This is a genomic window from Arthrobacter sp. MDT2-3 (assembly GCF_059090465.1).
In genome coordinates this window covers 1-56,827 of sequence record NZ_JBNHFS010000002.1, presented here as the reverse complement: position 1 = coordinate 56,827, position 56,827 = coordinate 1, and the positions used below count along the sequence as shown (strand labels likewise).

Here is a 56,827-nt window from a genome sequence, read left to right as displayed (position 1 = left end):
GGACGTGGCTCGGGGAGCTGGCCGCAGATGCCGCCGGCCGTTCGGAGATCGCCCGCCGTACGCTCAACGGGACCGTCAGGGCACTGGCCAGCCGTGTTGCTGCCGTGGCACAGGCGGCCCGGGAGCAGGAGGCCGCCGCGGACAACCTCGAAGCTGCCGCGGTATCGGCCTACCATGATGCTGCCGGCCGGATTCTCGACGCTACCAAGGACGGGGCCCTGCTGCGGGGCGAAGTGCTCGCGCGCTGGCAGGACTTCGTGGGCACCGGCGAGTTCTTCCGGGCCCTGGAACAAAACGTGGGACGGTTCCGGGACCGGATGGGGGCCTTCTACCGGGGTGAGCCGCCGCCCGCGGTGCGCGTCGAGGCAGCCATCGAGACGGGGCTGCAGGCGGTCATCATCGATGAAGCCGCAAATGCCGCCGAGGACACCGACCAACGGTGGCGTACCGACCCCGCGGGGCGGCAACTGCTGGGGACGGACGACCTTTCCGGGACCACGCCGGGCTTTGAGGACCGGGCCGCCGCCGAAATCAGGGCCTGGCAGGAAGCTCTGATGGAACTCATCCGCACCGAAGGCCAGGGAAAGCGGACCCAGGCCCGCTGGCTGTCCTTCGGAATCAATGGATTGGGGGCGGCCCTGATGATCGTGGTGTTCTCGATGACCGCCGGACTGACAGGACTCGAGGTTGGTGTGGCAGGCGGAACGGCCGTCGTGGGCCAGCGGCTGCTCGAAGCGGTTTTTGGCGAGGATGCAGTGCGGCGCATGGCCGAAAAAGCGCGGGAGGACCTGCACGCCCGCTGCCAGCGGCTGTTGGAGGAAGAGGGGCAGAAGTTCCTCACCCTGATTCCGGAGCGTGATGAACCCGCCCCGCAGACTCTTGCCGCTCACGCGGACGCCTTGGTCCGCCTGGCGGATACCGCATGAGCCGCCACAGCGACACCCGGGATGAGTCCCGGCTTGACCGCCGGCTTGCGGCCCTCAACGATGCCCGCGAGCTAGGCGAAGGCGTCCTGCCCGACGCGTCGCTCCAGGAAGTATTCACCGTTTTGGAGCGCGCCAGTTCACGCCGCTCGCTATCGGCCGACCACACTGTAGTGGGCTTCTTCGGTGCCACCGGGAGCGGCAAATCCTCCCTGTTCAATGCGGTCAGCGGAGCTGAAATCGCGACGGCGGCCGCGCGCCGGCCTACGACGTCGGAACCTTTGGCGGGCGTGTGGGGAGCGGAAGGCAGCGAGCCGCTGCTCGACTGGCTTGAGGTTCGCAACCGGCACCACGCGGCACCTGTGGAAGGCTTCGCTGACGAGGAAACCGGCCTGATCCTGCTGGACCTGCCCGACTTCGATTCCACCCGGGCGTCCAACCGCGAAGTGGTCCAGCGGATGGTGGGCCTCGTGGACGTCCTGGTGTGGGTCCTTGACCCCCAAAAGTATGCAGACGCGGCCGTACATAATGATTACCTGTCGCGCCTGGCGTCCCACGGCGCGGTGACGTTGGTGGTCCTCAACCAGGTGGACCGGCTCCCTGAGCATGATGTTCAGCCCGTCCTGGAATCCCTGCGGTCCATCCTTGCCCGCGACGGACTGGGCAAGGTCCAGGTGCTGGCGGCCTCCGCCGTGACAGGTACGGGAGTGGACAAGGTCCGGGCCGCTATCCGGAGCGTCGCCGTGAAGCGCAAAGCCCAGTCGCAGCGGCTCGCTGCCGACATTACCCGGGCCACCGTGGAACTGGGTTCAGTTTCCGGCGGGGGAGAGGCGGCAGGGGTCCGCTCGGCGGCAAAATCACGCCTGGCCGACGAGCTGGCCGTGGCAGCCAACGTACCCACCGTGGTCCGCGCGGTTGGCCAGTCCTACCGGCTTGAGTCCGTCAAGCGCACCGGCTGGCCGGTCACCAGATGGCTGTCCAGGTTCCGGCCGGATCCGCTGCGCCGGCTCAATCTGCGCAGCGGTGCCCCGTCGGAGCTGAACCGGACCTCGCTGCCGCCGGCAGGGGCGCCGGAACGGGCGCGGACGGATGCAGCAGTCCGGGAATTCGCTGACGCCGCCAGCGCGGGCGCCCCCGGCCCGTGGCGGGCGGCGATCCGCGGCGCCGCACGCGAGGGCAGGGAGCAGTTGCCTGACGCCCTTGACCAGGCCATCGCCGGAACGGACCTGGCCGCCAACCGCAGGTCCTGGTGGTGGGGGGTGTTCAACGTGGTGCAATGGCTGGCCCTGCTCACGGTGTTGGGAGGCCTCGGCTGGCTCGGCGTTCTGGCCGCCCTCGGTTATTTCCAGATGCCCGTTCCCGAGGTGCCGAGGGTCGAAGGCTGGCCCGTGCCTACGCTGATGATCGCAGCCGGGGTGGTGTTGGGGATCTTCCTGGCCATTACCGGACGCTTCATTGCCGCTGCCGCGGCGAATGTCCGGGCCGCCAGGGCGCGGAAGCGGCTCAATGCCGCAGTTTCCTCCGTTGCCCAGGAGTTGGTGGTGGAGCCGGTGGAGGTGGAAGTCAGCAGGCTGGCCGCTTTTAATGCCGCGCTGAAGACGGCCGGGGCAGGATAGAACTGAAGTACCAGCGGGCGGCAACCAGCACGGCAATAAGCCTGCTGGGACTGGGCAAACTAGATGCCGGCGGCCGCGAGTTGGGAAGCGGCGTCCCGGACCTTAATCAGGGTCCGCAGGTTGCGTGTTGTGGTGGAGGCCTTGAACCTGGGTTTGGCCGAGATTTTGCTGAAGGGGCTCTCCAGCGTTCCGCCGGCCGGTGCCAGCCAGGCCAGGGCCTCCGGCCCCAACCTTGTCTGCTCCGCCCCCTCCAGCGCTGCCCCCGCTGCATCGAGTTCGTCAAGCATTGCGGGGTCGGAGGAAAGCGTGATGTAGGTGTGGGTGCTTTTGTCGTCGTCCGGGTAGGGGCAGGCTGCCACCAGTTCGGACACCCGTGCTGCGTCGAGCACCACCACCCAGGCGTCATAGCCAAACGCATCGCGGAGGCATTTCTCGCACTCCCGTTTCACCGCTGACGCATCCAGGCGGCTGGCCAGCACCACATTTCCGCTGGCAAGCAGGGTCCGGGCATCGGAAAAGCCCGCGGCCTTCAGCGCCTCCCGGAGGTCGGCCATCTTGATATTGATGCCGCCGACGTTGATGCCCCGGAGAAACACTGCATAGCTGCCCATGGCGAGAAGCCTAGCCCCAGCAGTCGGCCCGGGCCGTCAGGCTCTGTTCTTAAGTCAGTCGTTGTTCTTGCGCAGGGCCTCGGTGAGGATGCGGCCGGCATTGCAGACCACTTCTGCATGCAGCCGGCCGGGCTGGCGGGTGAGGCGCTCGATCGGGCCGGAAATTGAAACGGCCGCTATGACCCGGCCGGAAGGTCCCCGCACCGGTGCGGAAACTGAAGCGACCCCCGGCTCGCGTTCGCCGAGGCTCTGGCCCCAGCCCCGCCGTCGTACGCCGGCCAGGACAGTAGGCGTGAAGCGGGCCGACTGCAGTCCTTCCAGCAGGCGGTCGTGGTCCTCCCAGGCCAGAAGCACCTGGGCCGCGGATCCTGCCTTCATGGACAGCTGCGTGCCTACCGGGATGGTGTCGCGCAAGCCGATGGGGCGCTCGGCGGAGGCCACGCACACGCGCCAGTCGCCCTGGCGGCGGAAAATCTGGGCACTCTCGCCTGTGGCGTCGCGCAGCTGCATCAGCACCGGGCCGGCAGAAGCGATCAAACGGTCCTCGCCGGCAGCCGAGGCCAGCTCAACAAGACGGCTTCCCAGCACAAACCGGCCCTGGATGTCGCGGCTCACCAGCCGGTGGTGCACCAGTGCAAGGGCCAGGCGATGGACAGTGGGCCGGGCCAGGCCGGTAGCCGCCACCAGCTGGGCCAAGGTGGTGGGGCCGGCCTCGAGTGCATCAAGCACATGGGCCGCTTTATCAATGACACCGACTCCACTAGAATTGTCCATGTAATGATATTGCCGTCTCAATATCTGAGATGCAAATCTTTCGGCTGGCGCAGTGCGAGGCGTACTGGTTCAGTGGAACTCATCAGCCAAACAGCAGTGAAGGGAGATGGCCATGGCAAAGACATTGGCCGAGAAAGTCTGGGACGCGCACGTGGTGCGCAAAGGCGACGGCGACGGAGCCAATGCCCAGCCCGACCTTCTCTTCATCGACCTCCACCTTGTCCACGAGGTCACATCCCCGCAGGCCTTCGAGGGCCTGCGGCTGGCCGGCAGGAAACTGCGCCGGCCGGACCTGACCATCGCCACGGAGGACCACAACACCCCCACGCTGGACATCGATAAGCCTATCGCCGACCTGACCAGCCGTACGCAGATCCAGACCCTCCGCAACAACTGCGCCGAGTTCGGAGTCCGCCTGCACTCGCTCGGCGACGCCGAACAGGGCATCGTCCACGTGGTGGGACCGCAGCTGGGTCTCACCCAGCCCGGCATGACGGTGGTCTGCGGCGACTCGCACACCTCCACGCACGGTGCGTTCGGCGCACTGGCCATGGGCATTGGAACCTCCGAGGTGGAGCACGTTATGGCCACCCAGACCCTGTCCCTGAAGCCGTTCAAAACGATGGCCATCAACGTCGAAGGCACACTGCGTCCCGGCGTCACGGCCAAGGACATCATCCTCGCCGTCATCGCCAAGATCGGCACCGGCGGCGGCCAGGGCTACGTCCTGGAATACCGCGGTTCCGCAATCCGTGCGCTGTCCATGGACGCCCGCATGACCATCTGCAACATGTCCATCGAAGCCGGTGCCCGCGCCGGCATGGTGGCGCCGGACGAGACCACGTACAACTACATGAAGGGCCGTCCCCACGCCCCCCAAGGCGCGGACTGGGACGCCGCCGTCGAGTACTGGAACACCCTGCGTACCGACGACGACGCGACCTTTGACGCCCAGGTTGACCTGGACGCCGACACGCTGGAGCCCTTTGTCACCTGGGGCACCAACCCCGGCCAGGGCGTCTCGCTGTCCGAGTCTGTGCCGTTCCCTGAGGACTTCGGCGATGAAAACGCCAAGGCCGCAGCCGAACGCGCCCTGCAGTACATGGGACTGGAAGCCGGCACGCCCATGAAGGATATCCGGGTGGACACCGTGTTCCTCGGCTCCTGCACCAACTCCCGTATGGAGGACCTGCGGGCCGCTGCGGACATTATCCGCGGGCGTCAGAAGGATCCGAACATCCGGATGCTGGTGGTGCCCGGTTCGGCGCGGGTCCGCCTGGAAGCCGAGGCAGAGGGCCTGGACAAGGTCTTCAAGGACTTCGGCGCGGAATGGCGCTTCGCCGGCTGCTCCATGTGCCTGGGCATGAACCCTGACCAGCTGGAGGTGGGGGAGCGCTGCGCCTCCACCTCCAACCGCAACTTCGAAGGGCGCCAGGGCAAGGGCGGCCGCACCCACCTGGTCTCCCCGGTGGTTGCCGCAGCCACTGCCATCCGCGGCACGCTCAGCTCGCCCTCGGACCTGGATCCCGATCCGGTGGTTGAGCCTGTCCAGACCCCCATCCGCACCGACGCCGCCTAGGACACGCCATGGAAAAGTTCACCACCCACACCGGAATCGGCGTCCCGCTGCGCCAGAGCAACGTGGACACGGACCAGATCATCCCCGCTGTCTACCTCAAGCGCATCACCCGCACGGGGTTCGAGGACGCCCTGTTCTCGGCGTGGCGCAAGGACCCGTCCTTCATCCTTAACCAGGCGCCTTTCAACACCGGATCCGTCCTGGTGGCCGGCCCGGATTTCGGCACCGGCTCCTCCCGCGAGCATGCGGTGTGGGCACTGAAGGACTACGGTTTCAAGACCGTGCTCTCCTCCCGGTTCGCTGACATTTTCCGGGGCAACTCGGGCAAGCAGGGACTGCTCGCAGCCGAAGTGGCCCAGGACGATATCGAACTGATCTGGAAGGAATTGGAGAACGCTCCCGGGACCGAGGTCACCGTGGACCTCGTCTCCAAAACGGTGGTGTGCGGCAACATAGCGGCACCCTTCGAAATCGACGATTACACCCGGTGGCGCCTGCTGGAAGGACTGGACGATATCGGCTTGACCCTGCAGCATGAGGCGGATATCACTGCCTACGAAGCCACCCGGCCCGCCTTCAAGCCCAAAACCCTGCCGGCGCGCCTTTCCTGAGCCGGCTGAAACAGCTCTGACAAGGGCGACGGCGGTGCGCCACGCCCTGCCGCCGTCGCCCGCGTATTTCGGTTCGGTAACGCGACCTCCTATGCTTGGTTGGAGCCTTTGCAAGGATTTGGGGGCTAGTCATCGTTAGGAAACCGGTATATGAGTAGTGTTCTGACCATCCGCGGCGGAGTCCCGCTGACAGGTCGCGTCACCGTCCGGGGAGCGAAGAATCTCGTTCCCAAGGCCATGGTGGCTGCCTTGCTGGGCAACGAACCGTCGGTGTTGCGGAACGTGCCGGAGATCAAGGACGTGGAGGTAGTCACCTCCCTCCTGCAGCTGCACGGAGTGACTGTAGTGAAGGACCCCGTCAACGGGGACCTTACGCTGGACCCGAAGGCAGCCAAGACTGCGCCGAGCACCGCCATCGACGCGCATGCCGGCGATTCCAGGATCCCCATTCTGCTCTGCGGACCGCTGATCCACGCCATCGGCGAAGCGTTTATTCCGGATCTTGGCGGCTGCAAGATCGGCGACCGTCCCATTGATTACCACCTGGACGTGCTGCGCCAGTTCGGTGCCGTGGTGGAAAAGCGTCCGGGCGGCATCCACATCTCCGCTCCCAAGGGACTGCACGGCGCAAAGATCTCCCTTCCCTACCCTTCTGTCGGTGCCACCGAGCAGGTGCTGCTGAGCGCCACCCGCGCCGAGGGCATCACCGAGCTGTCCGGGGCAGCAACGGAGCCGGAGATCATCGACCTCATCGCTGTGCTGCAGAAGATGGGCGCGATCATCAGCGTCCAGACCGACCGCACCATCCGTATCGAAGGCGTCCGCGACCTCGGCGGCTACAACCACCGGGCGCTTTCGGACCGCAATGAGTCGGCGTCGTGGGCTTCTGCTGCACTGGTGACCAAGGGTGACATCTTTGTTGAAGGCGCCTCCCAGCGGGACATGATGACGTTCCTGAACACCTACCGCAAGGTGGGCGGCGGCATGGACATCGGTGAGGACGGCATCCGCTTCTACCACAAGGGCGGAAAGCTCAACCCCCTGGTCCTGGAAACAGACGTGCACCCCGGTTTCATGACCGACTGGCAGCAGCCACTGGTGGTGGCGCTGACCCAGGCGGAGGGCGTCTCGATCGTCCACGAGACGGTCTACGAGAACCGCTTCGGCTTCACCGATGCCCTCATCCGGATGGGCGCGAGCATCCAGGTGCACCGTGAATGCCTCGGCAGCGTGCCCTGCAGGTTCGGCCAGCGCAACTTCCTGCATTCGGCCGTTATTTCAGGGCCAACCCAGCTCAAGGGAACCGACATCGACGTGCCGGACCTGCGCGGCGGCTTCAGCCACCTGATCGCGGCCCTGGCCGCCACCGGAACCTCACGCGTGACAGGAATCGACATCATCAACCGGGGCTACGAGCGCTTCACCGAAAAGCTCGCGGGACTTGGTGCCGACTTCGACATCACCGCGACGAAGTAGCGGTACCGACGTGAAGGAATCGGCCAAGAGCCGCGCGACCCTTGCGGTGGTCGCAGGAATAGTACGTCCCCTGTTCAACCTCATGATGGACAAGAAGTGGGAGGGCGCCGAAAAGCTGCCTGCCGGCGGTTTCATCGCGGCGCCCAACCACTGCACCGAGATCGACCCCCTGATCATCGGCCACCTCCTCTATAACCACAAGCGTGCACCGCACTTCCTGGCGAAATCCGGACTCTTCAAGGTTCCGGTTTTGGGCTGGGTCCTGCGCGCAACCAAGCAGATTCCCGTGGAGCGTTCGACGGCGGGCGCCAACCGGTCCCTTCAACTCGCGCAGGAGATTGTGGCCGAGGGCGGAGCCATCATCATCTACCCCGAAGGCACCCTCACCAGGGACCCGGACCTGTGGCCCATGAAGGGCCACACCGGTGCTGCCCGGCTTGCTCTTGAGGGCGGCATTCCGGTGGTACCGATCGCCCACTGGGGAGCCCATGAGGTTTTCCCCCGCTACGGAAAGCGGTTCCACCTGTTCCCGCGCAAGAAGTCGAGGGTAGTCGTGGGCGAGCCGGTCGACTTGAGCGCCTACACCGGCCGTCCCCTGGACAAGGCCACGCTGACCGGGGCCACCGACGCCATCATGGAGGCCATCACCCAACTCCTGGCAGAGATCCGGGGCGAACAGCCTCCGGCGAAACGCTGGGATCCGGCGAAGCAGCAGCAGGCGAAACACGGCCGCTTCGTGGAGCGCGGGCAGCAGCAGGCCGGGGAACGGATGCCCGGTGACCTCTGAGGGCAACCACCTCGGCTCGGCCCGTTCAGTAGCGGTGCTTGGCGCGGGTTCGTGGGGGACCACCTTCGCCAAGATCCTGGCCGATGCCGCCACGGCGTCAGGCGAGCCGCGTGCCATCCGCCTCTGGGGCCGGCGGAGCGAAGTGGTGGAAGAAATCAACACCTACCACCGCAACTCGCAGTACCTGAAGGACATTGCCCTTCCGGACAGCATCACGGCCTCCACGGAGGTACGCGAGGTATTCGAGGGCGCCGATCTGGTGGTCCTGGCCGTGCCGGCCCAGTCCCTGCGCCCGCAGTTGCGCGGCTGGAAGGACATGATCGCCCCCGGGGCCACGGTGGTTTCCCTGATGAAGGGCCTTGAACTGGGCACCGACGCCCGGATGAGCGAGGTCATCAGCGAGGAACTTGGGCTGCCCACCGAGCGCATTGCCATCGTCTCAGGCCCAAACCTCGCCATGGAGATTGCACGCGAAGAGCCCACGGCCTCCGTGGTTGCCTGTAGCGACCCGGCTACTGCAGGCTGGATCGCCCGCAGCTGCACCGCACCTTATTTCCGGCCTTACACCACCTCGGACATCGTCGGGGTGGAAATCGGCGGCATCGTCAAGAACGTCATTGCACTGGCCGTCGGCATCTGCGAGGGCAGGCAAATGGGCGACAACACCAAAGCCTCCGTAATTACCCGCGGCCTAGCCGAGACGTCGCGCCTTGCCCTCGCATTGGGCGGGGATGCGAAGACCATGGCCGGGCTGGCCGGCCTGGGTGATCTGGTGGCAACGTGCTCCTCGCCGCTGTCGAGGAACCATACTGCAGGGCGCCTGCTGGGCCAGGGCCTCACGCTGGAGGAAGTGGGCCAGAAAATGACCCAGACCGCCGAAGGCATCAAGTCCGGCCAGGCCGTCCACGAACTGGCAGCAAAGCTGGGCGTCGACATGCCCATCACGGCAGCCGTCGTCGCCGTGCTGGCAGGCAAGCTGTCCGTTGACCAACTGGGGCCCGTCCTGCTGGCCCGGGAACTGAAACCTGAAGGCGATTACTGACCATGTCCCAAGACAAACTGACCGCATCAGAGCCGGCCGGCGGGGCAAAACCCCGGGTTGCGGTACTTTTCGGCGGCCGTTCCAGCGAGCATGCCGTCAGCTGCGTGACCGCCGCAGGCGTTCTCGGTGCTATCAACAAGGATAAATACGAGGTTATCCCCATCGGGATCGCCAAGTCGGGACAATGGGTGTTGGCCGCCGGTGATACGGCGCAGTGGTCCCTGGCAGCCTCCTCGCTGCCGGAAGTGGTTCCGTCAACGCAAACCGTGACGCTGGCCCAGATAGGCGGCGAACACCAGTTGATCGTGGCCTCACCGAACGAAGTCCCGCAGGAACTCGGTGCCGTGGACGTGGTGTTTCCGCTGCTTCACGGCCCCTTCGGCGAGGACGGCACCATCCAGGGGCTGCTGGAACTGTCCGACACCCGGTATGTCGGAGCGGGCGTCCTGGCCTCGGCAGTGGGCATGGACAAACACTTCATGAAAGTGGTTTTTGAGGCCGCAGGCCTGCAGGTTGGCCCCTACATCGCCGTGACCGACAGACAATGGCGCAAGGATGCGGAATCCGTCCGGAAGCAGGTGGACCTGCTTGGTTTCCCCGTTTTCGTCAAGCCTGCGCGGGCTGGCTCGTCCATGGGAATCTCCAAAGTTGATTCACTCGAGGAGCTGGACGCCGCCATCGAGGAAGCGCGCCGGCACGACCTCAAACTGGTCATTGAGGCCGGAATCACCGGCCGGGAAATCGAGTGCGCAGTGCTGGAAGGCAGGGGCACCGACGCTCCCCGCACCTCAATGCCGGGTGAGATCTCCGTAGCCGGCGGTACCCACGAGTTCTACGACTTCAACGCCAAGTATGTCGAGGATGATGCCGCATCACTGAGTTGCCCTGCGGACCTGCCGGAGGAAGCCATCGCCAGGGTGCGGGAGCTCTCCGCAGCCGCCTTTGACGCGGTGGGCGCAGAGGGCCTGAGCCGGGTGGATTTCTTCTACACGCCGGACGGCCAGCTGATCATCAACGAGATCAACACCATGCCCGGATTCACCCCGAAAAGCATGTACCCGCAGATGTGGGCCGCATCAGGGCTGGATTACGCCGAGCTGATTGACGAACTCATTTACCTGGCCTTGAACCGAAAGACGGGCCTTCGCTAGGAGTCGCTCGTTTGGTGGTTGAGCGGGTCGAACCCTACTGGCTTTTCGGCAGGTTCTGCAGCTCTTCCTGGCCCACGCAGTTTCTGAGAGGCGGGATCTCACCGGCGGCAGGGGCAAGATCGGCCAGGACAGTCGCAGAGCTGATCTTGTCCGGATCCATCAGTATTTCGGTGGCGGGTTCGCGGCCGTAGGTGGTCAGTGTCCAGACGGGGTCGCCTTCCTTGATCACCCAGTCGATCCCGTTGACGGTCACGCAGCGGTCGGTGGTGGGTCCGGGCACGTTCACGCCGCAGCGAAGGATCACCAGGGATGGATCACCCCAGACCGCAGTGGCCTGGCTGTTCGTCTTGCGCAGCGCCGAATCACCGATGGCTTCCGGCAAAGCCACCATCATGGGAGCGCACGCGGGGTTCGCGGCGTCCCGGGCTGCAGGGACGTCCACGGCGGGGGAGCATGCGGCTAAGGCGAGGGCAGCTACAATCCCGGTCAACGCCATCCTGGCAGCGCGGGCGGGCAGGGAAAGCTGTGGACGGTGCATACTTCAAGACTATCGTCGCGGCCCCGCTGGTCCGGACACAGTACTGGCGGCAAGCGCCGCAATGTCGTAGGCCCGCTGTAGCGTAGTGGCGTGCCTGAAAAGCGATTGACCGTCCAAGAGCAGCCGCCCGCCGTCGCCGCCCTCTCCGAAGCTGAGCTGCTGGCGCGGATATTTCCGCGCCTTTGCATGAGTGGGGACCATGCTGCCGCCACCTTGCTCGGTCCGGGCGATGACGCCGCCGTTGTGGCAGCGCCTGACGGGAAAACCGTCATCAGCATTGACACCCAGGTCCAGGACCAGGATTTCCGGCTGGAATGGCCCAACGGCTACCGGACCACCGGTTTCGATGTCGGCTGGAAAGCTGCGGCCCAGAACCTCAGCGACATCAATGCGATGGGAGGCACATCAACGTCCCTCGTGGTGAGCCTCACGCTTCCCCCGGAGACACCCGTCAACTGGGTGGAGGACCTGGCGGACGGCTTGACAGCGGCAATCACGGAACTGGGTGCTGCCAAATGTTCGGTTGCCGGAGGAGATCTGGGCCGTGGCCGGGAAATTTCCGTGACAGTGGCCGTTCTGGGGACCCTCAGCGGCCATCACGCCGTCCTCCGGTCGGGCGCCCGGCGGGGGGATGTCCTGGCGATCGCCGGAACCGCCGGGCATGCTGCCGCCGGCCTGGCGATCCTGGAATCCGCCGTCAGCGTTGATGCCCTTCGCCGTGAGCAGCGCGTCTTCCTGGACCTCCAGTGCAGGCCAAGGCCCCCTCTGGCCGCCGGGCCCGCTGCCCGGGCCGCCGGCGCCACTGCCATGCTGGATATTTCCGATGGCCTGCTGCGGGACGGCTTGCGGCTCGCGGCTGCCAGCAGTGTGGGCATTGATCTTGATCCTGCGCCGTTACGGGCACTGGCGGAGGTACTGCGGCCCGCCTCGGAGCTGCTGGGAACGGACCCGATGGCGTGGGTGCTGGGCGGCGGGGAGGACCATGGGCTGCTGGCCACATTCCCAACAGATGTTCAGCTGCCTTCCGGATTCACTGCGATAGGCTCAATACAAGCATTGGGAAGCAACGAAAGCCCGAGCGTCACAATAGCGGGCCGGTCCGCAGACACCGGGGGATGGGATCACTTTGCACACTAAGGTTGCCGCCAACGCGCAAGCGATGAAGAGGTGGTTGGGCAAGGCTGAGACCGTCCTTGGCAACCACAGCGACCGCCTCAACGCCATCAATATCTTCCCGGTGGCTGACGGCGACACAGGCACCAACCTGTACCTAACTGTCCGGGCAGCCGCCCAGTCGGCTGCGGCAGCCGGGGACCAGCCTGCGCAACTGGACGTTGGCTCTGTACTGGCCAGTGCCGGGCAGGCGGCGATGGAAGAAGCCAGGGGAAATTCCGGAACCCTGTTCTCCGTTTTCCTTTGCGCGGCGGCGGAACCACTGGCAGGGCACACGCGCCTGACGTCCACACTGCTGGCAGCGGCCCTGAACCGCGCCCAAATCCGCGCGTGGTCTGCCCTGAGTGATCCCGTCCCGGGAACGATGCTTTCAGTGATGGAGGCTGCTGCACGGGCCGCAGCCGCCGTGGATGCCGGACAAAACCATGATGACAGCAACCACGCCCTGGGCCTGGCCCTGGATGCCGCCGTCGAAGCGGCCCTGGCCGCCGTCATCCGTACCGAGGACCAGCTGGACGCCCTGACATCCGCGCGGGTGGTGGACGCCGGCGGAGTGGGAATGCTCCTGATCCTGGACTGCCTCCGGTCCGCCGTCCTGGGCGAGGAACTCCAAAGCGAGCTCCTTGACGGGCTGCACGGCTATGACGTGTCCGATCCGCACATCCACACTGCCATGCCGGATGACGATGGCGTCGAAGTCATGTGTACCATCAACCTTTCACCACTGAATGCCGCCACCCTCCGTCAGCAGCTCGATGAGATCGGCGAGTCCGTCATCATGAGCCAGGTCGGCGGCAACCCCGACAGCGACGGAAACTACCGCTGGCGGGTCCACGTCCACGTTCCGGCCCCCGAGGCGGCTGTTGCCCTCATCCGTTCCCTCGGCGAACCCGCCCAGATCAGTATCAGCGAACTTGCCCTGCCGCGGGAACCGCACCCGGACGCAGTGAACTCCAGTGGGCATGAACGCTGAGATGGACCTTGCGCTGGAACGCAGGATAGGAAAACGTTCCGCGGCGGTCATCGAAAAACACCTCGGCATCACCACAGTGGAAGGCCTGCTGCATTACTTCCCGCGCCGCTACATGTCCCGGGGCGAGCTGACCCCCATCAGCGAGCTTCCCCTCGATGAGGAGGTCACCCTCATTGCCAGGGTGCTGTCCAGCAGCACACGGAACATGCAGGCACGGCGCGGGACCATCACCGACGTCATAGTTTCCGACGACGACGGGCAGCAGGGGCTGCGGCTGGTAGGCGGGCGGGACTACCGGGGCAAAGTGCCCGGAACCCTCAAAATCAGCTTCTTCAACGGCTACAAAGCGAAAGCCGAACTGCTGCAGGGACGGCGGGCACTGTTCTCGGGAAAGGTCACCAGCTTTAAAGGATCACTTGGCCTGACCAACCCCGACTTCCAGCTCCTGGACGAAGACCCGTTCAGTGAGGGCAGCCAGGACCCGGAAAAACTCGCAGCCATGCCTATCCCGGTATACCCGGCAACGGCCAAACTTCCCAGCTGGAAAATCCAGAAGACCATCGGGATCCTGTTGGAGACCCTGGACCTGGACGCCTTGCCGGATCCCGTCCCGCCGGCCATCGCTGCCCGTGAAGGATTCCTGCCGCTGGCCCGGGCGTACCGGCTTATCCACGCTCCAGACTCCGCTGAGGACTGGCGCCGGGCGCGGGACCGGTTCCGGTACCACGAGGCCCTGGTGCTGCAGTCCGCGCTTGCCAGGCGCCGGGCGCAACTGGCTTCCGAGGAAGCCACGGCACGCCGGCCCGTCGCCGAAGGTCTCCTCGCCGCGTTCGACGCGAACCTGCCGTTCACCCTCACAGCCGGGCAGGCCGCCATAGGGAAGACCTTCGCAGCGGAACTGGCCCGTGACACTCCCATGAACCGCCTGCTGCAGGGCGAAGTAGGGTCCGGCAAGACCATCGTGGCGCTGCGTGCCATGCTGCAGGTGGTGGACGCCGGGGGACAGGCGGCACTGCTGGCGCCCACCGAAGTCCTCGCGGCGCAGCACTTCGAGTCGATCCGCCGCGCACTGGGGCCGCTCTCCAGAGACGGTCTGCTGGGTGGGCTCGACGACGCCTCCGTCCAGGTCACGCTGCTGACAGGCTCCATGCCTGCCGCCGCACGCAAGCAGGCCCTGCTCGACGCCGCCTCCGGGACGGCCGGGATCGTGATTGGCACCCATGCCCTCCTCAGCGGCAACGTCACGTTCTACGATCTTGGCTTGATCGTGGTGGATGAGCAGCACCGCTTCGGCGTGGAGCAACGGGATGCGCTCCGGGCCAAAGCCAGAAAGCCGCCCCACCTGCTGGTCATGACCGCCACCCCCATCCCGCGGACCGTTGCCATGACCGTGTTCGGGGACCTCGAGACCTCGGTTCTCGACGAGCTCCCCGAGGGCCGGGCACCGATCACCACCCACCTGGTGGGACTTGCGGAGAATCCTGCCTGGGCCGGCCGGATTTGGGCCCGCTCCCGCGAGGAGATCGATGCCGGACACCAGGTCTACGTCGTCTGCCCGAAGATCGGGACCGATGACGACGGCGATTTCAGCCCCGGGGAAGCCGACCTGGCCGACGGCACCGACGCGGAAGGTGGACGGGAACTGGCATCAGTGAACGCCGTCGTCGAACAGCTTCTGGATGAGCCCGCCCTGTCCGGGGTTCCGTTGGCACCGCTGCACGGCCGCCAGCCGCCCGAAGCGAAGACCGCCGCCATGGCCGGCTTTACGGCAAACAGCGTTAAACTGCTGGTCTCCACCACCGTGATTGAAGTGGGCGTGGACGTTCCCAACGCCACCCTTATGGTCATTCTCGACGCCGACAGGTTCGGCATCTCCCAGCTGCACCAGCTGCGCGGCAGGGTGGGCCGGGGAGGCCTGCCCGGGACCTGCCTGCTGGTCACCGCCCTGGAACCTGAACACCCCAGCCGGCGGAGGCTGGACGCCGTCGCCGCCACCACGGATGGTTTCGAACTTTCCCAGGAGGACCTCAAGCTGCGCCGCGAGGGTGACATCCTGGGCGCTTCCCAGTCCGGCGGACGCTCCACCTTGAAACTCCTGCGGGTGCTTGAGCATGAAGCCATCATCAGCCGCGCCAGGGACGATGCCCAGCACATTGTGGCGCAGGACCCATCGCTGGGGGCACACCCGGATCTGGCCGAGGCAATTGAGAAGTACCTGAACCCCGAAAAGGAGGCGTTCCTTGAACGCGGTTAAAACGGTTGAGTCTGATATCCACGGCGGCCGAAGCGGGGGCGCTCAATGAGCCGCATCATCGCCGGGGCCGCCGGCGGTACGCCGCTGCAGACTGTTCCGGGTTCCCTGACAAGGCCCACGACGGACCGCGTCAAGGAGGCGTTGTTCTCGCGGCTGGACGCCTTTGACGTCATCAGCGGTGCGCGGGTCCTGGACCTGTACGCCGGCTCAGGTTCGCTGGGGGTGGAGAGCTGCAGCAGGGGCGCGCAGACGGTGGATTTGGTGGAGTCCGATGCCAAGGCCAGTGCCGTCTGCCAGCGCAACGCCGACCTCATCAACGGGGTTCTGGGCCGGAAAGCCGTGACGGTCCACCGCTCCAAGGTTGAGCCTTTCCTGGAACGCGCCGCCGCCACGGCAACCTGGGACCTCGTGTTCCTGGACCCGCCCTATCCGCTGGAGGAGGTGGCGCTGTCCGCGGTGCTCGAAAAGCTTGCTGCCCACCTTTCGCCGGCGGCTGTGGTGGTGGTGGAGAGGTCGTCCCGCTCTCCTGAGCCGGGCTGGCCCGGAGGCCTGGCGCGGTTCGCGGAGAAAAAATACGGCGAAACGCGGCTGTGGTATGCAGAGCCTTTTGTGCCGGACGCCATTGACCCGGACGTGGTTGACCAGGACCTGGCGGATCAGGATGTGGTTGACCAGGACTAGGTTTATCAGGACTGGGTTTATCAGGACTGGGGCGCGAGCATGTCCAGGTCCACGCCGGCCAGGACTTTGGCGGGATGCGGGCCGCGGGATACTAATGCTTCGGACCAACCTTCCGGCCAGGGCGCTTGGGTGCCGGTCAGAACGATGTTGCCCGGGTAGCGGCCCTCGAACATGCCTGCTTCGGCAAACGCCGCTACATCACCCATCGCCCGCCGCATTGCCGCAACCTGGCTGCGGACCAGGGTGAGCCCCGGCTCGTCGCCCACGTTGACGATCAGCAGCCCGCGCGGGGTGAGCCGGTCCCGCACCTCGCTGTAAAACTCGGTGCAGGCAAGGTGTTTTGGGGCTTCCGGCCCGGAGAAGATGTCGAGGATCACGACGTCGAACAGGAGTCCGGGTTCGAGTTCCGCGAGTGCCCCGCGGGCGTCCCCGATGATGGTGTGCAGGTCCGTCCCCTCCGGGAGGGGCAACTGGCGCAGGACGAAGTCCAGCAGCTCACGTTCCAATTCCACCGCATACTGCATCGACCCCGGCCTGGTGGCCTGGATGTAGCGGGCCAGTGTCAGTGCCCCGGCCCCCAGATGCAGTGCTGTCACAGGCTTTCCGGGTGGTGCGGCCAGATCCACCAGGTGGCCGATCCGCCGCAGGTACTCGTAAAAAATCTCGTCCGGCTGGGCCAGGTTCACATGGGATTGCTCCGCCCCGCCGATGCTGAGCACGTAGCTGCCTTCGGTGAAGGCGTCCGGTGCGATGGTTGCGTGCTGTCCGGTGGTCCGGAGGAACCGTTCCGCCCGCCTGCCGTTCCCGGCGGGCATCAGAGCCGTCCGCTGAGGGTGGCCAGCCGGGCGGCCGCTTCCTCCAGGACTTCGGTCTTTTTGCAGAACGCAAACCGAAGGAGGCTGCGCGTCCTCTCGGCACCTTCAGGGTGACAGAAAACGGGGACAGGGATCGCGGCCACGCCCACCAGGCCGGGGAGCCTGCGGGCCAGGTCCACCGAGTCATGAATGCCCAGCGGAGCGGTGTCCACGTTGACGAAGTAGGTTCCCTGCGGTGTAAAAACGTCGAAACCCGCTGCCCGAAGGCCTTCGCTGAGGATGTCGCGCTTGTGCTTCAGCGTGGCCGCGATGTTGGTGTAGAAGGCGTCCGGCAGGCCGAGCCCGCTGGCAATCGCTGACTGGAACGGCGTGCCCGAACTATAGGTGAGGAACTGCTTAACCGTGCGTACAGCGGACACGAGCCCCTCGGGGCCTGTAAGCCAGCCAATCTTCCAGCCGGTCAGGGAGAACGTCTTGCCGGCCGACGAAAGGGTGATGGTCCGGTCACCGGCTCCCGGCAGGGATGCCACCGGGACGTGGCGGTCGCCGAACGTGAGATGTTCGTACACCTCGTCAGTGACGATCAGGCAGTCGTGCTTCCGGGCGAGGTCCACAACGCGCTGCAGCACCGGGCGCGGAAGGACGGCGCCGGTGGGGTTATGCGGGTTGTTCAGCAGGACGATCCGCGTGCGCTCGCTGAAAGCAGCCTCCAGCGCAGCCAGGTCCGGCATGAAGTCCGGCGCCAGCAGGGGAGCCGTTACATGCGTTGCGCCGGACAGGCCGATGACTGCGCCGTAGGAATCGTAGAACGGCTCAAAGGTCAGTACCTCGTCACCGGGTCCCGCAAAAGCCAGCAGGGAGGCGGCAATTCCCTCGGTGGCGCCGGTTGTAACGATCACCTCGGTCTGCGGATCGGGGGAAAGGCCGTAGAACCTTTCCTGGTGGGCAGCCACTGCTTCACGGAGCTCCGGAACGCCTCTCCCCGGCGCGTACTGGTTATGCCCGGAGTCGATGGCTGCACGGGCCGCTTCGCGTATCTCCAGCGGCCCGTCCTCATCCGGGAAGCCCTGGCCCAGGTTGATCGCTCCGGTCTGCACCGCCAGGGTGGTCATTTCCTCGAAGATCGTGACTCCCAGCCCGCCGCCGGGCCCCAGGAGGTTGGCTCCGAGCGCGGTCCGCTGCCAGGGGGCGGGCGCCAAAGGGGTGGAAACTTCCCGTTGTGGATGCATCCAGTCATGGTATCCCGGCCTTTTCATGGGGTAGGTTCGGAGCATGAGACGAGCTGTCTGCCCCGGATCCTTTGACCCCATCCACAACGGCCATCTCGAGGTTATTGCCCGGGCTGCCGGCCTCTTTGACGAGGTCATCGTTGCGGTCTCCACCAACCCTGCCAAGAAGTACATGTTCACGTTGGGAGAGCGCCTGGACATGGCGCGGGAAACCCTTGCGTTACTGAAGGGCATTGTGGTGGAACCTGTTGGGGAAGGCCTCCTCGCCGAATATTGCCGGCAGCGCGGCGTCTCCGCGATCGTCAAGGGCCTTCGGTCCTCCTCGGATTTCGACTACGAGCTCCCCATGGCCACGATGAACCGCCAGCTCAGCGGCGTGGAAACGGTGTTCCTGCCCGCCGAGGCCCACTACATACACCTGTCCTCCACCCTGATCAAAGAGGTTGCCAGCCTGGGCGGCAGCGTTTCGGACTACGTTCCCAGGTCAGTGCACCGGAGGATGCTTGCGGGCGAGTCGGCGCCTGAACAGCAGCCGAGAGGGTAGGCTAGTCCGGTACTTCGGCGCCGCCGGCTACCTGGTTTGAGTCCCTGCGGCTCTTCAGGCTAAGATGGTACGTCGGTCATATGTTCAACAGGAGTTCTCATTAAACGAGATGCTGGTTCGCCCCTGGCGTTCGACGTCAAGGACCTCGGACGCAGTCCGGGAAGCATGCGGACACTGACGGAACATGTACCCGCACCAAGTGATCTTGGTGTGGCGCTTATTGGTGTTCAGGAAGGCTCGGATATCGAGCTGGATCTGAGGCTTGAGGCCGTACACGAAGGAATTCTGGTATCAGGAACCGCGATTGCCGAAGTAACCGGCGAATGCGGGCGATGCCTGGATCCCCTTGCGTATGACCTTGAGGTCAATGTGCAAGAACTTTTCTTCTATGAGGGTGTAGAGCTTTCGGACGAAGAAGAAGATGAAGAGCAACGTCGAGTCGAGCACGATGTAATCGATCTTGAACCGGTGTTGCGGGACGCGGTTGTCACCAATCTGCCGTTCCAGCCGGTGTGCCGGGAAGACTGCCAGGGCCTTTGCTCCGAATGCGGAGTTCGCCTGGAAGACGAGCCGGGGCACCACCACGAGGTCTTGGATCCTCGCTGGGCTGCCCTAGCTGATATGGCTAAGCCTGACCGGCAAAATTGATTTGTACGTGTTTGTCTAGAGAGAAATGAGTTAGCCGTGGCTGTTCCCAAGCGGAAAATGTCTCGCTCGAATACCCGCGCCCGCCGCTCGCAGTGGAAGGCGACCGCCCCCCACCTGGTGAAGACCGTGGAGAACGGCCAGGTTACTTACAGCCTGCCGCACCAGGCAAAGGTTGTCACCGACTCGGCCGGCACCGCGCTGTTCCTTGAGTACAAGGGCCGCAAGGTCGCGGACGTCTAATCGGCCCCTCCGGCTGACATGATGTCTTCAACTGAAGAGCTTTTGAAGCGTCTCGGTGTCTCTATTGACGCCGGGACGCTTCGTCTTGCGCTCACACACCGTTCCTACGCCTACGAAAACGGCGGCATACCCACGAATGAGCGGCTCGAATTCCTGGGGGACTCCATCCTTGGCTTCTCCGTGACCGACGCTCTGTATCGGGACAACCCGGACCTGCCCGAAGGCGATCTTGCGAAGCGACGCTCGGCCGTGGTCAGCACCCGGGCCCTCGCTGGCATCGGACGAAGCCTCGGCATTGGCGACTACATCTACCTCGGGCAGGGCGAAAAGCTCACCGAGGGCAAAAACAAGGCCTCAATCCTGGCGGACACCATGGAGGCGCTGATCGGTGCCACCTATGTGTCCAACGACATCGAGACCGCCCGGCAGCTCGTGATGCGGCTGATTGGGCCCCTGCTTAAGGATGCCGGCGCTTTGGGTGCGGGAACCGACTGGAAGACCAGCATCCAGGAACTGGCGGCCAGCCGCCAGCTCGGAACCATCCATTATGCGGTGGAGGGCTCCGGCCCGGACCACGCGCGGATTTTCGCGGCTACCCTGCACATTGGCGGCACGGCCTACGGCAAGGGCACCGGCCACTCGAAAAAGGAAGCGGAGCAGGAGGCTGCCGCCGACGCATGGCGCGCCCTCACCGGCAACGCCGGCTCCGCGCCGGCGGGCAAGTCCGCCGGCTCCGTAGCCGCCAAGTAGCGTCGTGCCTGAACTACCCGAGGTTGAGGTGGTCCGCCGCGGCCTGGTGAGCTGGGTCCGCGGCAGGACCATCGAACGCGTGGAAGTCCTGGACCAGCGCTCGATCCGCCGCCACGCACTGGGTACCGAAGATTTCATCGGAAACCTCGAAGGCGCAACTGTTGCGGACGTCGTGCGGCGGGGTAAGTTCCTCTGGATGCCGCTGCTGGATACGTCCGCCGGTCCTGACGGGCCACTTCCGGACGGGCCTGCCGGCACCCAAAAGGTGGCGCTGATGGCCCACCTGGGCATGAGCGGGCAGCTGCTGATGCAGGATGGCAGCGTCGCGGATGAGAAACACCTCAAAGTACGGATCCGGCTGGCTCCGCGCGACGGCATGCCTGAACAGCTGCGGTTCGTGGACCAGCGGATCTTCGGTGGCCTGTTCGTCACTGCTTTGGTTCCAACAGAAGACGGCGGCCCGGGCGGCCTCGCTGAATCGCCCCTTCCGCTGATCGCAGAAGAAGCGTCGCACATCGCACGGGACCCCTTGGATCCGGCTTTTTCTTTTGACCTTTTCTATCGCCGCCTCCGCCAACGCAAAACCGGCCTGAAGCGCGCCTTGCTGGACCAAGGCCTGGTATCCGGCATCGGAAACATCTACGCCGACGAGGCGTTGTGGCGCGCCCGCCTTCATTTCGCCCGGCCCACCGACACCTTGCGCCGCATGGAAGCGGAAAGGGTAGTGGGCAGCGCGCGCGAGGTCATGCTGGATGCGCTGGCCGCGGGCGGAACCAGCTTCGACTCCCTGTACGTGAACGTCAACGGCGCCTCAGGATACTTCGACCGGTCCCTCAACGCCTACGGGCGGGAGGGGCAGCCGTGCAAGCGGTGTGCCGCTGCGGGAATCCACGCAACCATCCGCCGGGAGCAGTTCATGAACCGCTCCTCGCACACCTGTCCCGTGTGCCAGCCCCGTCCCCGTAACGGGCGCTGGTAGTACAAACCGCCGGCTGGGCTCCGGTGCCCCCGCGGCAGGGGTACGGGCCCGTCAATCCGGGCCATTCCGCCGGTAAGCAGTAGATTTGGTGCAGGGAAGCATCCGTCCCAGCCATCCAGGAGATCCAAAAGCCTTGCACCTCAAAAGCCTGACCGTCCGGGGGTTCAAGTCGTTTGCGTCGGCCACCACCTTCAATTTCGAACCCGGTGTCACCGCCGTAGTCGGCCCCAACGGCTCCGGCAAGTCCAACGTGGTGGACGCCTTGGCCTGGGTGATGGGGGAGCAGGGGGCTAAAACCCTGCGCGGCGGCAAGATGGAAGACGTCATCTTCGCCGGAACGTCCGGCCGGCCCCCGCTGGGGCGCGCACACGTGTCGCTGACGATTGACAACACTGACGGTGCCCTGCCCATCGAGTACAGCGAAGTGACGATTTCCCGGACGCTCTTCCGGGCCGGCGGTTCCGAGTACGCCATCAACGGCGCGGGCTGCCGGCTGCTCGACATCCAGGAACTGCTGTCCGACTCAGGCCTGGGCCGTGAGATGCACGTCATCGTGGGCCAGGGCCAGCTGGACCGGGTCCTCCATGCCACCCCCGAGGACCGCCGGGGCTTCATTGAGGAAGCCGCAGGCATCCTTAAACACCGGCGCCGCAAGGAGCGGACGGTCCGCAAGCTCGAGGCCATGCAGGCAAACCTGCAGCGACTCACCGACCTGACCGGCGAAATCAGGCGCCAGCTGACCCCGCTGGGCAAACAGGCCGAGGTGGCCCGGCGTGCCCAGCGCGTCCAGTTCGACGTCCGCGATGCCAGAGCGCGGCTCCTCGCTGACGATCTCGTCCAGCTGCAGGAAGCACTGGAGCAGGACGTCGCGGACGAAGCTGCCCTCAAATCCCGGCGGGCCGCCGTCGAGCAGGAGCTGGAAGCCGGGCGCCGGCAGCAGGCTGCCCTGGAGCAGCTGGCCGCGGAAGCAACACCAAAGCTGAACGCGGCAAGGGACACCTGGTACCGGCTGACTGCCTCGCGTGAGCGGCTCCGTTCCCTCGGAACGTTGGCGCAGGAACGCACCCGCCTGCTCGGGTCCACGGAGCCCCCGGCAGCTGGCCGCGATCCTGAACAGCTTGAGAGGCAGGCCGCCCGGGTGCGCGGGGAGCTTGCCGAGCTGGAACGCCACATCCTGGATAGGCGCAGTGGACTCGAGGCGGCCAGCACAGCTAAAGCGGAGGCAGAGGCTGCCGCCCTGGCCGAGGACAAGCGGCTCACTGCGGTGCTGCGGGCAGCCGCGGACCGGCGTGAAGGACTGGCCAGGCTCGCCGGCCAGGTTGCAGCGGCGAGGTCACGGGTGGAATCCGCGCAGGCCGAGCTGGGCAGGCTCCGGGAATCTCAGGCGGCCGGGGCGGAACGGCGTGCCCGCGCCCAGTCCGAGTTCACCGCGCTGGAAAACCAGGTGGCAGGCGTGGAAGAAGGTGAGGAATCCCTTGACGCCGAATATGAGGCCGCCAGCGAAGCGCTCGATGCAGTGCTTCAGGACATCTCCGGCTTCAAGGCAGCCGTCAGTGAGGGAATCCGCAAGCGTGATGCGTTGGTGGCGCGCCGGGACGCCCTTCATCTGGGGCTCAACAGGAAAGACGGGGCAGGGCACGTCCTTGACGCCGGACTGGCAGGGGTCCTGGGAACCCTCGCGGGGGAACTGGCGGTGGAACCGGGTTACGAAACGGCGATAGCCGCTGCCCTGGGGGAAGCCTCGGACGCGGTCCTCGTACGGGACCACGAGGCGGCAGCCGGTATGGTCCAACTGCTCAAGGACGACGACGCCGGGCGGGCGTCGTTCCTGCTCCACGCTGCGGGTGCCGCCGAGTTGGCTGTGGCGGGTGAAGCCGCGCCCCTGCCGGAAGGGGCACGCTGGGCAGGGGGACTTGTGCAGGACGCCGGACCCGCAGCCCCGGCGGTGAGGCACCTGCTGGCCGGCACCGCCGTCGTCGCCGACGTCCAGGCAGCTGCTGCGCTTGTGTCCGCGCGTCCCGGTATCACGGCGGTGACCAGGGGCGGGGATGTCTTCACCGCGGTTTCAGCCACGGGCGGCTCGGCGAAGGCGCCGTCCCTCCTCGAAGTCCAGGCCGCCGTGGACGACGCCGAAAGCCGGCTTTCGTCCGTCACGGCAGGTCTGGAGCGGAACAGGTTTGCCCTGGCCGCGGCAGAGGCACGGAAGGCTGAGGCGCAGGAACGTGCCGACGCTGCCCTCGACCGGCTGCACGAATCAGATGCCAGGCTGGCGGCCGTGGCGGAACGCCTCGGCCACCTCAACTCCGTACTCCGCAGCGCAGTGGGCGAAAGCGACCGGCTGGCGGTGTCCCTGGCTCAAGCCGAAGCGAACGTCGTGGCCGGGCAGGAAGCGCTCGCCGCCGTGACGGCGCGGCTTGCCGCTGCCCAGGAGGCGCCCCTGGAACAGGAGCCCTCCACCGAACACCGGGATGCCCTTGCCCAGGCTGCCTCCACGGCCCGGGCTGCCGAGGTGGAGGCCCGGCTGTCACTGCGCAGCGCGGAAGAGCAGTTAACCGCAACCCGGAACCGGGTCGATTCGCTGGAACGTGCCGCCGCCGCCGAGCGCCGCGCCCGGGAGGAAGCAGCCGAACGTGCCCGCCGCCGCCGGGCCCAGGCGAAACGGGCTGCCGCAGTAGCTGCCGCTGTTGAACTGGCCCTGCGGTACATGGATGTGTCCGTGGACCTGGCAAGGCACGAGCGCGACCTCGCTGAAGAGAACCGGGAACAGCGGGACAAGGAACTGCTGCAGATCCGGACAGCGAATGACCTGTTCGCGCGGGAACTTGCCGAGCTCACGGACAACGTTCACCGCGATGAACTCGCCCGCACCCAGCAACGGGCCCGCATCGAAGCCCTGGAAAGCCGCTCCATCGATGAACTCGGCATCACCCCCGATGCCTTGGTGTCGGACTACGGGCCTGAGGTGCCCGTCCCGGTCCCTGCCGGAGAAAGCGGCGACAAGTGGGCGGCCCTGCGCGCCCCGGTGGATGCCGCCGGAGCCGAAATCAACGAAGGCAAGCCCTACATCCGTGAGGAGCAGGAGAAGCGGCTCCGGAAAGCCGAACGCGACCTCGCCAGCCTGGGCAGGGTCAACCCCCTGGCGCTGGAGGAATTCGCCGCGCTTGAGGAGCGCCACCAGTTCCTCAGCACGCAATTGGAGGACCTGAAGGCCAGCCGCAAGGACCTGCTGGACATCATCAAGGAAGTGGATGACCGGGTCCAGCGGGTGTTCACCGAAGCCTTCGAGGATACCCAGGCACAGTTCACCAGGGTCTTCGCCCGGTTGTTTCCCGGCGGGGAGGGACGGCTGGTACTCACGGATCCGGGCGACATGCTGACCACCGGCATCGAGGTGGAGGCCCGCCCTGCCGGCAAGAAAATCAAGCGGCTTTCGCTCCTGTCCGGCGGTGAACGCTCCTTGACGGCAGTGGCCCTGCTGGTTGCGATCTTCAAGGCGCGGCCGTCGCCGTTCTACGTGATGGACGAGGTGGAAGCTGCCCTGGACGACACAAACCTGGGCCGGCTCATCACTATCTTCGAGGAACTCCGGGAGTCCAGCCAGCTCATCGTGATCACCCACCAGAAGCGGACCATGGAAGTAGCCGATGCTCTCTACGGCGTAACCATGAGGGGCGACGGCGTCTCCACCGTCATCAGCCAGCGCCTGGGCGCCGAGGTGTAGGCGGGCTGTGGCGGTCCGGGGCAGCCCCCGCGCCGCCCGTAACGCCCGCTGCGTTATGAGAAGCTAGGGGAGTGAATGACATCCTCCCCATAATTTTGTCCATTGTTGCTGCCTTGGCGGTTATTGGCGGGCTGATTCCGGTCCTGCTCAAGACGCGGAAGAACATCACCCAGTACCCCGGCACCCGGGACGCCAACGACCCCGTCCTGCCACGGAGCGGGAGCACGGCCGTCGAGGACAGTCCGGCCGCGGCGACGGACCGCAAGGCCCCCGACGGCGTGGACCTGGAGGGGCTGGACACCACCACGGTCCCGGACGATGCAGCGGGCCTGGAAGTCATCCAGGTCGAGACCCCGCTGCCTGTGGCCGGCCGCCTTATGCGCCTTCGCGAGCGACTGGTACGCTCCAACAACATCATGGGCAAGGGCCTGCTGGCACTGCTGTCCAGCGACAAGATCGATGAGAACGTTTGGGACGAAGTCGAGGAAACCCTTCTTCTGGCCGACCTTGGCACTGAACCCACCATGCAGCTTGTGGACGCCCTGCGTGAGCGCGTCAAGGTGTTGGGCACCCGGACCCCCGAGCAGGTCAAGGTGCTGCTCCGGGAGGAGCTCATCAAGATTGTGGACCCCACCATGGACCGCACCCTGAACGTGCAGCGCCACGCTGACAAGCCGGCCGTCATGATGGTGGTAGGCGTGAACGGCGTGGGCAAGACCACCACCGTGGGCAAGCTTGCCCGCGTGCTGGTGGCCGAGGACAAGGACGTCCTCCTCGGCGCCGCGGACACGTTCCGTGCTGCGGCCGCGGAGCAGCTGGCCACGTGGGGCCAGCGCGTAGGCGTTCCCACCGTGAAGTCGGACATCGAGGGTGCCGATCCGGCGTCCGTAGCCTACGAAGCAGTGAAGGCCGGCATCGACCAGGAAGTCGACGTAGTGATGATCGACACGGCCGGCCGCCTTCAGAACAAGGTGGGCCTCATGGACGAACTGGGGAAGGTCAAGCGCGTCGTGGAGAAGCTTGCCGAGGTGGACGAGGTCCTCCTGGTGCTGGATGCAACCACCGGCCAGAACGGCCTGAACCAGGCGCGCGTGTTTTCCGAAGTCGTTAACATCACGGGTATCGTCCTGACAAAGTTGGACGGCACAGCCAAGGGCGGCATCGTCGTCGCCATCCAAAAGACCCTTGGCGTACCGGTCAAGCTCATTGGACTGGGCGAAGGTGCCGACGACCTCGCCCCGTTCGAGGCTGAAGCGTTTGTGGACGCGCTGCTGAACTAGCGGCGGTCCGCACTGCCCGCGCTTTTGGCGGGCCGAAGTGTTTCGCGGGTGGTAATCCAGCTGCAGGCGGCAACCAGCATGATGCCGCCTGTGATGCCGAAAGCCCACCCATAGCCCAGGCGGTCCGCCAGCACGCCGGCCAGCACGGGCCCGGCGATCGCGCCGACGTCAGACGTCATCTGGTACACGGCCAGGACCTTGCCGCCGGACCGCCCGTTGCCGATAACATCGGCGACGGCGGCCTGCTGGGCGGGTCCGAACAGCCCGGAGCCGACGCCGGCCAGAGCCGATGCTGCCAGGAACCACACCAGTTCGCCGGCGAAGCCGATCCCGGCCGTCGCAGCGCCGGCCACCAGCAGGCCCGCGATCATCATGGGCTTGCGCCCCATGCTGTCTGCCAGGCGGCCGGAGAAGGTCAGCGCCACGGCGTTGCCGGCAGCGAACACCGCCAAAGCCAGCCCTGCCGCCTCGGGCCCGGCGCCGAAGGCGGCAGCGGCAAACAGGGGAACGGTGGCCATGCGGACGCCAAAGGTGGCCCACCCGTTGGCGAAGCTGGACATCAGGGCAGCCCTGTATGGTCCTGTCGCCAGGGCCTCGCCGAGCTTCATCTCCGGTGACCGCTGTTGTGCCTCCGCAGAACCGCGGCGCTCGTGGCTGAGCTGTGTCTGGACCACCAGGGCGGCGACTATCAGGGCTGCGGCATAGGCCAGGAACGGTATCCGGAGGCCGAATCCGGCCAGCAGCCCGCCAACAATCGGGCCGCAGACATTGCCGATAAGGAACGCCGTCGCGTACGCGCCGGACACCCTGCCCCGGCTCTCCGGAGGCGCGAGCCGGATCACCAGGGCCATGGACGCCACGGTGAACATCACGGAACCCGCGCCCCCGAGACCGCGGAAGAGCAGCAATTGCCAGTAATCCTGGGCGAACGCGCAGGCCGCCGTGGAGACGGCCACAATCAGCAGCCCCGCCACATAGACGGGCCGTTCACCCAACCGCCCGATCAGGCTGCCGCCCGCCGGGGCAAATACGAGCCGCATAAAAGCGAAGATGGCAACAATCACGGACGCCTCGGTGTTTCCGACCCCAAAGGTGGTCGCAAATTGCGGCAATACGGGCGCAACAAGCCCGAATCCCAACGCAATCAGGAACGCTGCCACCAGCATCACCTTAATATCGCGGGGAAGCCGGTCCCGTTGCGGCCGCAGGCGGGCCAGGAACCTTGAAGTGGCGCCGCTTCCGCGGGGTGCTGCCGTCATGGTGCACAAATCCTTGCAGTCTGGAGGGCCGGGTGCCGGCGGAAACGGTGAAACACAACCGTAACAAGCACGATATGCACCATTTACTTCCTAGAGGTTGTTGTAACAGGCCGGCAATCTAAATCCTCCGTGGGCGAAACACGGCGCGGACAAACTCGTTACAGGACGCAAAAGGCGTTGGCAGGCGGAGGACTCCGCAATATTCGACCAGAGAGGACGTGCACCATGGAACTTACCGCAGGTCACGTATGGATCATGGTGTCGGCAGCCCTCGTGCTGCTGATGACGCCGGGTCTGGCATTTTTCTACGGCGGCATGACGCGTGCCAAGGCCGCATTGAACATGATGATGATGAGCTTCATCTCCATCGGCATGGTGGGTGTTGTCTGGGTCCTCTGGGGCGCCTCCATGAGCTCCGGTGATGGGTTCCTGCAGATCGTGGGCAACCCGTTCGCCACCTTTGGCCTCGAGGGAATCGACACTCCTGACGGGCTGATCAAGGTGGGCTACGCTGCCACCTTCGCCATCATCACCGTCGCGCTGATCAGCGGTGCCATCGCGGACCGGGCAAAATTCGGCGCTTGGAGCGTCTTTGTCCCTGTCTGGGTCACACTGGTGTACTGCCCCCTGGCCTACATGGTCTGGGGCGGCGGCCTGTTCGGCCCCGAAGGTGCTGTGGGCCAGGCGCTCGGCCCGGCCATCGACTTCGCCGGCGGCACGGTGGTCCACATCAACGCAGGCGTGGCCGCACTGGTACTCGTCCTCATCATCGGCAACCGCAAGGGCTTCGGCAAGGACCCCAACCACCGCCCGCACAACATCCCGTTCGTGATGCTTGGCGCAGCCATCCTGTGGTTCGGCTGGTTCGGCTTCAACGGCGGCGCCGCCACCACTGCTGAACAGGGCGGCCTCATCTGGGTCAACACGCTCGCCGCTCCTGCTGCCGCCATGCTCGGCTGGCTTGTCACCGAACGCATCCGCGACGGCCACCCCACCTCCCTCGGTGCAGCATCCGGCGTGGTTGCCGGCCTGGTCGCCATCACTCCCGCCTGCGCCAACGTCAGCCCCGTCGGTGCCCTGGGCCTCGGCGTTGTGGCCGGTGTGGCCTCGGCCCTCGCTGTTGGACTGAAGTTCCGCTGGGGCTTCGATGACTCACTCGACGTCGTTGGCGTCCACCTCGTCTCCGGCATCATCGGCACCGTGGCCCTGGGCTTCATCGCACTTCCCGCCGACGGCGTGGGCGGCGGCCTCTTCTACGGCGGCGGCATGACCCAGATGTGGGCCCAGCTCGCAGCTGCCGGCATCGCCATCGCCTACTCGGCGATCCTCACGGCCATCATCGCCCTGGCCATTCACAAGACCATGGGCTTCCGGGTATCGCAGGAACAGGAAACGGTGGGTGTGGACCTCAGCCTGCACGCCGAAACCGCCTACGAGTTCGGTGTTGGCGGACACGGCGGAAGCTTCCAGCCGCTGCACGACATGATCACGGGCAAGACCCAGCCGGAGGCCTCCGGGGCCACGGCGGATGCCCGGAAGACCGAATCAGCAACAGGCAAGGAAAGCGTGGGGGCATGAAACTGATCACCGCAATCGTCAGGCCGGAAAAGCTCGAAGCCATCCGGGAAGGACTGGAAGCCTACGGCGTACAGGGCTTGACGGTCAGCGCGGCAAGCGGCTACGGCCGGCAGCGCGGCTACACGGAGGTGTACCGCGGAGCCGAGTACAACGTGGACCTCCTGCCGAAGATCCGGGTTGAAGTCCTGGCAACCGACGAGCAGGCCGACGACATCCTGGACGTCATCATCGCCAGCTCGAACACCGGCCGGGCCGGGGACGGCAAAGTCTGGACCATGGACGTCTTCGAGGCAGTTCGGGTCAGGACCGGGGAACGGGGAGTCGCCGCCATCTAGGCGGTCGGCAACTCCGAAACAGTCCAGAAAAGGGGCAGGAAACCGGAAGGTTTCCTGCCCCTCTTCTGTTGGCCCGTTCTATATTTCCTGCGCGTTGCCCGCGTCCGCTGAACGCTCGCGGTTTACTCAGCCCGTTTACTCAGCCCGCACGCTGGTGGACAGTTCCGCCGGCCCCGACGATCCGGCGTCGTAATCCTCCAGCGGGACCGTGTCCCGTTGCCAGGCCTTCAGGACCGGCTCCACAATCCGCCAGCAGTCTTCTGCTGTATCGCCCCGGACGGAGAGCAGCGGATCGCCGGTGAGCACGCCCTCCAGCACTTCACCGTAGGGCAGGAGTTCGGATGCGCTCAGTTCAGCTTCAAGGGTGACCCGGCTCAGGCTGAGGATCTCGCCGGGTCCGTTCACATCGACGTCGAATTCGAGGGTGTCGGGCCCGAAGCCGATCCTGAGCTGGTTCGGCGAGTCCACCCCCGTGAATCCCTTCGGAAGGTGGGGGACGGGCCTGAACGTCACCACGGCCTCTTTGCGCTTCACGCCCATGGCTTTCCCGGAGCGCAGGATGAACGGGACACCCTTCCAGCGCCAGTTATCAATCCCCACCTGGATCTGCGCCAGGGTTTCAGTTCCCCGCGACGCGTCCACGCCGTCCTCCTTCGCGTAGTCGGGCACGTCCTTCCCGGCCACAGTCCCGGACGTGTATCGCGCCCTGCGGGTGGAAGCTGCATAGGGAGCGGGGACGCTGCTTGCCCGCAGGACTGTGGAAACGGCGTCGCGCAGGTCCCGTTCGCTGATGCTTGACGGCGGCTCCATGGCCATCAGGGCCATGATCTGGAGCAGGTGGCTTTGGATCATGTCCCGGAGCGCACCGGCACCATCGTAGTAGCGGGCCCGGCCCTCGAGCGCGAGGTCCTCGTCGAAGATGATCTCCACCTTCTCCACGTGCTCGCGGTTCCACACGGGCTCCAGGAAGTTGTTGGCGAAGCGCAGGCCCAGGATATTCAGCACCGTGGCCTTGCCCAGGAAGTGGTCGACTCTGTGGATGTGGTCCTCCGGCACCAGGCGCACCAGGGTCTGGTTGAGCGAGCGGGCGGATTCCTCGCTGGAACCGAAGGGCTTTTCCATCACCAGCCTCGTTCCGGGCGGTACCTGGTCCGGCCGGAGGGCTTCACAGGCGAGCTGGCTGATCCGGGGCGGCAGGGCAAAGTAGACGGCGGCGGGCCCCTCAAGGGTGGCGAGCAGCGACGCAAGCGCACCCCCGGCCGTGACATCCAGCTGGTGGTAGACGGTCTCCTTTTCCAGGTCCTCCAGTGCCCGCAGGCCGTCAGGGGAAGCCGATTTCGCGGACGCAGCGAAGGACGTACGGACCCTGTCCCGCCATTGTTCCGGGGTCCAGGGATCGGAGCCTGCGCCCACCAGGCGGAGGCCTGCCGCGCGGCCCGTGGCAACAAGCCGCGCCAGGCCGGGCAGGAGCAGCCGCCCGGTGAGGTCGCCGGAAGCGCCGAGGATGAGCAGGGTTTTCACTGTTGTCTGGCTCGTCATTTTGCCAGCATGCCACCTTGCGGGCCCGACTTGGTACCCTAGATAGTCGAGTCCCGATCATCCACTGAAAGAAGTGCACGGCGCGTGTTCAATTCACTCTCTGACCGGTTGACAGCAACCTTCAAGAATCTCCGCGGCAAAGGCCGCCTTACGGAGGCGGACGTTGACGCCACAGTCCGGGAGATCCGCCGCGCCCTCCTGGACGCGGACGTTGCCGTTCCCGTTGTCCGTGAATTCACCGGCAGGGTGCGCGAACGCGCCCTGGGTGCCGAGGTCTCCGGGGCCCTGAATCCAAGCCAGCAGATCGTCAAGATCGTTAATGAGGAGCTGGTGGAGATCCTCGGCGGCGAGACCCGCCGCATCCGCCTGGCAAAGAACGGGCCCACCATCATTATGCTTGCCGGCCTGCAGGGTGCCGGCAAGACCACTCTCGCGGGCAAGCTGTCCAAATGGCTGAAGGCCCAGGGCCACAGCCCCCTGTTGGTGGCCTGCGACCTGCAGCGTCCCAACGCCGTTACCCAGCTGCAGGTGGTTGGCCAGCGCGCCAAGGTGCCGGTGTTCGCGCCGCACCCCGGTGCCACCTACACCGAGCTTGAGCACCCGGCCGGGGACCCCGTAGAGGTTGCCCGCGCCGGTGTTGAGGAAGCCCGCCAAAAACTCCACGACGTTGTCATCGTGGACACCGCCGGCCGCCTCGGCGTTGATGCCGACATGATGGAGCAGGCACGGCAGATCCGCCGTGCCATTGTGCCGAACGAAGTGCTGTTCGTCCTTGACGCCATGATCGGCCAGGACGCCGTCAACACGGCGCATGCCTTCGATGAGGGCGTCAACTTCACCGGCATCGTCCTGTCGAAGCTCGACGGCGACGCCCGCGGCGGTGCCGCACTTTCCGTTGCGTCCGTCACCGGCAAGCCCGTGATGTTCGCCTCCACCGGTGAAGGCCTTGACGACTTCGAGCTCTTCCACCCGGACCGGATGGCGTCCCGCATCCTCGACATGGGCGATGTCCTCACGCTCATCGAGCAGGCCGAGAAATCCTGGGACAAGGACGAAGCTGCCCGGATGGCGAAGAAGTTCGCCGACCAGGAAGACTTCACCCTGGATGACTTCCTGGCGCAGATGCAGCAGATCCGCAACATGGGCTCCATGAAGAAGATGCTCATGATGATGCCGGGCGCGCAGAACATCCGCCAGCAGCTTGAGCAGTTTGACGAGCGCGAGATCGACCGCGTTGAAGCAATCGTCCGGTCCATGACACCGCATGAGCGCGTGGCGCCCAAGATCATCAATGGCTCCCGCCGCGCCCGCATCGCCCGCGGTTCCGGCGTGCACGTCTCCGAAGTCAACGGCCTCCTGGAGCGTTTCGCGCAGGCCCAGAAGATGATGAAGAAGATGGCCCAGGGCGGTATGCCCGGAATGCCTGGTATGCCCGGCATGCCCGGTGCGGGCGGCGGTGCGCGGAAGAACGCCAAGAACGCCCCCAAGAAAAAGGCCAAGTCAGGTAACCCCGCCAAGGCAGCCCAGGAGCGCAAGGATGCCGAGGCGCGCCGTGCGAATGCGGCCAAGGCACTGCCCACCGGGGCCGCCTTCGGCCAGCAGCAGGGCGACTTTGATCCCTCGCAGCTGAACCTGCCCAAGGGTTTCGACAAGTTCCTCGGCCAGTAACCACATCCGCAACCAGGCAGCGCCAGGTGTCGTTTTGAACCGTCAAAACGACACTTGGCGCTACTCACTTGGGATGTCCATGCCGTCGAATAGGGTTGGGTCATGTTCAAGCAGAGGGTAGTGTTCGTACACGGCGCCGGCAGCTTCGGCTCCGCGGCCTGGCCGCGCCAGCACGGTATGGCGCTGTCCTATGACGCACTGTTCCTGCGCCGCCACGGGTACCATCCTGTGGCTGAACCCGTTGAATCCTCCTTCGACGAAGACGCCGCCATTGTGTTGCGGTCCCTTGCCGACGACGGCAGGGGCGCCGCGGGCGGACACGTTGTGGCGCACTCCCAGGGAGCCATCGCAGCGATGATGGCCGCCGTCGAGCGTCCCGACCTTGTCTTTTCGTTGACCTTGGTAGAGCCCGCCTGCCTCTCGCTTACCGCGGAACTGCCGGCCACCTCGGCCCATATCGGGCTGATGCAACCCTTGTTCGATGTCCGGCACCAGATGAGCGACGACGATTTCCAGCGCGAGTTCGTCCGGCGGGTCTATGCTACGGACCTGCAGCAGCCGGCTACAGCGGAGGAGAAGCGATCCGCCAGGAGGCTCCGGCTGCAGGCCCCTTCCTGGGAGGCTCCGCTGCATATTGTCCCCGGCGTTCCCACACTGGTCCTCACGGGAGGGTGGGAACCGCTCTACGAGGAGATTGCCCGCTACCTGCGTGAGACCGGCGCCCTGCACCGCACGGCGGCGGGAGGGCACCGGCCCCATGACTCCCCGGAAGGTGACCGCATCATCCGCTCGTTCATCAGCGAGGTCAGCAGGAGCCAGCCTGCCAGGGCTTCCTGAATCCTGCCGGGGGCAGTTTCCCCGTCCGGCAAGCCCCCAATAGCCTGCCGGACGGAAATGGTGATGCAGCTACGGGCGGCCGCTCGCTGGAGCGGCCAGTTCCGGGAGGTAAACCTTGCCGCCCGCTGCAAGGAATTCCTCACTTTTCCCCCGCATTCCCGCTGCCATGTCCGCCACCGCCGCCTGCGACTCCGCTGACCCGTATTCGTCCCGGATGTCCTGGCTGATCCTCATGGAACAGAACTTGGGACCGCACATGGAGCAGAAGTGCGCTGTCTTGGCGGGTTCCGCGGGGAGGGTTTCGTCATGGAATGCCTCGGCGGTCACCGGGTCCAGGGATAGCGCAAATTGGTCCCGCCAGCGGAACTCGAAGCGTGCCTTGGACAGTGCGTCATCGCGTTCCTGCGCCCCCGGGTGGCCCTTGGCGAGGTCTGCGGCGTGCGCTGCGATCTTGTACGTGATCACCCCTGTTTTGACGTCGTCTTTGTTGGGCAGGCCCAGGTGTTCCTTCGGGGTGACGTAGCACAGCATTGCGGTGCCGTACCGGGCGATTTCCGTGGCGCCAATGGCCGAGGTGATGTGGTCGTACCCTGGTGCCACGTCGGTAACAAGCGGGCCCAGCGTGTAGAAGGGCGCACCCTTGCACAGCTCCTGCTGGCGTTCGACGTTTTCCCGGACCAGGTGGAACGGAATGTGGCCGGGGCCCTCCACCATCACCTGCACGTCGTACTTCCAAGCACGCTGCGTCAGTTCGGCGAGTGTGTCCAGTTCGGCAAACTGAGCGGCATCGTTGGCATCGGCCGTCGCCCCCGGCCGCAGGCCGTCGCCCAATGAAAACGCCACGTCGTACCTTGCGAAGATTTCGCAGAGCTCCTCGAAGTGCGTGTAGAGGAAGTTTTCCTGGTGATGGGCAAGGCACCAGCCGGCCATGATTGACCCGCCGCGGGACACGATGCCGGTCACGCGGTTGGCGGTCAGGGGAACGTACCGGAGCAGGACGCCGGCGTGGATGGTCATGTAGTCCACGCCCTGTTCGCACTGTTCAATGACCGTGTCGCGGAAGATCTCCCAGGTCAGCGCGTTTGCTTCGCCGTTAACCTTTTCCAGGGCCTGGTAGATGGGGACGGTCCCGATCGGAACGGGCGAGTTGCGGATGATCCATTCCCTGGTGGTGTGGATGTCGTCGCCGGTGGAAAGGTCCATCACTGTGTCTGCGCCCCACTGGGTGGCCCATTGCAGCTTGTCCACTTCTTCGGCGATGGAACTGGTGACCGCCGAGTTGCCGATGTTGGCGTTGATCTTCACCAGGAAGGCCTTGCCGATGATCATGGGTTCCGACTCGGGATGATTGATGTTGTTCGGAATGATCGCCCGGCCGGCTGCCACTTCGCTGCGGACCAGTTCCACATCGCAGTTCTCCCGCAGCGCCACGAAGCGCATTTCGGGGGTGATATCGCCCTGCCGCGCGTAGTGCATTTGTGTCACTTTCCGGCCTTCGACGGCGCGGCGGGGCACCGGACGGGCGCCCTTCCACTCCGCGCTGGCGGCACCGCGGCGTACAGCCGAGCGGCCGTCGTCGAGGAGGTTCCGTCCACGGCCGCCATAGATTTCCGTGTCGCCGCGCGCTTCGATCCATGCCGAGCGGAAAGGGTTCAGGCCGCGGACGGGGTCGCTCCCCGGGCCGGCAGTTCGGTAGATCCGGAACGGACCATTGGAGTCGCCGTTGGGTGAAGGTGCCAGGGCTATCTCCGTAACGGGCACGCGTATCCCGGATGCTTCATCGTGGACAAAGGCCAGGGAATGGGACTTCAGCGACTGCGTGACAGGAGCCTGGTCCTGGCCGCCTTCCGCTGCCGCGCCGGACGGAATCTGGGCAGGGCTTAACGGTGCAATGGGTGTACTCAAGGATTACTCACTTCCTTCGCCGGCATTACCCGGACAGGTTCAACGGTCGCAGGCTGCATCAGCCCGATCTCAGCCCCTGCAGGGGCACCCGTGTGGTCAGGAAGAAAGCTACCACAGCCTTTCGGGAGGGGCTTGTCACATGGCCGGTGCTAGCCTGACTGGCGGGAAAAGGAGTCCAATGCCGGAGATCATCGAATTCAGCGGCCCGGTGCTTGCGGGGCCGGACAGCGAGCGGCGGGGCCTGTGGTCCGTTGACGGGGTGTTGACCTTTACGCGCCCGCAACAACCCGCGGGCCGCGTGCTGGATGGCTGGGTCCTGCCGGGGTTCGTGGATGCCCACTGCCACATCGGGCTTGGACCCGGGGGCGCGGTGGAGGCAGCAGTTGCGGAGGAACAGGCCGGAACCGACCTGGACGCTGGAACACTGCTGGTGAGGGATGCAGGTTCCCCTGCAGACACGCGGTTCCTTCAGGGCAGCCGGAACGCCCCCGTACTCGTCCGCGCCGGCAGGCATGTTGCCAGGACCCGGCGCTATCTGCGGGGCCTCGCCGAGGAAGTGGAACCGGACGGCCTGGTGGAAGCTGTCCGGAAACAGGCCCGCGACGGCGACGGCTGGGTCAAGCTCGTCGGGGACTGGATTGACCGCGACGCCGGTGACCTGGCGCCGTCATTTCCGGCCGACGCCGTCAGGGACGCTGTGCAGGGGGTGCACGGCGAAGGTGCCCGGATCACCGCACATTGCTTTGGCGAAGAGACCCTGGACCAGATGCTGGACGCGGGGATCGACTGCATCGAGCATGCCACCGGGCTCCTGCCACGGCACCTCCCCAGGTTCGTCGAACAGGGCGTTCCCATCGTGCCCACTCTCATCAACATCGCCACGTTTCCGGATATCGCAGCCCAGGCAGAACCGAAGTTCCCCCGGTACGCGGCACACATGCGGGCACTGTGGGAGCGCCGCGCGGAACGGGTGCTGGAGGCGTATGAAGCAGGGGTGCAGATCTATGCTGGCACCGATGCCGGGAGCGTCATCCGGCACGGCAGGATCGCCGATGAAATCCTTGCCCTTCACCACGCAGGCCTGCCAATGGCCGCTGCCCTCGACGCTGCCTGTTGGGGCGCCCGGAGGTGGCTGGGAGCCGACGGACTTAAGGAGGGTGCCCGCGCCGACGTCGTGCTGTGCAGGGAGGACCCGCGGCAGGCTCCAGCAACGGTAGGCGAACTGGCACACGTCGTGCTGGGAGGGCGCGTCATCCGATAAGCCCGGAGCGGCCTGACTTTCAAGTCACTTGGAATAAATTGAAGCTTCAAGTAATTTTAACTGTCATAGGCCCCAATCCGAAGGGCCCAAGCACCGGGAGTTTTCAATGACTGCAGAAGCCGCCAGCCAGGATCTTCTTCCTGCCGACCTCGCCATGGGCACCGTAATGCTCAAGGTGGGCGACATGAAGGTGATGACGGACTATTACCAGCGTGCCCTCGGTCTTGAGGTTGTCGCTGAGCAGGACGGCGGGCTCTACCTCGGCCGGCTGCAGAAACCGCTCGTGCACCTCGCGCCCGCTCCGGGTCTGAACCTCCCGGACAGGGGAGAAGCCGGCCTCTTCCACACCGCGCTGCTGTTTGAGAACCAGGCGGACCTCGCCGCGACCGTTGCCACCGCAGCCCAATTTGAACCCCGTTCCTTCACGGGCAGCGCGGATCATCTCGTCAGCGAGGCCTTCTACTTCACTGATCCTGAAGGCAACGGCATCGAGCTCTATTGGGACCGGCCCCGCAGCAACTGGTCCTGGAACGGCGCCGACGTGGTAATGGACAGCCTGGTCCTGCCGCCCCAGCGGTACCTCGAGCAGCACCTCACTGAAGAGTCCCTTCAGCGCCAGCGCGGAAGTGTGGCAGGAGTGGGCCACGTCCACCTCCAGGTCGGCGACGTCCAGTCGGCCCGCGACTTCTATGTGGGAATCCTCGGGTTTGAAAAGACCGCAGGCTGGCACGGGCAGGCCTTGTTTGTCTCCGCCGGCGGCTACCACCACCACATGGCCATGAATGTCTGGAACAGCCGCGGCGCCGGTCCCCGCAAGGACACGCTCGGCCTCGGCGAGGTGCTCATCGAGGTGCCGTCCGGAGACGACGTCGGGGCGCTCGCAGACCGACTGAGGGTCGCCGGCCTGCCGGCGCACCACACCGGGGCCGAACTGCGGTTTGAGGATCCGTGGCGCAACCGGATCCGCGTAGCTGTCCGCTGACCCGGGCGTTCCCGTACTAGGCTGAACCCGAACGGCCGGGTGGCAGGCATTGCTCCCGGCCGGCACCACCGTCAACGGAAGAAGGGTACTTCCCATGGGCTTCACCGAGATCTTTGTTGCCACCCACGACGCCGCACTTAAGCGTGCCGGCGTCCTGGACGAAGGCGGCAGTGCACCGGCCGGCCAGGCTGTCCGGATCGCGGGGATCAGTGATTTCGAAGTTGAACAGCTCGGTGACCTCGCCGGAACTGCCGTGCACGCCGGCGGTGCCGACTATGAACTGACCATGGTGGACGTATCCAGCGATTCGCTGCTGGCCGTCCCGCCGGCCATGGTCCGTGCCCTGGCCGACCTGCTCTCGTACGAAACCGAAGGCGAAGGCAACATCCTGGATGACGTTGCCGGGCAGTGGGCAGCCCAGGACGACATGCCCTTCGATGCCGACCGCGCGCGGACCTATGTGCAGCAGTTGGCTGAACTGGCCAACAGCGTCGACGATTCGGAACGGACGGGGCTCTACGTCTGGTCCGCCTGAGCGGCCTGCCCCGGCCATCTTCCGGTCGCCGCCGTGTCAAGTCGAAATCCCGGCGCTGATCTGGCACAATAAACAGGTACTCGATCTGCGTGGCCCCTCTCTCCGCGTCCGGATCCTGTCCTTCGAACCCGCAAGTACGGCCCGCCCCACGGGTGCAGAACGCCGGGTTCACCCCTTTTCTGAAACAGGAGTGACCACAAAAGTGGCCGTAAAGATTCGCCTTAAGCGCTTTGGCAAAATGCGCGCACCGTACTACCGCATCGTCGTTGCAGACTCACGCACCAAGCGTGACGGCCGCGCCATCGAGGAGATCGGCAAGTACCACCCCACCGAAGAGCCCTCATACATCGAGGTCAACTCCGAGCGTGCCCAGTACTGGCTGTCCGTCGGCGCCCAGCCGTCCGAGCAGGTTGCCGCGATCCTGAAGATCACCGGTGACTGGCAGAAGTTCAAGGGCCTCCCGGGCCAGGAAGGCACCCTGCGGACCAAGACCCAGAAGGAAGCCTTCGTTGCCCCGGAAAAGGGTTCCGTGATCATCCCGGAAGCCATCACCAAGAAGGCATCCAAGTCTGACGCAGCCGAGGCACCGGCCGAAGCAGAGACCACCGAGGCTGAGTAAATTGCTGGCAGAAGCGCTGGAACACCTGGTCCGGGGAATCGTCGATTCCCCGGATGACGTCAAGGTCAGCTCGAAGAGCAACCGCCGCGGGGACACCCTCGAGGTACGGGTCCACCAGGACGATCTCGGACGGGTGATCGGCCGCCAGGGCCGCACGGCACGCGCACTGCGCACCGTTGTGGCAGCCCTGGCCGGCGGCGAACCGGTAAGGGTCGACGTCGTCGACACCGACCGCCGCCGCTGAGCGCTCAGCAACATCAGTTTTTGCTCCGGCCCCTCCACCAACGGTGGAGGGGCCGGAGTGCTTTCAGCAGAACACCGCCAACCACATCCAAGACAGAGGAACACATGCAGCTCCAGGTGGCACGAATCGGCAAACCCCACGGTATCCGCGGGGAAGTTACCGTCCAGGTCCTGACCGACGCCCCTGAGGACCGGTTTGTGCCGGGCACCGAATTTGTGGTTGAGCCGGCATCTGCTGGCCCGCTGACTGTCAACAGCGCCCGCTGGAACAAGGACATCCTCCTGCTGGGCTTTGACGGGATCGAGACCCGCAATGAAGCGGAAACCCTCCGCGGTGCCAAGCTCTTCATTGAAACCGAAGAGCTGGACGAGGACGACGACGAAGGCTGGTACGAACACGAGCTGGTTGGCCTGGAAGCCCGGATCGGTTCCCGCGTGGTCGGGAAGGTTGCCGCGCTCAACACGATGCCCGTGCAGGACCTGCTGCTGGTCAAGACCCCTGACGGGCAAGAGATCCTCGTTCCCTTCGTCGAGCAGATCGTGCCCGAGGTCAACGTTGAGGAAGGCTTCATCCTCCTCACCCCGCCGGACGGCCTGTTCGAGCTGAACTCGGACCAGGACGCCGCCCCGGAAACTGAAGGCAAAGCCTAAATGCGGATCGACGTCGTCAGCATCTTCCCGGAGTACCTGGCGCCGCTGGAACTGTCGCTGATCGGCAAGGCCCGCCAGGACGGGATCCTGGACCTGCGCGTCCACGACCTCCGCACCTTCACCGCCGACAAGCACCGCACAGTGGATGACACGCCTTACGGCGGCGGCGCCGGAATGGTGATGAAGGCTGAACCGTGGGCGCAGGCGCTCTCATCCATCGCAGCGGACCGTCCGGAAGATGCGGGCAAGCCGGTCCTGATCGTTCCATCGCCGGCGGGGGAGCGCTTCACCCAGGCCCTCGCCTACGAGTTGGCGGAACAGGAGCACCTCGCGTTCGCCTGTGGTCGTTACGAGGGCATCGATGAGCGGGTCATCGAGTGGGCCCGCGAGCACTTCATCGTCCGCCCCGTGAGCCTGGGCGACTACGTCCTGAACGGCGGGGAAGTCGCCGTCCTGGCCATGGTCGAGGCCATCGGCCGCCTCCTGCCTGGCGTCGTGGGGAACCCCGAGTCGCTGGTGGAGGAGTCCCATTCCGACGGGCTGCTGGAGTACCCCGTCTACACCAAGCCTTCCATCTGGCGGGAGCGTGAAGTGCCGGCCGTGCTGCTCAGCGGCAACCACGGCAAAATTGCGCAGTGGCGGCGCAGCGAACAGTTCCGCCGGACGGCGGAGCGCCGCCCGGACCTGCTCGAAACGTTCGACGCCGGGAAGCTGCCCCGTGCCGAACGCACCGCCCTGCAGGACCTGGGCTACGACGTCGTCGACGGCCGCCTGCTGCGCCGCCCGGACGCGCCGGGGGAACAGCCGCGCTGACCCGCCGTTTCCGCCGTGGTAATCGTGGGTAATTGGCTGTACGTGCCCGACTGTGGCAAAATTAGTCCTTGTGTCTGCTGGGTCCGCACCTGCCACAGGGGGAGCGCAACCAACAGCCAAGACAACCGGCCTCTTCAATCAGTGAAAGAGGACGGACACTTACCTTTCGGCAGAAATTTCCGGTAGCGCTGCAAGTGCCCGGGCTTGGCTGCCGTGACCCAAAGTGAATGACCTGTGGCGTTCACCAGGAGTGCAAATCATGCATATTCTCGATTCCGTAGATGCAGCTTCGCTGCGCACCGATGTTCCCGAGTTCCGCGCGGGTGACACCCTCAAGGTTCACGTGAACATCATCGAAGGCAAGAACACCCGTGTCCAGGTTTTCCAGGGTTTCGTCCTGGGCCGCCAGGGCGACGGCATCCGCGAGACCTTCACGGTCCGCAAGGTTTCCTTCGGCGTCGGCGTGGAGCGTACCTTCCCGGTGCACTCCCCGATCATCGAAAAGATCGAGCTCGTCACCAAGGGTGACGTGCGCCGCGCCAAGCTTTACTACATGCGTGCACTGCGCGGTAAGGCTGCCAAGATCAAGGAAAAGCGCGACTTCAGCACCGCCAAGTAAGTCCTTTACAGACCTACGAAGGCAGGGCCGCAGCCGTATCCGGCCAGCGCCGGAGCCATGCACCAGCGCCCAGGATACGGACTTATGGACCAGACGAAACGCCAGCCCGGAAAAACGGGCTGGCGTTTTGTGTTCCTTGCCCTCGTCCTCGCCATTGCAGTCAGCGGGTTGGTCCGGTCACTGTGGCTCGATGTCTACTTCATTCCGTCCGAGTCCATGGAGCCGGTCCTTGAGGGCGGGGACCGCATCCTGGTGTCCCGGACAGATTTCCGGGCCGAATCCATCCGGCGGGGCGACATCGTGGTCTTCGACGGCCGGGGAACCTTCGCGCCGCTGAACAGCGGCAAGGGCCCCGTGGCGGACGCAGCGTCCGCCCTAACCCAATGGCTTGGCCTCACCGGCAGTGACACCACCTATGTAAAACGGGTCATCGGCTTACCGGGGGACACTGTGGTCTGCTGCGGTGCCGACGGCAGGATCACCGTTAACGGGCAGCCGCTGGACGAGCCATACATATTTCCCGGTGATGCCCCCAGCACGCAGAAGTTCAGTGCAGAGGTCCCGGAGGGGCGGTTATGGCTGCTGGGTGACCACCGGTCGTTGTCAGCCGATTCCCGGAGCCTGCTGGGTGCGCCCGGCGGGGGAATGGTGCCGGTGGACCGTGTTATCGGCAGGCCGGTCCACATCATCTGGCCGCTTGATAGATTTGCAGAAGTACCTCGGCCGCCAGCGGCAGGACCCTCAACAGAGAACGGACAGTAAATGCCCGAGAACCACGCGCGGACACCCGAACCGCGTCCCGACGGCGCTTCGGATTCCCGGGCCGACGCCGCGGGTCCGGCGGTGCCTGCTCCCGCGCCCGCGGGCAGCCGTGCCGCTGCAAAGGCCAGCGAGAGCTCCGGCGGGAGCCAGGTGCTTTCCTGGCTGAAGGAGATCGCTACGGTGGTGGTGATCGCGGTGGTGCTTTCCTTCCTCATCAAGACCTTCCTGTTCCGCGCGTTCTTCATTCCCTCCGAGTCCATGGTCAGCACCCTGGACATCGATGACCGGATCTTTGTTAATCTCCTGGTGCCTGAACCCTTCTCGCTGAGCCGCGGCGATGTGGTGGTCTTCCGCGACACCAAGGGTTGGCTGCCGCCTGCCGAGGAAAAACCCGAAGGACCATTCAGTTGGGTCCAGGACGGCTTGACCTTTGTTGGCCTGCTGCCGGACAACTCCGAGCAGCACCTGGTCAAGAGGGTCATCGGGCTGCCGGGGGACCACGTGGTCTGCTGTGACGACGCCGGTAAACTGACCATTAACGGGAAGGCCATCAACGAAAGCTACGTCAACCCGGCTGAGACCCCTCAGATACGCAACTTCGATGTGACTGTCCCCGAAGGCAAGGTGTGGGTGATGGGCGATAACCGGAACCATTCCGCTGACTCCAGGGCGCACATGGATTCCGACGGCGGTTTCATCGACATCGCCGACCTCGAAGGCAAAGCCGCGGTCATCGCCTGGCCGCTGAGCCGCATCACGACCCTGGGTAACTACCCGGACGTGTTCCGGAGCGTACCGGCGGCTCCCTGACCATGTCATCCGCAGTTCATGCCAGCCCGGCAAGTGCCGGCACTGGGAAGTCCAGCCCGGCAAAGGCCGGCACCGGAAAAGCCGGCCCGGCGAAGGCGGGAGCCTCAAAGGGACGCGCCGGTTCCACGAAGGTGCCCGCCCGCCCGGCGAAGACGCCCACCTTGAGGCACGAACGGACCTTCAAGGCCCAGGGCGCGCGCCTGGTGGCGGGCGTCGACGAGGTGGGACGCGGGGCACTTGCCGGTCCTGTAAGCGTCGGCATCGCAGTTGTGGACCTGGAGCGCCAGAAGCCCCTTGCCGGCGTGAAGGACAGTAAGCTGCTGAGCCCTGCGGAACGGGAACGGCTTGATCCGCTGGTCCGTAGGTGGAGTGTTGCGTCCGCGGTGGGCCACGCGTCTGCGCAGGAGATTGATTCGCTCGGCATCATCGCTGCACTGCGCCTTGCCGGAACCCGGGCCTGGCAGGAGATTCTCGCCGCGGGAGTCACTCCCGACCTCGTGCTCCTTGACGGCAGCCACAACTGGCTTTCGCCCGCAGGCCAGCTGTCGCTTTTCGACGAGCCCGTGCTCGAAGCGGGTTGCGACGCCCCGGTGCACACCAAGATCAAGGCAGACATGCAGTGCCTGAGCGTTGCCGCCGCCAGCGTCATCGCCAAGGTGGAGCGGGACCGGATGATGCGGCAGCTGCATGGTGAGTACCCGGACTTCGGATGGGACGTCAACAAGGGCTACGCCACCGTGCTGCACCGGGATGTTCTCCGCGCGGCAGGGCCTACGCCCTACCACCGTGTCAGCTGGCGTCTCCTCGGCGGGGAACTGCTGGAGGGCGGGCTGTCCGGCGGGGACGAAACCATCGAGGACGAAGCCGGCATCGAAGACTGACTGCGGCCGGGCGCGGGCGCCAGCGGCGCCGGACATGGTGCAAGATGGACTCATGAGTGCTGAGGATCTTGAAAACTATGAGACCGACATGGAGCTCCAGCTCTATCGTGAATACCGCGACGTCGTCGGACTGTTCAGCTACGTTGTCGAGACCGAACGGCGCTTCTACCTGGCCAACCACGTAGACTTGCAGGCCCGCAGCGCAGACGGCGAAGTCTACTTTGACCTGACGCTGCAGGACGCCTGGGTCTGGGATGTGTACCGTTCGGCGCGGTTCGTTAAGAGCGTCCGTGTCCTGACGTTCAAGGACGTCAATGTGGAAGAATTGCCGCGCAACGAGGAACTGGCCATGCCCAAGGACGTTGACCTGGGCCAGTAGCTCCCGGCAGGACGCCGGATTCTCCCGCGCTGGACTCTTCCTGCACAACCGACTTCTCCTTCACAGGGGCCATTGGTTCACATACGCGATGAGCCCCCTTACCTCCGCAATCATGCTGCCACAGGCTGGTTGCGGAGGTAGAAATGAAATCAAAAGACCTGTTGGGCCGGCACGGTGAGGACGTCGCCGTCGGCTTTCTTGAGTCCTTGGGCATGCTCGTTGTCGAGCGCAACTGGCGCTGCACCGAAGGCGAAATCGACATTGTGGCCCTCGACGGGGACGCCTTGGTTATTGCCGAAGTAAAGACCCGCCGTTCCCTGGATTACGGTCACCCCTTCGAAGCGGTGGGCCCGGAGAAACTCGCCCGCCTGCACCGGCTCGGCTCCGCATGGTGCCGGGACCGCGAGTTGCGGATGCCGCTGCGGCGGGTGGACGTGATCGCCGTCGTGGACGACGGCGGCGGCGAACCCCTGGTGGAGCACCTCAAGGGGGTGGGATGAGTGGCCCTCGGAAGAACCTACTCCATCGCTTTGGTGGGCCTGAACGGCTACATCGTGGAGGTTGAGGCTGACATCGGCCAGACCCTGCCCGCCTTTGTTCTCCTCGGACTGCCGGACGCCTCCTTGAATGAAGCCAAGGAACGCATCCGGTCTGCCGCGAAGAATTCCGGAATCCCACTCAGCCGCCGGAAGATCACGGCAAACCTCATTCCTGCCTCACTCCCCAAGCGCGGTTCAGGCTTCGACCTGGCAGTCACCATGGCCGTCCTCCGCGCCGCAAACGACATCAAACCCACCGGCAATACGGTCTTCATCGCCGAACTGGGGCTGGATGGCAGGCTGCGCCCGGTCCGGGGCATTCTTCCGGCCGTTATGGCGTCTGTACAAGCCGGATTTCCGGACATTGTCGTGGCGCAGGCGAATCTGGCGGAAGCTGCGCTGGTGCCCGGCGCGAACGTCAGGGGATACCGCACCCTTGCGCGGCTCGCTTTGGACTCGGGGGCGGACCCGCAGGAACTGGCGCTGGACTTCGAACCGGAGGACCCTGAACACCCCTGCGATGGCCCGGAGGACGCAGGGGTTTACCCGGACATGGCGGATGTCTCCGGTCAGGGCGATGCCCGGCGGGCACTCGAAGTGGCCGCCGCCGGAGCCCACCACCTGCTCCTCACCGGTCCGCCGGGCGCAGGCAAAACAATGCTCGCAGAGCGCCTTCCCGGGCTGTTGCCAGACCTCGCGGACCACGAGGCAATGGAAGTCACCGCCATCCACTCGCTCTGCGGGCTGCCTTCGTCTTCGGTCCAACTGCTGCGGCGGCCGCCCTTTGAAAGTCCGCATCATTCCGCGACGGCGGCAGCCATCATCGGCGGCGGCTCGGGCCTTCCCCGGCCCGGCGCCGCCTCCCGTGCCCACCGGGGCGTGCTGTTCCTTGACGAGGCGCCGGAGTACGAGCGCCGGGTGCTTGATGCCCTGCGCCAGCCGTTGGAGAGCGGTGAGCTGGTGATCCACCGCTCCGCCGGGACCGCAGCCTATCCTGCCCGGTTCCAGCTCGTCCTTGCGGCCAACCCGTGCCCCTGCGGCAAGGCGTCCGGCAAAGGGCTGGACTGTACTTGCACGCCCGTGATGCGCAGACGCTATCTGGCGCGAATGTCCGGCCCGCTCCTGGACCGCGTGGATATCCAGTTGCAGGTGGAAAGGGTTTCCCTGGCGGAGTTTGGTCAGGGGGGTGCGGAGGAGGATACCGCTTCCGTCGCCGCCCGGGTCCGGAATGCACGCGGGCGGCAGCTTGAACGGTTGGCGCCCTTCGGCCTGGAAACGAACTCGCAGGTACCGGGCCGCGTTCTGCGTGGCGAGCTTCGGCTGCCTCCTGTCGCCACCCGTATCCTCGACCATTCCCTGGAGCGGGGTGTCCTCACGGCCCGTGGCTACGACCGCGTCCTGCGTCTGGCGTGGACATTGGCAGACCTTGGGCACCGGGAAAGACCCCACGTGGACGATATTGGGCAGGCATTGGGCCTGCGGCAGGCAGCGGCGGTCGCGCCATGAATGCGAACGCAGTGGACCAAGAAAGGCTCTCCCGCGCCGCCCTTGCCCGGCTCATGGAGCCCCAGGATGCTGCAGGCCTGGCCCTCGTGCAGGTGTGTGGCGCAGTGGACGCCTTTCGGATAGCCACCGGCGAGGCCGCTGCCGGGCCTGCGCTGGAGCAGGAGATCACCGCACTGCTCGCGGACAATGGTTCCGCTACCGGCTGGGCCGGGATGACGGCATCCCTAAAACGGTGGCAGCCCCGTATTCCAGACCTCGCTCCCGAACGGGACCTGGCCACGATGGCGAGGCTCGGCGGCAGGCTGATTATCCCCTCGGATGAGCTGTGGCCTGTGCAACTGGCCGACCTTGGTATCCAGGAACCGATCTGCCTGTGGTGGCGGGGACAGGAACAACCGCTTCCCGGCGCAAACAAATGCATCGCCCTGGTCGGGTCCCGGGACAGCACAAGCTATGGTGCCTCGGTGACTGGAGACATTGCATATTCGTTGGCGCAGCGCGGCCTGACCGTCGTCTCGGGCGGTGCTTACGGCATCGACGCCCACGCCCACCGCGCCGCGCTGGCGGGTGGTACCAGCGCCGTACCCACCATTGCTGTGATGGCCGGTGGCGTAGACCGGTTCTACCCATCGGGCAATGAGGATCTCCTCCGCGCTGTCTGCAACCAGGGCGCGGTGATCGCGGAGGTTCCACCCGGGTCGGCGCCTACCCGTTACCGCTTCCTTCAACGGAACCGCCTTATCGCGGCCCTGTCCGCTGTGACGGTGGTGGTGGAGGCCAGGTGGCGGTCCGGGGCGCTGAACACTGCCCATCACGCCGAAACGCTCGGCCGTGCTGTCGGGGCTGTTCCCGGTTCGGTGCATAGTGCCAATTCGGCGGGATGCCACCGGTTGCTCCGGGATGGCGGTGCTGTCTGTGTTACCGACGCCGCGGAGATTGTAGAGCTCGCAGCGCCCAGCGGAGCCGGGCTGCCGCAGCCCCGCCAGGCGGGAGCCGAAGTCCAGGACGGGCTGACCCTCGAAGACCTGATCCTCCTGGATGCACTGCCCCTGCGCTCTACCACCTCGGTCGAGAAACTGTGCTCGGTCGCGGGCCTGGGCCAGGAATCCGTGCGTGCGGGACTGGGCCGGCTCGGCTTGCTTGGGCTGGCGGTATCCGAAAGAGGCGGCTGGAAACGGGGCAAGGCAACGGCCTGATAGGGGGAGCTTAACCGGAAGCAGGACTCGCACTGGCGGGTGTGCCGTGCCGTGTCAGTCCGTTGAACAGTGGCGTCACCTGAGACAGTAGGAGGGTGGAAAACAAGGATTTGCCGCGGGAGCTGGACCAGGCATTAGCTGCCTTCTCGGGCTACCTGGCGGGGGAGCGGGCCGTATCGGCGCACACTTTGCGTGCATACTCTGGGGATTTGCGCAGCTTCCTGGCCCACGCCGCTTCCGAAGGTGCCGCCCGGCTGGAGGACCTTGAGCTGGGAACCCTCCGGCGCTGGCTGGGAACGCAAAGTCAGGCCGGTGTGGCCCGCTCCACCCTTGCCCGACGGGCCGCCACAGTCCGTGCCTTCACTGCATGGGCCCTGAGGGAAGAGCGCACCACCTCGGACCCGGCGTTGCGGCTCAAGGCTCCCAAAAAGGAACGCCACCTGCCGGGGGTCCTGCAGGCACAACAACTGACGCGGCTGCTGACCGGCCTCGAAGAAGCCGCCGCCGGCGGCGAGCCGCTGCCTGTCCGGAACCGGGCCGTCGTCGAACTGCTCTATGCCACCGGAATCCGGGTGGGCGAGTTGGCGGGGCTTGACATCGACGACCTGGACCCCGACCGACGCACGCTGCGCGTCATCGGAAAAGGCAACAAGGAACGCACGGTCCCCTACGGCGTTCCGGCGGCGCTGGCATTGGACGACTGGCTGCGGCGCGGCCGGCCGCTGCTCGCCAGGGAGAACAGCGGTCCCGCCCTTTTCCTGGGCTCCCGGGGCGGCCGCGTGGACCAGCGGCAGGTCCGGGAGGTGGTCAACGGACTCCTCGAGGCCCTGGGGGACACTTCGGCGTCAGGCCCGCACGCCCTTCGCCACTCGGCAGCGACACATCTGTTGGACGGCGGCGCCGATCTCCGTGCCGTGCAGGAAATCCTTGGCCACAGCAGCCTCGCAACCACCCAGATCTACACCCATGTCTCCGTGGACCGCCTGCGGAAAAGTTACCAGCAGGCACATCCCAGGGCCTAACGAAGAGTAACCGCAGGGCGGGAACCGCAATCACTAATCGCACTGGCGTAATTACGCGGCGTACGGCACAATAAGAGTCACGTCCGGCAACTTTCAAGTCCCGCTTGAAGCTCCTTGCTTCCTGCGGACCAGCAAGTCCGGACGCTGCTAAATCTGAACAACTGCATATGTGGCAAGGAGTTGCACCGCAGAACAGGGCACAGCAGTTCCATCCAGGCAGAGGTCGTTGGGGAAGACGTACCTAGAGCTATGGAGGATGGAATGTCTGTTGCAATGACCCGCGGTGTGCTGTTTGTTCACTCAGCCCCAACTGCTTTGTGCCCTCACGTTGAGTGGGCCATAGGCTCCGTCGTGGACAAGCGGACGGATCTTGAGTGGACCCCTCAGCCTGCTGCGCCCGGAATGTTCCGGGCGGAGCTTTCGTGGACGGGTGCGCCGGGAACGGGGGCCCAGTTGGCATCCGCACTGCGCGGTTGGGCCCACCTCCGCTATGAGGTCACCGAGGAACCCAGCCAGGGTGTTGACGGCGGACGCTGGTCGCACACGCCCGAACTGGGCATCTTCCACGCCGTCACCGATGTCCACGGCAACATCATGGTCTCTGAAGACAGAATCCGTTACGCGTACGAGTCGGGCGCAGGCGACCCCGCCGCCGTCTACCACGAGTTGTCCCTGGCGCTCGGCGAGGCCTGGGACGAGGAGCTCGAACCGTTCCGGCACGCTGCCGAGGGCGCTCCCGTCCGCTGGCTGCACCAGGTGGGCTGACCGCTTAGCCCACAGCCGCCGTCGTTAGTCCTGCAGGGGAGGGGCGACACAGGAACCATTCTCCATAGCAAAAGAGGAGGCCCCGCCAGCCGGCGGGGCCTCCTCTTGCATGCGGGTGGCAAAACCCGGGCAATAACTAAACGCTGCGCACAGCCACCACGGCGTTGTGTCCGCCGAAGCCGAAGGAGTTGCTCAGGGCCACGATGTTGCCGGCCGGCAGGTCCCGGGCGGAGGTGACCACGTCGAGCGGGATCTCCGGATCCTGGTTCTCGAGGTTGATCGTGACCGGCGCCTTCCGGTCATATACGGCCAGCACTGTGAGCACAGCCTCGACGGCACCGGAGGCGCCCAGGAGGTGACCCATCTGGGACTTCGTTGCGGAAACCGCAACGTTGTCGATGTGGTTGCCGAGTGCAGCGCGGAGCGCGGTGTACTCAGGCTTGTCTCCGACGGGGGTGGACGTGGCGTGGGCGTTGACGTGGACCACGTCCTCGGCCTGGATGCGGCCGTCGAACATGGCCGCCTTGAGTGCACGGGTAGCGCCCAGGCCTTCCGGGTCCGGGGCAGTGATGTGGTAGGCGTCCGCCGTCACGGAGGTGCCGGCCAGTTCACCGTAGATCCTTGCACCGCGGGCCAGGGCGTGTTCCTCGGCTTCGAGGACCAGCGCACCGGCGCCTTCACCCATCACAAAGCCGTCGCGGCCGAGGTCGTACGGGCGGGAGGCACCCTGCGGGTCGTCATTGCGGCGGGACAGGGCCTGCATGGAGGCGAACGCCGCCAAGGGCATGGGGTGGATGGCTGCTTCGGCGCCACCGCACATCACAACGTCTGCCTTGCCCGAGCGGATCAGGTCCAGGCCCAGGTGCAGGGCTTCGGTGCCGGAGGCGCAGGCGGAAACCGGGGTGTGGGCGCCGGCGCGGGCGCCGAGGTCCAGGCTCACGGCGGCGGCAACGCCATTGGGCATCAGCATGGGAACGGTCATGGGGAGGACACGGCGCGGGCCCTTTTCCTTCAGCGTGTCCCACGCATCCAGCAGGGTCCAGACTCCGCCGATGCCGGTGGCGAAGGCAACAGCCAGCCGGTCCTTGTCGAATTCGGTGATGCCGGAGTCGGCCCAGGCCTCACGGGCGGCGATGACGCCGAACTGTGTGGAGGGGTCCATCCGCTTGGCTTCGACGCGGCTGAGCGCGTCAGTGGCGGGGGTGCTGCACCGGGCGGCGAAGTGGACGGGAAGCTCGTACTTGGCAACCCAGTCGTCCTCCAAAGTGCGGGCACCGGAGACCCCCTTGAGCGCGTTGTTCCACATCGTGGGTACATCGCCGCCAATGGGCGTGGTGGCACCCAGACCGGTAATGACTACTTTGCGTGTCATGGGATCACTCTCTGTCGGTGGGAATCCGGCTCCGGCTTTCCGGAGGGTCCCGCGTATTGATGGTCGGCGTCTTTCATCGGGGGAAAGGTGCCGGAAAATGCGGCGGGCTGCCGGTCCGGTCGTCCCGGACCGGCAGCCCGCCATGCCGATAAACGGCGAAGCGTTGACTAGGCCTGTGCTCCGGCAATGAAGCTGACGGCGTCACCGACGGTCTTGAGGTTCTTAACCTCTTCGTCCGGGATGCGCACGCCGAACTTTTCTTCGGCGTTGACCACGATGGTCATCATGGAGATGGAGTCGATGTCCAGGTCCTCGGTGAAGGACTTGTCCAGCTCGACAGCCTCGGGGGCCAGTCCGGTTTCTTCGTTGACGATTTCAGCCAGTCCGGCCAGGATCTCTTCGTTGCTAGCCATTGATGGCTCCTTTTCTTGAATTGCCGGCAGGACTGCCGGAAATGGTTCAGGACGCGGTTGCGGCCTGTTGGGGGCGTTTCTAGGGAAGGACAACTACCTGGGCGCCGAAGACCAGCCCGGCGCCGAAGCCGATCTGGAGGGCCAGCCCGCCGCTGAGCTCCGGCTTTTCCGACAACAGGCGGTGGGTGGCCAACGGGATGGACGCTGCAGAGGTGTTCCCTGCATCCGCGATGTCCCGTGCCACTGTAACCGTCTCGGGCAGCTTGAGCTTCTTGACCATCTCGTCGATGATGCGCATGTTGGCCTGGTGGGGGATAAAGGCCACGAGGTCTTCGGCCTGTACCCCGGCGGCTTCGAGGGCCTGCTGGGCCACCTTCGCCATTTCCCACACAGCCCACCGGAATACTGTCTGGCCGTCCTGCCGCAGCGTGGGGTAGAGCTCCTGGGCTTCTTCGAGCAAGGCAAGGTCGCCGGTGGAGTCTGACTGCCGGGCAGCCATGCCGAGGTCGCGGACGTCGAGCATGGAGCGGGTCATCCCGATGGCATCCCACTTGCTGCCGTCGGATCCCCAGACTGAGGGTGCGATTCCGGGAGTATCGGACGGGCCGATGACGACGGCGCCGGCCCCGTCCCCGAGCAGGAAGGAGATGGTGCGTTCCCGATTGTCGATGACGTCGGAGAGCTTCTCCGCGCCAACCACCAGGACGTACTTTGCGGTGCCTGAACGGACGAGGGCGTCGCCCTGGGCGATCCCGTAGCAGTAGCCGGCACAGGCTGCGGAGATGTCAAAGGCAGGTGCGGGCGTGGCGCCGATGCGGTCAGCCAGGCTGGCGGCGGCTGACGGCGTCGCGTAGGGGTGCGTGACCGTGGAGACAATGACAGCGCCGAGGTCCGATGCTTCAATCCCGGCCTTTTCCATGGCTTCGCGGGCAGCGCCCTCGGCCATGTCGATCACGCTGACGTCAGCTGCGGCGCGGTGGCGGGTCACGATTCCGGTCCGCTGGCGGATCCATTCATCCGAGGAGTCGATCCACTGGCAGACGTCCTCGTTGGTGACGATGACGTCGGGCCGGTAGGCGCCGATCCCGAGGATCCGCGTGTGTTCCTGGAGGGGTGCCTGTTTCAGCGTGGGAACGCTCATGCGTTGCCCTCCAGTTCTGCGAACAACGCCAGGGCGGCGGAAAGATCATCGGGGGTCTTGACCGCAACGGTCTTTACGCCGGGCATGCCGCGCTTGGCGAGGCCGGCAAGGGTCCCGGCAGGGGCAAGTTCGATGACTCCGGTGACACCGCGCTGGACCATGTTTTCCATGCACAGGTCCCAGCGGACCGGGCGGGAAACCTGGGCGATCAGACTGTCGACGGCGGCAGGGCCGTCGGTGACTTCCCCGCCGTCGTAATTGGACAGCAGGGGCACCTTCGGTGCCTGCGGCTTCAGCTCCGGCTCCAGCGTCTTGAGGGCGCTGACCGCAGGTGACATGTGGCTGGTGTGGAACGCGCCGGCCACCTTCAGCGGGATGACACGCGCTTTCGCGGGCGGGTTGTCGGCGAGGGCCTTCAGCTGTTCGAAGGTTCCTGCAGCCACGGTCTGGCCCGCGCCGTTGACGTTTGCAGGGGTGGCGCCGGCTGCTTCGATGGCGGCCAGCACCTCGGCCGGGTCGCCGCCCACGACGGCACTCATGCCGGTAGGCGTGACGGACGCGGCCGCGGCCATGCTGTTGGCACGCTCCCGAACGAAGGTCATGGCTTCCTGCTCCGTCAGGACGCCGGCAAGGGCGGAAGCGGTGATTTCCCCCACGGAATGGCCCGCGAGAACTACCGGCAGGGAGCTGAGCTCGACGTCGAAGAGGGAAGCCGCGGCTACCAGCCCGGCTGCAACAATCAAGGGCTGCGCCACGGCAGTGTCCTTGATGGTTTCTTCGTCGGAGGTGGTCCCATGGGCGATCAGGTCAATGCCTGCGATGTCGCTCAGGGAGGCCAGTTGGCCTGCCACCGGGGGCAGTTCAAGCCAAGGGGCCAGAAAACCCGGGGTTTGTGAGCCCTGTCCAGGGCAGACTATTGCAAGCACGTAACCAGCTTTCCAAATTACTGTGTGATCCAGCGGTGTTTGTCCGCACCAAGCTCACAGGGTCAGGTTGTAGGAAGTCTACAACGCCTCAGGGCTGGTTCCGCGCCGGGTGACGCTCGACGGCGGCTTTGGGCGGGGCGGAAAGACGGCCCACCACAAGCGCGGCCTGGAGGACAAAAGCCTCTCTGGGGAGGAGCGGATCCCAGCCCGTGACGTCGCAGACCCGCTTCAGCCGGTACCTGACGGTGTTCGCGTGGACAAAGAGTTCGCGGGCTGTTGCCTCAAGCGAGTGGCCGAGTTCCAGGTACGTCCCAAGGGTTTCCACCAGCCCGTTGGACGCCGCCACTAGCGGGCGGTAGATGTTCTTGATCAGCGAGCGGCGGGCGGCGTCATCGCCTGAGATCACGCGCTCAGGCAGGAGGTCGTCGGCTGCAACAGGCCGGGGGGCGGACGGCCAGGCCCTGGCCGCCGTCAGGCCGGCGAAGGCAGATTGCGCTGAACTGCTTGCCTCGAGCAGCGAGCCTGCTTCCGCCCCGTACACTACGGGGCCCGGAGCGAACATGTCGCTGAGCTTCACGTAGGCGGTTTCCCGGTCCGACACGCCGCCCAGGATCAGGATCAGGCGATCGCCCTGGATGCCCACGAGGGCGTCCTCGGCGTAGCGGCCTGCCATCCGCCGGAGTTCGCTGACGTAGCTGGCGCTGGGTTCGGAGGGGGAGTTGCCCACCATCACGGTAAACCGTTCCTGCGCCTTCCAGCCCAGGGCTGCGATCCTGGAGCGCAAAGCGTCAGTGTTTTCGCCGCGAAGGATGGCATCGACGATGAGCGCCTCCAGGCGGGTGTCCCAGGAGCCGCGGGATTCGGCGGCCCGTGCATAAACGTCGGCTGCGGCGAACGCCACCTCGCGGGAGTAGCGGAGGACCGCCTCGCGAAGGGACGGCTGGTCAGCCTCCGGGGCGATGACCGGTACCTGGTCTTCCACCACCTCCACCACGATCCGGATCAGCTGCAGCGCTTTTTGCAGGCTGATGGACCGGGTGAGTTCCGTCGGGGCTGTCCCGAATACGTCGGTAAGGATCCAGGACGGAGAACTTGGGCGTTCATACCAGGTCACAAACGCTGCGATGCCGTTCTGGGCCACCATGCCGAGGGCAGAGCGTTCATCCGAGCTGAGCCGGCTGTACCAGGGCAGGGATTTCTCCAGCTCCCGCATGGTAGTGGTGGACAGCTGGCCCACGTTTGCCCGCAGCTTTTTGAGAGTTTCGGACTTCTCCGGCGTGACCCTCGGCGTGGACGGTTTGCGCTTCGCGGACGGGGCGGCTGGTGCTGGCATTCTTCGAGCATACGGCCACTGCCCGGCAAGCTCCATTTGTGCAAAGGCTACAATCCCGTCAGTTGTGCGTCACACAGGGCTCCCGCCGCACAACGGACGACGGCGGCCCCCGCCTTTCGGTGGGAGCCGCCGTCGTCAGCACTTCGCGGGATCGCCGGAGGTTACCTGCGTGTCCTAGGACTCGCCTCCGGCGTTGCCGGTGGAGCCTGCGTTGACGTTGTGCAGCCGGTACTTGTCGATTGCTTTGGCCGGTGCCTGCTGGTCAACCTCGCCGCGGCGGGCCAGCATCTCCAGTGACCGGACCACGATGGAGTGGATGTCGATCTTGAAGAAGCGGCGGGCTGCGGCGCGGGTGTCGGAGAAGCCGAAGCCGTCGGCGCCGAGGGTGGCGAATTCGTTGGGGACGAACTGGCGGATCTGGTCCGGGACTGCCTTCATGTAGTCCGACACTGCCACGACGGGGCCGGTGGCTCCTTCGAGCTGCCGGGTGACGAAGGGGACGCGGGCGGGTTCGCCGGGGTTGAGGAAGGCTTCCTCTTCGGCGGCGAGGCCGTCGCGGCGCAGTTCGTTCCAGGACGTGACGGACCAGACGTCGGCGGAAACGCCCCAGTCATCGGCAAGGAGCTGCTGGGCCTCAAGTGCCCACGGCACCGACACGCCGGAGGCGAGGATTTGGGTCCGGGGACCGTCGATCTTTGCCGGGGCGAGCAGGTAAATGCCCTTGATGACACCCTCGACGTCCAGTTCCTCCGGCTCGGCCGGCTGGATGATCGGCTCGTTGTAGACCGTGAGGTAGTACATGAGGTTGCGGTCTGTTTTGTCTCCTTCGGAGTGCTCCCCGTACATGCGTTCGAGGCCGTCGCGGATGATGTGGCCCATTTCGTAGCCGTAGGCGGGGTCGTAGGTGACCACTGCGGGGTTGGTGGAGGCGAGCAGGGGGGAGTGGCCGTCGGCGTGCTGGAGGCCTTCGCCGGTGAGGGTGGTCCGTCCTGCGGTGGCGCCGATGATGAAGCCGCGGGTCATTTGGTCTGCTGCTGCCCAGAAGGCGTCGCCGGTGCGCTGGAAGCCGAACATGGAGTAGAACACGTAGACCGGGACCAGGGGTACGCCGTGGGTGGCGTAGGCGGTTCCGGCGGCGGTGAACGCTGCCACGGCGCCGGCTTCGTTGATCCCGGGGTGGATCAGCTGGCCCTGCGCGGACTCCTTGTAGGCCAGGACCAGGTCCCGGTCCACGGACAGGTAGTTCTGGCCCTTGGGGTTGTAGATCTTCGCGGTGGGGAAGAACGCATCCATACCGAACGTCCGCGCCTCATCCGGGATGATCGGGGCGATGTGCTTGCCGAACTCCTTGTCCCGCATCAGGTCCTTGAGCAAACGCACGAAGGCCATGGTGGTGGCGGCCTGCTGCTTGCCTGAACCGCGCTTGGCCACCTCGTAGGACTTCGCGTCCGGCAAGGTGATCTCGGCGTGCTTGGACCGGCGTTCCGGGACCGAACCGCCCAGGGCAGCGCGGCGCTCCATCATGTACTGGATTTCCGGGGCGTCCGTGCCGGGGTGGTAGTACGGCGGCTGGTACGGGTCTTTTTCGAGCTGTTCGTCCGTGATGGGGATCCGCAGGTGGTCGCGGAACTTCTTCAGGTCGTCCAGGGTGAGTTTCTTCATTTGGTGGGTCGCGTTGCGGCCCTCGAAGTGGGGTCCGAGTCCGTAGCCCTTGACGGTTTTGGCGAGGATGACGGTGGGTTTGCCCTTGAATTCGGTGGCTGCCTTGTACGCGGCGTAGACCTTGCGGTAGTCGTGGCCGCCGCGTTTGAGGTTCCAGATCTGGTCATCGGTCAGGTCCGCGACGAGGTCCTTGGTGGCCGGGTCCTTGCCGAAGAAGTGTTCGCGGACGAACCCGCCGGATTCGGCCTTGTAGGTCTGGTAGTCCCCGTCGGGGGTTTCGTTCATGATTTTCACGAGCGAGCCGTCGGTGTCGCGGGTGAGCAGGTCATCCCATTCCCGGCCCCAGACGACCTTGATCACGTTCCAGCCCGCGCCGCGGAAGAACGCTTCGAGTTCCTGCATGATCTTGCCGTTGCCGCGGACCGGGCCGTCCAGGCGCTGGAGGTTGCAGTTGATCACGAAGTTCAGGTTGTCCAGGTTCTCGTTCGCGGCGAGCTGGAGCAGGCCGCGGGATTCCGGCTCGTCCATTTCCCCGTCGCCCAGGAACGCCCAGACCTGCTGGTCGGAGGTGTCTTTCAGGCCCCGGTTGTGCAGGTAGCGGTTGGACTGGGCCTGGTAGATCGCGTTCATCGGCCCGATGCCCATCGAGACCGTGGGGAATTCCCAGAACGACGGCATCAGGCGCGGGTGCGGGTAGGAGGACAGGGCGTGGCCCTCGCGGGACTTTTCCTGCCGGAACCCGTCCAGGTCCTCCTCGGAGAGCCGGCCTTCCATAAACGCCCGGGCGTACATGCCGGGGGAGGCGTGGCCCTGGAAGAAGACCTGGTCCCCGCCGCCGGGGTGGTCCTTGCCGCGGAAGAAGTGGTTGAAGCCCACCTCGT

At 65.6% G+C, this 56,827-nt stretch carries 54 protein-coding genes and 1 riboswitch (1 of these 55 cut by a window edge); of the genes, 40 read left to right on the top strand and 14 right to left on the bottom strand.

Features of this window, described 5'->3' with window-relative positions:
• Together AC5RUQ_RS05885 and AC5RUQ_RS05880 are read left to right on the top strand one after the other, a co-directional pair.
• On the top strand, positions 1–926 hold the 3' portion of the coding sequence (locus AC5RUQ_RS05885; protein ID WP_493946450.1) for a dynamin family protein. It extends 868 nt beyond the left edge of the window; the window shows 926 of its 1,794 coding nt (coding positions 869–1,794); its start codon lies off the left edge, out of view; it ends in the stop codon at positions 924–926.
• Positions 923–2,539, top strand: coding sequence for a GTPase (locus AC5RUQ_RS05880; RefSeq protein ID WP_493946448.1), 1,617 nt, complete (start codon positions 923–925; stop codon positions 2,537–2,539). Before AC5RUQ_RS05885 ends, AC5RUQ_RS05880 begins: the two co-directional genes overlap by 4 nt.
• Before the next feature lie 59 nt (positions 2,540–2,598).
• Here AC5RUQ_RS05880 and AC5RUQ_RS05875 read toward each other — a convergent pair whose 3' ends face one another.
• Positions 2,599–3,150, bottom strand: a complete 552-nt coding sequence (locus tag AC5RUQ_RS05875; protein WP_493946447.1) for a DUF1697 domain-containing protein — start codon at positions 3,148–3,150, stop codon at positions 2,599–2,601.
• 54 nt (positions 3,151–3,204) lie between these two features.
• Positions 3,205–3,924, bottom strand: coding sequence for an IclR family transcriptional regulator (locus AC5RUQ_RS05870; protein WP_066292257.1), 720 nt, complete (start codon positions 3,922–3,924; stop codon positions 3,205–3,207).
• Between the two features lie 112 nt (positions 3,925–4,036).
• Here AC5RUQ_RS05870 and leuC point away from each other — a divergent pair, with 112 nt between their 5' ends.
• The 6 genes from leuC to AC5RUQ_RS05840 all read left to right on the top strand — a co-directional run bounded on the left by leuC (position 4,037) and on the right by AC5RUQ_RS05840 (position 10,570).
• Positions 4,037–5,503, top strand: a complete 1,467-nt coding sequence (gene leuC / locus AC5RUQ_RS05865) for a 3-isopropylmalate dehydratase large subunit (protein ID WP_493946446.1) — start codon at positions 4,037–4,039, stop codon at positions 5,501–5,503.
• Between the two features lie 8 nt (positions 5,504–5,511).
• A complete protein-coding gene (gene leuD, locus AC5RUQ_RS05860; RefSeq protein WP_493946445.1) occupies positions 5,512–6,114 on the top strand; it encodes a 3-isopropylmalate dehydratase small subunit in 603 nt (200 codons plus the stop codon).
• 150 nt (positions 6,115–6,264) lie between these two features.
• Positions 6,265–7,590, top strand: a complete 1,326-nt coding sequence (gene murA, locus AC5RUQ_RS05855) for a UDP-N-acetylglucosamine 1-carboxyvinyltransferase (protein ID WP_493946444.1) — start codon at positions 6,265–6,267, stop codon at positions 7,588–7,590.
• Between the two features lie 10 nt (positions 7,591–7,600).
• Complete coding sequence (locus AC5RUQ_RS05850) at positions 7,601–8,377, top strand: lysophospholipid acyltransferase family protein (protein ID WP_493946443.1); 777 nt, start codon at positions 7,601–7,603, stop codon at positions 8,375–8,377.
• A complete protein-coding gene (locus AC5RUQ_RS05845) occupies positions 8,367–9,419 on the top strand; it encodes an NAD(P)H-dependent glycerol-3-phosphate dehydrogenase (protein WP_493946442.1) in 1,053 nt (350 codons plus the stop codon). The genes AC5RUQ_RS05850 and AC5RUQ_RS05845 overlap by 11 nt, the downstream gene beginning before the upstream one ends.
• Before the next feature lie 2 nt (positions 9,420–9,421).
• Complete coding sequence (locus AC5RUQ_RS05840) at positions 9,422–10,570, top strand: D-alanine--D-alanine ligase family protein (protein WP_493946441.1); 1,149 nt, start codon at positions 9,422–9,424, stop codon at positions 10,568–10,570.
• Positions 10,571–10,604: 34 nt separating this feature from the next.
• Here AC5RUQ_RS05840 and AC5RUQ_RS05835 read toward each other — a convergent pair whose 3' ends face one another.
• The gene (locus AC5RUQ_RS05835; RefSeq protein WP_493946440.1) at positions 10,605–11,108 is read right to left on the bottom strand and encodes a DUF3515 domain-containing protein; all 504 of its coding nucleotides are present in this window, start codon (positions 11,106–11,108) and stop codon (positions 10,605–10,607) included.
• Between the two features lie 90 nt (positions 11,109–11,198).
• Here AC5RUQ_RS05835 and thiL point away from each other — a divergent pair, with 90 nt between their 5' ends.
• From thiL to rsmD, 4 genes are read left to right on the top strand one after another with little or no spacing between them, the layout of a single operon-like run.
• Positions 11,199–12,245 (top strand): thiamine-phosphate kinase, encoded by a 1,047-nt coding sequence (thiL, locus tag AC5RUQ_RS05830; protein WP_493946439.1) that lies wholly within the window; start codon positions 11,199–11,201, stop codon positions 12,243–12,245.
• 22 nt (positions 12,246–12,267) lie between these two features.
• Positions 12,268–13,254 carry a DAK2 domain-containing protein gene (locus AC5RUQ_RS05825; protein WP_493946438.1) on the top strand — a complete coding sequence of 329 codons (987 nt, stop codon included), beginning with the start codon at positions 12,268–12,270 and terminating at the stop codon, positions 13,252–13,254.
• Positions 13,244–15,508, top strand: a complete 2,265-nt coding sequence (locus AC5RUQ_RS05820; RefSeq protein ID WP_493946437.1) for an ATP-dependent DNA helicase RecG — start codon at positions 13,244–13,246, stop codon at positions 15,506–15,508. The genes AC5RUQ_RS05825 and AC5RUQ_RS05820 overlap by 11 nt, the downstream gene beginning before the upstream one ends.
• 45 nt (positions 15,509–15,553) lie before the next feature.
• Positions 15,554–16,189, top strand: coding sequence for a 16S rRNA (guanine(966)-N(2))-methyltransferase RsmD (gene rsmD, locus AC5RUQ_RS05815; RefSeq protein WP_493946436.1), 636 nt, complete (start codon positions 15,554–15,556; stop codon positions 16,187–16,189).
• Between the two features lie 20 nt (positions 16,190–16,209).
• On the opposite strand, the gene AC5RUQ_RS05810 is transcribed toward rsmD, so the two are convergent.
• Entirely contained in the window at positions 16,210–17,004 is a 795-nt protein-coding gene (locus AC5RUQ_RS05810; RefSeq protein WP_493946435.1) for a spermidine synthase, read from the bottom strand.
• A complete protein-coding gene (locus AC5RUQ_RS05805) occupies positions 17,004–18,233 on the bottom strand; it encodes an aminotransferase class I/II-fold pyridoxal phosphate-dependent enzyme (protein WP_493946434.1) in 1,230 nt (409 codons plus the stop codon). The genes AC5RUQ_RS05810 and AC5RUQ_RS05805 overlap by 1 nt, the downstream gene beginning before the upstream one ends.
• Before the next feature lie 43 nt (positions 18,234–18,276).
• Between AC5RUQ_RS05805 and coaD the strand changes: the two genes are divergently transcribed.
• The 7 genes from coaD (at position 18,277) to ftsY (ending at position 26,395) form a co-directional block, all read left to right on the top strand.
• Positions 18,277–18,777, top strand: coding sequence for a pantetheine-phosphate adenylyltransferase (gene coaD / locus AC5RUQ_RS05800; RefSeq protein WP_163162655.1), 501 nt, complete (start codon positions 18,277–18,279; stop codon positions 18,775–18,777).
• A gap of 123 nt (positions 18,778–18,900) precedes the next feature.
• On the top strand, positions 18,901–19,425 hold the full coding sequence (locus tag AC5RUQ_RS05795) for a YceD family protein (protein WP_256249010.1): 525 nt from the start codon (positions 18,901–18,903) through the stop codon (positions 19,423–19,425).
• A 36-nt stretch (positions 19,426–19,461) separates the two neighbouring features.
• Positions 19,462–19,665, top strand: coding sequence for a 50S ribosomal protein L32 (gene rpmF, locus AC5RUQ_RS05790; RefSeq protein ID WP_009356569.1), 204 nt, complete (start codon positions 19,462–19,464; stop codon positions 19,663–19,665).
• Between the two features lie 21 nt (positions 19,666–19,686).
• Positions 19,687–20,415 (top strand): ribonuclease III, encoded by a 729-nt coding sequence (rnc, locus tag AC5RUQ_RS05785; protein ID WP_493947166.1) that lies wholly within the window; start codon positions 19,687–19,689, stop codon positions 20,413–20,415.
• Between the two features lie 4 nt (positions 20,416–20,419).
• On the top strand, positions 20,420–21,394 hold the full coding sequence (mutM, locus tag AC5RUQ_RS05780) for a bifunctional DNA-formamidopyrimidine glycosylase/DNA-(apurinic or apyrimidinic site) lyase (RefSeq protein WP_493946433.1): 975 nt from the start codon (positions 20,420–20,422) through the stop codon (positions 21,392–21,394).
• 133 nt (positions 21,395–21,527) lie between these two features.
• Entirely contained in the window at positions 21,528–25,115 is a 3,588-nt protein-coding gene (smc, locus tag AC5RUQ_RS05775; RefSeq protein ID WP_493946432.1) for a chromosome segregation protein SMC, read from the top strand.
• A 71-nt stretch (positions 25,116–25,186) separates the two neighbouring features.
• Positions 25,187–26,395 (top strand): signal recognition particle-docking protein FtsY, encoded by a 1,209-nt coding sequence (gene ftsY / locus AC5RUQ_RS05770; protein WP_493946431.1) that lies wholly within the window; start codon positions 25,187–25,189, stop codon positions 26,393–26,395.
• Here the strand turns inward: ftsY and AC5RUQ_RS05765 are convergent.
• Positions 26,392–27,654 (bottom strand): MFS transporter, encoded by a 1,263-nt coding sequence (locus tag AC5RUQ_RS05765; RefSeq protein WP_493946430.1) that lies wholly within the window; start codon positions 27,652–27,654, stop codon positions 26,392–26,394. The two genes, ftsY and AC5RUQ_RS05765, sit on opposite strands and share 4 nt — an antisense overlap.
• A gap of 225 nt (positions 27,655–27,879) precedes the next feature.
• On the opposite strand from AC5RUQ_RS05765, the gene AC5RUQ_RS05760 reads away from it, so the two are divergent.
• The gene (locus tag AC5RUQ_RS05760) at positions 27,880–29,232 is read left to right on the top strand and encodes an ammonium transporter (RefSeq protein WP_493946429.1); all 1,353 of its coding nucleotides are present in this window, start codon (positions 27,880–27,882) and stop codon (positions 29,230–29,232) included.
• On the top strand, positions 29,229–29,567 hold the full coding sequence (locus AC5RUQ_RS05755; protein WP_015937412.1) for a P-II family nitrogen regulator: 339 nt from the start codon (positions 29,229–29,231) through the stop codon (positions 29,565–29,567). The genes AC5RUQ_RS05760 and AC5RUQ_RS05755 overlap by 4 nt, the downstream gene beginning before the upstream one ends.
• A gap of 135 nt (positions 29,568–29,702) precedes the next feature.
• Here the strand turns inward: AC5RUQ_RS05755 and AC5RUQ_RS05750 are convergent, their stop codons facing one another.
• Positions 29,703–31,106 (bottom strand): glucose-6-phosphate dehydrogenase, encoded by a 1,404-nt coding sequence (locus AC5RUQ_RS05750; protein WP_493946428.1) that lies wholly within the window; start codon positions 31,104–31,106, stop codon positions 29,703–29,705.
• An 84-nt stretch (positions 31,107–31,190) separates the two neighbouring features.
• On the opposite strand from AC5RUQ_RS05750, the gene ffh reads away from it, so the two are divergent.
• Entirely contained in the window at positions 31,191–32,774 is a 1,584-nt protein-coding gene (ffh, locus tag AC5RUQ_RS05745; RefSeq protein ID WP_493946427.1) for a signal recognition particle protein, read from the top strand.
• 102 nt (positions 32,775–32,876) lie between these two features.
• Positions 32,877–33,611 (top strand): alpha/beta hydrolase, encoded by a 735-nt coding sequence (locus AC5RUQ_RS05740; protein WP_493946426.1) that lies wholly within the window; start codon positions 32,877–32,879, stop codon positions 33,609–33,611.
• A 69-nt stretch (positions 33,612–33,680) separates the two neighbouring features.
• Here AC5RUQ_RS05740 and thiC read toward each other — a convergent pair whose 3' ends face one another.
• On the bottom strand, positions 33,681–35,516 hold the full coding sequence (gene thiC, locus AC5RUQ_RS05735) for a phosphomethylpyrimidine synthase ThiC (RefSeq protein WP_493946425.1): 1,836 nt from the start codon (positions 35,514–35,516) through the stop codon (positions 33,681–33,683).
• Positions 35,511–35,618: riboswitch (TPP riboswitch) on the bottom strand. (Overlaps the previous gene by 6 nt.)
• A gap of 76 nt (positions 35,619–35,694) precedes the next feature.
• Between thiC and AC5RUQ_RS05730 the strand changes: the two genes are divergently transcribed.
• From AC5RUQ_RS05730 to AC5RUQ_RS05650, 17 genes are all read left to right on the top strand, one after another.
• Positions 35,695–36,777, top strand: a complete 1,083-nt coding sequence (locus tag AC5RUQ_RS05730; RefSeq protein WP_493946424.1) for an amidohydrolase family protein — start codon at positions 35,695–35,697, stop codon at positions 36,775–36,777.
• Positions 36,778–36,883: 106 nt separating this feature from the next.
• A complete protein-coding gene (locus AC5RUQ_RS05725) occupies positions 36,884–37,759 on the top strand; it encodes a VOC family protein (RefSeq protein ID WP_493946423.1) in 876 nt (291 codons plus the stop codon).
• Between the two features lie 94 nt (positions 37,760–37,853).
• Positions 37,854–38,294 carry a hypothetical protein gene (locus tag AC5RUQ_RS05720; protein WP_256248671.1) on the top strand — a complete coding sequence of 147 codons (441 nt, stop codon included), beginning with the start codon at positions 37,854–37,856 and terminating at the stop codon, positions 38,292–38,294.
• 202 nt (positions 38,295–38,496) lie between these two features.
• Positions 38,497–38,913, top strand: coding sequence for a 30S ribosomal protein S16 (gene rpsP / locus AC5RUQ_RS05715; protein WP_163162679.1), 417 nt, complete (start codon positions 38,497–38,499; stop codon positions 38,911–38,913).
• A 1-nt stretch (position 38,914) separates the two neighbouring features.
• Entirely contained in the window at positions 38,915–39,157 is a 243-nt protein-coding gene (locus AC5RUQ_RS05710; protein WP_013601399.1) for an RNA-binding protein, read from the top strand.
• Between the two features lie 104 nt (positions 39,158–39,261).
• Entirely contained in the window at positions 39,262–39,807 is a 546-nt protein-coding gene (gene rimM / locus AC5RUQ_RS05705; protein ID WP_493946422.1) for a ribosome maturation factor RimM, read from the top strand.
• The gene (gene trmD, locus AC5RUQ_RS05700) at positions 39,808–40,620 is read left to right on the top strand and encodes a tRNA (guanosine(37)-N1)-methyltransferase TrmD (protein WP_493946421.1); all 813 of its coding nucleotides are present in this window, start codon (positions 39,808–39,810) and stop codon (positions 40,618–40,620) included.
• Between the two features lie 259 nt (positions 40,621–40,879).
• Positions 40,880–41,239 (top strand): 50S ribosomal protein L19, encoded by a 360-nt coding sequence (rplS, locus tag AC5RUQ_RS05695; RefSeq protein ID WP_163162685.1) that lies wholly within the window; start codon positions 40,880–40,882, stop codon positions 41,237–41,239.
• An 84-nt stretch (positions 41,240–41,323) separates the two neighbouring features.
• The gene (lepB, locus tag AC5RUQ_RS05690; RefSeq protein WP_493946420.1) at positions 41,324–42,001 is read left to right on the top strand and encodes a signal peptidase I; all 678 of its coding nucleotides are present in this window, start codon (positions 41,324–41,326) and stop codon (positions 41,999–42,001) included.
• Complete coding sequence (gene lepB, locus AC5RUQ_RS05685; RefSeq protein ID WP_493946419.1) at positions 42,002–42,811, top strand: signal peptidase I; 810 nt, start codon at positions 42,002–42,004, stop codon at positions 42,809–42,811.
• Positions 42,812–42,813: 2 nt separating this feature from the next.
• A complete protein-coding gene (gene rnhB / locus AC5RUQ_RS05680; RefSeq protein WP_493946418.1) occupies positions 42,814–43,692 on the top strand; it encodes a ribonuclease HII in 879 nt (292 codons plus the stop codon).
• A gap of 52 nt (positions 43,693–43,744) precedes the next feature.
• The gene (locus AC5RUQ_RS05675) at positions 43,745–44,071 is read left to right on the top strand and encodes a DUF2469 domain-containing protein (protein WP_256248678.1); all 327 of its coding nucleotides are present in this window, start codon (positions 43,745–43,747) and stop codon (positions 44,069–44,071) included.
• A gap of 143 nt (positions 44,072–44,214) precedes the next feature.
• A complete protein-coding gene (locus AC5RUQ_RS05670; protein WP_493946417.1) occupies positions 44,215–44,571 on the top strand; it encodes a YraN family protein in 357 nt (118 codons plus the stop codon).
• On the top strand, positions 44,572–46,116 hold the full coding sequence (locus tag AC5RUQ_RS05665) for a YifB family Mg chelatase-like AAA ATPase (protein WP_493946416.1): 1,545 nt from the start codon (positions 44,572–44,574) through the stop codon (positions 46,114–46,116).
• The gene (gene dprA / locus AC5RUQ_RS05660; RefSeq protein ID WP_493946415.1) at positions 46,113–47,312 is read left to right on the top strand and encodes a DNA-processing protein DprA; all 1,200 of its coding nucleotides are present in this window, start codon (positions 46,113–46,115) and stop codon (positions 47,310–47,312) included. The genes AC5RUQ_RS05665 and dprA overlap by 4 nt, the downstream gene beginning before the upstream one ends.
• A gap of 95 nt (positions 47,313–47,407) precedes the next feature.
• Complete coding sequence (locus tag AC5RUQ_RS05655) at positions 47,408–48,334, top strand: tyrosine recombinase XerC (RefSeq protein WP_493946414.1); 927 nt, start codon at positions 47,408–47,410, stop codon at positions 48,332–48,334.
• A gap of 261 nt (positions 48,335–48,595) precedes the next feature.
• Positions 48,596–49,099 carry a DUF3145 domain-containing protein gene (locus tag AC5RUQ_RS05650; protein WP_163162703.1) on the top strand — a complete coding sequence of 168 codons (504 nt, stop codon included), beginning with the start codon at positions 48,596–48,598 and terminating at the stop codon, positions 49,097–49,099.
• A 136-nt stretch (positions 49,100–49,235) separates the two neighbouring features.
• Here the strand turns inward: AC5RUQ_RS05650 and AC5RUQ_RS05645 are convergent, their stop codons facing one another.
• The 6 genes from AC5RUQ_RS05645 to aceE all read right to left on the bottom strand — a co-directional run.
• Entirely contained in the window at positions 49,236–50,471 is a 1,236-nt protein-coding gene (locus AC5RUQ_RS05645) for a beta-ketoacyl-[acyl-carrier-protein] synthase family protein (RefSeq protein WP_493946413.1), read from the bottom strand.
• Positions 50,472–50,638: 167 nt separating this feature from the next.
• Entirely contained in the window at positions 50,639–50,884 is a 246-nt protein-coding gene (locus AC5RUQ_RS05640; RefSeq protein WP_009359314.1) for an acyl carrier protein, read from the bottom strand.
• A 79-nt stretch (positions 50,885–50,963) separates the two neighbouring features.
• Positions 50,964–52,025 carry a beta-ketoacyl-ACP synthase III gene (locus tag AC5RUQ_RS05635; RefSeq protein ID WP_493946412.1) on the bottom strand — a complete coding sequence of 354 codons (1,062 nt, stop codon included), beginning with the start codon at positions 52,023–52,025 and terminating at the stop codon, positions 50,964–50,966.
• Positions 52,022–52,951 (bottom strand): ACP S-malonyltransferase, encoded by a 930-nt coding sequence (locus AC5RUQ_RS05630; protein WP_493946411.1) that lies wholly within the window; start codon positions 52,949–52,951, stop codon positions 52,022–52,024. The genes AC5RUQ_RS05635 and AC5RUQ_RS05630 overlap by 4 nt, the downstream gene beginning before the upstream one ends.
• A gap of 88 nt (positions 52,952–53,039) precedes the next feature.
• On the bottom strand, positions 53,040–53,852 hold the full coding sequence (locus tag AC5RUQ_RS05625) for a PucR family transcriptional regulator (protein WP_493947165.1): 813 nt from the start codon (positions 53,850–53,852) through the stop codon (positions 53,040–53,042).
• Positions 53,853–54,458: 606 nt separating this feature from the next.
• Positions 54,459–56,827: pyruvate dehydrogenase (acetyl-transferring), homodimeric type (gene aceE / locus AC5RUQ_RS05620; protein WP_493946410.1), on the bottom strand; the 2,369-nt coding region annotated here is incomplete at its 5' end.

What these genes read in the sequence shown, in the direction of transcription:
- AC5RUQ_RS05810 (WP_493946435.1), bottom strand. Translation starts at nt 17,004, where the DNA reads ATGCCCGCCGGGAACGGCAGGCGGGCGGAACGGTTCCTCCGGACCACC.
- rsmD (WP_493946436.1), top strand. Translation starts at nt 15,554, where the DNA reads ATGAGCCGCATCATCGCCGGGGCCGCCGGCGGTACGCCGCTGCAGACT.
- AC5RUQ_RS05805 (WP_493946434.1), bottom strand. Translation starts at nt 18,233, where the DNA reads ATGCATCCACAACGGGAAGTTTCCACCCCTTTGGCGCCCGCCCCCTGG.
- AC5RUQ_RS05670 (WP_493946417.1), top strand. Translation starts at nt 44,215, where the DNA reads ATGAAATCAAAAGACCTGTTGGGCCGGCACGGTGAGGACGTCGCCGTC.
- AC5RUQ_RS05725 (WP_493946423.1), top strand. Translation starts at nt 36,884, where the DNA reads ATGACTGCAGAAGCCGCCAGCCAGGATCTTCTTCCTGCCGACCTCGCC.
- AC5RUQ_RS05740 (WP_493946426.1), top strand. Translation starts at nt 32,877, where the DNA reads ATGTTCAAGCAGAGGGTAGTGTTCGTACACGGCGCCGGCAGCTTCGGC.
- AC5RUQ_RS05645 (WP_493946413.1), bottom strand. Translation starts at nt 50,471, where the DNA reads ATGACACGCAAAGTAGTCATTACCGGTCTGGGTGCCACCACGCCCATT.
- leuD (WP_493946445.1), top strand. Translation starts at nt 5,512, where the DNA reads ATGGAAAAGTTCACCACCCACACCGGAATCGGCGTCCCGCTGCGCCAG.
- rplS (WP_163162685.1), top strand. Translation starts at nt 40,880, where the DNA reads ATGCATATTCTCGATTCCGTAGATGCAGCTTCGCTGCGCACCGATGTT.
- AC5RUQ_RS05765 (WP_493946430.1), bottom strand. Translation starts at nt 27,654, where the DNA reads ATGACGGCAGCACCCCGCGGAAGCGGCGCCACTTCAAGGTTCCTGGCC.
- lepB (WP_493946420.1), top strand. Translation starts at nt 41,324, where the DNA reads ATGGACCAGACGAAACGCCAGCCCGGAAAAACGGGCTGGCGTTTTGTG.
- AC5RUQ_RS05720 (WP_256248671.1), top strand. Translation starts at nt 37,854, where the DNA reads ATGGGCTTCACCGAGATCTTTGTTGCCACCCACGACGCCGCACTTAAG.
- AC5RUQ_RS05755 (WP_015937412.1), top strand. Translation starts at nt 29,229, where the DNA reads ATGAAACTGATCACCGCAATCGTCAGGCCGGAAAAGCTCGAAGCCATC.
- lepB (WP_493946419.1), top strand. Translation starts at nt 42,002, where the DNA reads ATGCCCGAGAACCACGCGCGGACACCCGAACCGCGTCCCGACGGCGCT.
- rnhB (WP_493946418.1), top strand. Translation starts at nt 42,814, where the DNA reads ATGTCATCCGCAGTTCATGCCAGCCCGGCAAGTGCCGGCACTGGGAAG.
- dprA (WP_493946415.1), top strand. Translation starts at nt 46,113, where the DNA reads ATGAATGCGAACGCAGTGGACCAAGAAAGGCTCTCCCGCGCCGCCCTT.
- AC5RUQ_RS05750 (WP_493946428.1), bottom strand. Translation starts at nt 31,106, where the DNA reads ATGACGAGCCAGACAACAGTGAAAACCCTGCTCATCCTCGGCGCTTCC.
- AC5RUQ_RS05840 (WP_493946441.1), top strand. Translation starts at nt 9,422, where the DNA reads ATGTCCCAAGACAAACTGACCGCATCAGAGCCGGCCGGCGGGGCAAAA.
- AC5RUQ_RS05650 (WP_163162703.1), top strand. Translation starts at nt 48,596, where the DNA reads ATGTCTGTTGCAATGACCCGCGGTGTGCTGTTTGTTCACTCAGCCCCA.
- trmD (WP_493946421.1), top strand. Translation starts at nt 39,808, where the DNA reads ATGCGGATCGACGTCGTCAGCATCTTCCCGGAGTACCTGGCGCCGCTG.
- AC5RUQ_RS05675 (WP_256248678.1), top strand. Translation starts at nt 43,745, where the DNA reads ATGAGTGCTGAGGATCTTGAAAACTATGAGACCGACATGGAGCTCCAG.
- coaD (WP_163162655.1), top strand. Translation starts at nt 18,277, where the DNA reads ATGAGACGAGCTGTCTGCCCCGGATCCTTTGACCCCATCCACAACGGC.
- rimM (WP_493946422.1), top strand. Translation starts at nt 39,262, where the DNA reads ATGCAGCTCCAGGTGGCACGAATCGGCAAACCCCACGGTATCCGCGGG.
- AC5RUQ_RS05880 (WP_493946448.1), top strand. Translation starts at nt 923, where the DNA reads ATGAGCCGCCACAGCGACACCCGGGATGAGTCCCGGCTTGACCGCCGG.
- AC5RUQ_RS05760 (WP_493946429.1), top strand. Translation starts at nt 27,880, where the DNA reads ATGGAACTTACCGCAGGTCACGTATGGATCATGGTGTCGGCAGCCCTC.
- murA (WP_493946444.1), top strand. Translation starts at nt 6,265, where the DNA reads ATGAGTAGTGTTCTGACCATCCGCGGCGGAGTCCCGCTGACAGGTCGC.
- AC5RUQ_RS05870 (WP_066292257.1), bottom strand. Translation starts at nt 3,924, where the DNA reads ATGGACAATTCTAGTGGAGTCGGTGTCATTGATAAAGCGGCCCATGTG.
- AC5RUQ_RS05730 (WP_493946424.1), top strand. Translation starts at nt 35,695, where the DNA reads ATGCCGGAGATCATCGAATTCAGCGGCCCGGTGCTTGCGGGGCCGGAC.
- AC5RUQ_RS05635 (WP_493946412.1), bottom strand. Translation starts at nt 52,025, where the DNA reads ATGAGCGTTCCCACGCTGAAACAGGCACCCCTCCAGGAACACACGCGG.
- rnc (WP_493947166.1), top strand. Translation starts at nt 19,687, where the DNA reads ATGTCTTCAACTGAAGAGCTTTTGAAGCGTCTCGGTGTCTCTATTGAC.
- leuC (WP_493946446.1), top strand. Translation starts at nt 4,037, where the DNA reads ATGGCAAAGACATTGGCCGAGAAAGTCTGGGACGCGCACGTGGTGCGC.
- AC5RUQ_RS05875 (WP_493946447.1), bottom strand. Translation starts at nt 3,150, where the DNA reads ATGGGCAGCTATGCAGTGTTTCTCCGGGGCATCAACGTCGGCGGCATC.
- AC5RUQ_RS05825 (WP_493946438.1), top strand. Translation starts at nt 12,268, where the DNA reads ATGAAGAGGTGGTTGGGCAAGGCTGAGACCGTCCTTGGCAACCACAGC.
- AC5RUQ_RS05820 (WP_493946437.1), top strand. Translation starts at nt 13,244, where the DNA reads ATGAACGCTGAGATGGACCTTGCGCTGGAACGCAGGATAGGAAAACGT.
- AC5RUQ_RS05640 (WP_009359314.1), bottom strand. Translation starts at nt 50,884, where the DNA reads ATGGCTAGCAACGAAGAGATCCTGGCCGGACTGGCTGAAATCGTCAAC.
- AC5RUQ_RS05835 (WP_493946440.1), bottom strand. Translation starts at nt 11,108, where the DNA reads ATGCACCGTCCACAGCTTTCCCTGCCCGCCCGCGCTGCCAGGATGGCG.